This is a genomic window from Streptomyces sp. MCA2, assembly GCF_023544705.1.
In the GTDB taxonomy this organism is placed as follows: domain Bacteria; phylum Actinomycetota; class Actinomycetes; order Streptomycetales; family Streptomycetaceae; genus Streptomyces; species Streptomyces decoyicus.
This window is the reverse complement of sequence record NZ_JAMJFM010000009.1, coordinates 1-54,918: the sequence shown is the minus strand read 5'-3', so window position 1 is coordinate 54,918 and position 54,918 is coordinate 1. Positions and strand designations below refer to the sequence as shown.

At 72.0% G+C, this 54,918-nt stretch carries 56 protein-coding genes (1 of these 56 only partly in view); 27 read left to right on the top strand and 29 right to left on the bottom strand.

Features of this window, described 5'->3' with window-relative positions; all coding sequences use genetic code 11:
- A protein-coding gene (locus tag M8I34_RS09565) for a phosphoribosyltransferase (RefSeq protein ID WP_250048864.1) crosses the window boundary here: on the top strand, window positions 1–861 show its 3' portion. It extends 474 nt beyond the left edge of the window; 861 of the gene's 1,335 nt are visible here — the last part of the coding sequence; the start codon falls outside the window, past its left edge; it ends in the stop codon at window positions 859–861.
- Between the two features lie 49 nt (window positions 862–910).
- Here the strand turns inward: M8I34_RS09565 and M8I34_RS09560 are convergent, their stop codons facing one another.
- The 4 genes from M8I34_RS09560 to M8I34_RS09550 form a co-directional block, all read right to left on the bottom strand.
- Window positions 911–1,234, bottom strand: a complete 324-nt coding sequence (locus M8I34_RS09560; RefSeq protein WP_030986708.1) for a putative quinol monooxygenase — start codon at window positions 1,232–1,234, stop codon at window positions 911–913.
- A 103-nt stretch (window positions 1,235–1,337) separates the two neighbouring features.
- Entirely contained in the window at window positions 1,338–2,168 is an 831-nt protein-coding gene (locus tag M8I34_RS09555) for a hypothetical protein (RefSeq protein ID WP_250048862.1), read from the bottom strand.
- 453 nt (window positions 2,169–2,621) lie between these two features.
- Entirely contained in the window at window positions 2,622–2,699 is a 78-nt protein-coding gene (locus M8I34_RS41865) for a 50S ribosomal protein bL37 (protein ID WP_370454205.1), read from the bottom strand.
- A gap of 173 nt (window positions 2,700–2,872) precedes the next feature.
- Window positions 2,873–4,081, bottom strand: a complete 1,209-nt coding sequence (locus tag M8I34_RS09550; protein ID WP_250048861.1) for a 4-hydroxybenzoate 3-monooxygenase — start codon at window positions 4,079–4,081, stop codon at window positions 2,873–2,875.
- Between the two features lie 400 nt (window positions 4,082–4,481).
- Between M8I34_RS09550 and M8I34_RS09545 the strand changes: the two genes are divergently transcribed.
- The gene (locus M8I34_RS09545) at window positions 4,482–5,591 is read left to right on the top strand and encodes a PP2C family protein-serine/threonine phosphatase (RefSeq protein WP_250048860.1); all 1,110 of its coding nucleotides are present in this window, start codon (window positions 4,482–4,484) and stop codon (window positions 5,589–5,591) included.
- A 156-nt stretch (window positions 5,592–5,747) separates the two neighbouring features.
- Here M8I34_RS09545 and M8I34_RS09540 read toward each other — a convergent pair whose 3' ends face one another.
- Entirely contained in the window at window positions 5,748–6,428 is a 681-nt protein-coding gene (locus M8I34_RS09540; protein ID WP_250048859.1) for a class F sortase, read from the bottom strand.
- On the bottom strand, window positions 6,425–7,249 hold the full coding sequence (locus tag M8I34_RS09535; protein ID WP_250048857.1) for a hypothetical protein: 825 nt from the start codon (window positions 7,247–7,249) through the stop codon (window positions 6,425–6,427). The genes M8I34_RS09540 and M8I34_RS09535 overlap by 4 nt, the downstream gene beginning before the upstream one ends.
- A gap of 361 nt (window positions 7,250–7,610) precedes the next feature.
- Here M8I34_RS09535 and M8I34_RS09530 point away from each other — a divergent pair, with 361 nt between their 5' ends.
- A complete protein-coding gene (locus M8I34_RS09530) occupies window positions 7,611–8,054 on the top strand; it encodes a hypothetical protein (protein ID WP_250048855.1) in 444 nt (147 codons plus the stop codon).
- 70 nt (window positions 8,055–8,124) lie between these two features.
- On the opposite strand, the gene M8I34_RS09525 is transcribed toward M8I34_RS09530, so the two are convergent.
- Window positions 8,125–9,138, bottom strand: a complete 1,014-nt coding sequence (locus M8I34_RS09525; RefSeq protein ID WP_250048854.1) for a DUF4331 family protein — start codon at window positions 9,136–9,138, stop codon at window positions 8,125–8,127.
- Between the two features lie 105 nt (window positions 9,139–9,243).
- Between M8I34_RS09525 and M8I34_RS09520 the strand changes: the two genes are divergently transcribed.
- Window positions 9,244–9,405, top strand: a complete 162-nt coding sequence (locus tag M8I34_RS09520) for a hypothetical protein (protein ID WP_250048852.1) — start codon at window positions 9,244–9,246, stop codon at window positions 9,403–9,405.
- A gap of 194 nt (window positions 9,406–9,599) precedes the next feature.
- Here the strand turns inward: M8I34_RS09520 and M8I34_RS09515 are convergent, their stop codons facing one another.
- The 3 genes from M8I34_RS09515 to M8I34_RS09500 all read right to left on the bottom strand — a co-directional run bounded on the left by M8I34_RS09515 (window position 9,600) and on the right by M8I34_RS09500 (window position 11,601).
- Window positions 9,600–10,199 (bottom strand): YdcF family protein, encoded by a 600-nt coding sequence (locus tag M8I34_RS09515; protein WP_250048850.1) that lies wholly within the window; start codon window positions 10,197–10,199, stop codon window positions 9,600–9,602.
- A gap of 201 nt (window positions 10,200–10,400) precedes the next feature.
- Window positions 10,401–11,135 (bottom strand): hypothetical protein, encoded by a 735-nt coding sequence (locus M8I34_RS09505; protein ID WP_250048849.1) that lies wholly within the window; start codon window positions 11,133–11,135, stop codon window positions 10,401–10,403.
- 100 nt (window positions 11,136–11,235) lie between these two features.
- Window positions 11,236–11,601, bottom strand: coding sequence for an MFS transporter (locus M8I34_RS09500; protein WP_250048847.1), 366 nt, complete (start codon window positions 11,599–11,601; stop codon window positions 11,236–11,238).
- Window positions 11,602–11,922: 321 nt separating this feature from the next.
- On the opposite strand from M8I34_RS09500, the gene nadC reads away from it, so the two are divergent.
- Window positions 11,923–12,798, top strand: coding sequence for a carboxylating nicotinate-nucleotide diphosphorylase (nadC, locus tag M8I34_RS09495; RefSeq protein ID WP_250048846.1), 876 nt, complete (start codon window positions 11,923–11,925; stop codon window positions 12,796–12,798).
- A gap of 97 nt (window positions 12,799–12,895) precedes the next feature.
- Here the strand turns inward: nadC and M8I34_RS09490 are convergent, their stop codons facing one another.
- On the bottom strand, window positions 12,896–13,933 hold the full coding sequence (locus M8I34_RS09490; RefSeq protein WP_308372114.1) for a nitronate monooxygenase: 1,038 nt from the start codon (window positions 13,931–13,933) through the stop codon (window positions 12,896–12,898).
- Between the two features lie 71 nt (window positions 13,934–14,004).
- Between M8I34_RS09490 and M8I34_RS09485 the strand changes: the two genes are divergently transcribed.
- A complete protein-coding gene (locus M8I34_RS09485; protein ID WP_308372113.1) occupies window positions 14,005–14,424 on the top strand; it encodes a helix-turn-helix domain-containing protein in 420 nt (139 codons plus the stop codon).
- A gap of 247 nt (window positions 14,425–14,671) precedes the next feature.
- Here the strand turns inward: M8I34_RS09485 and M8I34_RS09480 are convergent, their stop codons facing one another.
- Window positions 14,672–15,094 carry a hypothetical protein gene (locus M8I34_RS09480; RefSeq protein ID WP_250048843.1) on the bottom strand — a complete coding sequence of 141 codons (423 nt, stop codon included), beginning with the start codon at window positions 15,092–15,094 and terminating at the stop codon, window positions 14,672–14,674.
- A 402-nt stretch (window positions 15,095–15,496) separates the two neighbouring features.
- Here M8I34_RS09480 and M8I34_RS09475 point away from each other — a divergent pair, with 402 nt between their 5' ends.
- Entirely contained in the window at window positions 15,497–16,912 is a 1,416-nt protein-coding gene (locus M8I34_RS09475; RefSeq protein WP_250048840.1) for an MFS transporter, read from the top strand.
- 94 nt (window positions 16,913–17,006) lie between these two features.
- On the opposite strand, the gene M8I34_RS09470 is transcribed toward M8I34_RS09475, so the two are convergent.
- The 3 genes from M8I34_RS09470 to M8I34_RS09460 form a co-directional block, all read right to left on the bottom strand.
- Complete coding sequence (locus M8I34_RS09470; protein WP_250048837.1) at window positions 17,007–17,201, bottom strand: CsbD family protein; 195 nt, start codon at window positions 17,199–17,201, stop codon at window positions 17,007–17,009.
- A gap of 132 nt (window positions 17,202–17,333) precedes the next feature.
- On the bottom strand, window positions 17,334–19,448 hold the full coding sequence (locus tag M8I34_RS09465) for a helix-turn-helix domain-containing protein (protein ID WP_250048836.1): 2,115 nt from the start codon (window positions 19,446–19,448) through the stop codon (window positions 17,334–17,336).
- A 71-nt stretch (window positions 19,449–19,519) separates the two neighbouring features.
- Window positions 19,520–20,314: a 3-hydroxybutyrate dehydrogenase gene (locus M8I34_RS09460; RefSeq protein WP_250048834.1), complete on the bottom strand. Its 795-nt coding sequence runs from the start codon at window positions 20,312–20,314 to the stop codon at window positions 19,520–19,522.
- 259 nt (window positions 20,315–20,573) lie between these two features.
- Here M8I34_RS09460 and M8I34_RS09455 point away from each other — a divergent pair, with 259 nt between their 5' ends.
- Window positions 20,574–21,128, top strand: a complete 555-nt coding sequence (locus M8I34_RS09455) for a hypothetical protein (RefSeq protein ID WP_250048832.1) — start codon at window positions 20,574–20,576, stop codon at window positions 21,126–21,128.
- A gap of 67 nt (window positions 21,129–21,195) precedes the next feature.
- Here the strand turns inward: M8I34_RS09455 and M8I34_RS09450 are convergent, their stop codons facing one another.
- The 3 genes from M8I34_RS09450 to M8I34_RS09440 all read right to left on the bottom strand — a co-directional run bounded on the left by M8I34_RS09450 (window position 21,196) and on the right by M8I34_RS09440 (window position 23,331).
- A complete protein-coding gene (locus M8I34_RS09450; protein ID WP_250048830.1) occupies window positions 21,196–21,693 on the bottom strand; it encodes an NUDIX domain-containing protein in 498 nt (165 codons plus the stop codon).
- A gap of 77 nt (window positions 21,694–21,770) precedes the next feature.
- A complete protein-coding gene (locus M8I34_RS09445; RefSeq protein ID WP_250048828.1) occupies window positions 21,771–22,388 on the bottom strand; it encodes a hypothetical protein in 618 nt (205 codons plus the stop codon).
- A gap of 94 nt (window positions 22,389–22,482) precedes the next feature.
- Window positions 22,483–23,331 carry a glutamate racemase gene (locus M8I34_RS09440; RefSeq protein WP_250048827.1) on the bottom strand — a complete coding sequence of 283 codons (849 nt, stop codon included), beginning with the start codon at window positions 23,329–23,331 and terminating at the stop codon, window positions 22,483–22,485.
- Between the two features lie 206 nt (window positions 23,332–23,537).
- Between M8I34_RS09440 and M8I34_RS09435 the strand changes: the two genes are divergently transcribed.
- Entirely contained in the window at window positions 23,538–24,686 is a 1,149-nt protein-coding gene (locus M8I34_RS09435) for a glycosyltransferase (RefSeq protein ID WP_250049115.1), read from the top strand.
- A gap of 21 nt (window positions 24,687–24,707) precedes the next feature.
- Here M8I34_RS09435 and M8I34_RS09430 read toward each other — a convergent pair whose 3' ends face one another.
- Window positions 24,708–26,117: a TerD family protein gene (locus M8I34_RS09430; protein ID WP_250048825.1), complete on the bottom strand. Its 1,410-nt coding sequence runs from the start codon at window positions 26,115–26,117 to the stop codon at window positions 24,708–24,710.
- Window positions 26,118–26,363: 246 nt separating this feature from the next.
- Here M8I34_RS09430 and M8I34_RS09425 point away from each other — a divergent pair, with 246 nt between their 5' ends.
- From M8I34_RS09425 to M8I34_RS09400, 6 genes are all read left to right on the top strand, one after another.
- A complete protein-coding gene (locus M8I34_RS09425; protein WP_250048824.1) occupies window positions 26,364–26,813 on the top strand; it encodes a DUF6643 family protein in 450 nt (149 codons plus the stop codon).
- A 47-nt stretch (window positions 26,814–26,860) separates the two neighbouring features.
- Entirely contained in the window at window positions 26,861–27,685 is an 825-nt protein-coding gene (locus tag M8I34_RS09420; protein WP_250048823.1) for an MOSC domain-containing protein, read from the top strand.
- A 145-nt stretch (window positions 27,686–27,830) separates the two neighbouring features.
- Entirely contained in the window at window positions 27,831–28,721 is an 891-nt protein-coding gene (locus M8I34_RS09415; RefSeq protein WP_250048821.1) for an MEDS domain-containing protein, read from the top strand.
- The gene (locus tag M8I34_RS09410; RefSeq protein ID WP_250048819.1) at window positions 28,715–29,158 is read left to right on the top strand and encodes an ATP-binding protein; all 444 of its coding nucleotides are present in this window, start codon (window positions 28,715–28,717) and stop codon (window positions 29,156–29,158) included. Before M8I34_RS09415 ends, M8I34_RS09410 begins: the two co-directional genes overlap by 7 nt.
- Window positions 29,159–29,327: 169 nt before the next feature.
- Complete coding sequence (locus tag M8I34_RS09405) at window positions 29,328–29,921, top strand: hypothetical protein (RefSeq protein WP_374210884.1); 594 nt, start codon at window positions 29,328–29,330, stop codon at window positions 29,919–29,921.
- 167 nt (window positions 29,922–30,088) lie between these two features.
- A complete protein-coding gene (locus M8I34_RS09400; protein ID WP_250048816.1) occupies window positions 30,089–32,524 on the top strand; it encodes a right-handed parallel beta-helix repeat-containing protein in 2,436 nt (811 codons plus the stop codon).
- Here M8I34_RS09400 and M8I34_RS09395 read toward each other — a convergent pair.
- On the bottom strand, window positions 32,494–34,938 hold the full coding sequence (locus M8I34_RS09395; RefSeq protein WP_374210882.1) for a hypothetical protein: 2,445 nt from the start codon (window positions 34,936–34,938) through the stop codon (window positions 32,494–32,496). The two genes, M8I34_RS09400 and M8I34_RS09395, sit on opposite strands and share 31 nt — an antisense overlap.
- A gap of 521 nt (window positions 34,939–35,459) precedes the next feature.
- On the opposite strand from M8I34_RS09395, the gene M8I34_RS09390 reads away from it, so the two are divergent.
- Window positions 35,460–36,305 carry a DeoR/GlpR family DNA-binding transcription regulator gene (locus M8I34_RS09390; protein WP_250048807.1) on the top strand — a complete coding sequence of 282 codons (846 nt, stop codon included), beginning with the start codon at window positions 35,460–35,462 and terminating at the stop codon, window positions 36,303–36,305.
- Between the two features lie 63 nt (window positions 36,306–36,368).
- Entirely contained in the window at window positions 36,369–36,842 is a 474-nt protein-coding gene (locus M8I34_RS09385) for an SRPBCC family protein (protein ID WP_250048806.1), read from the top strand.
- A gap of 34 nt (window positions 36,843–36,876) precedes the next feature.
- Here the strand turns inward: M8I34_RS09385 and M8I34_RS09380 are convergent, their stop codons facing one another.
- A complete protein-coding gene (locus M8I34_RS09380) occupies window positions 36,877–37,974 on the bottom strand; it encodes a PLP-dependent cysteine synthase family protein (protein WP_250049112.1) in 1,098 nt (365 codons plus the stop codon).
- Between the two features lie 297 nt (window positions 37,975–38,271).
- On the opposite strand from M8I34_RS09380, the gene M8I34_RS09375 reads away from it, so the two are divergent.
- Together M8I34_RS09375 and M8I34_RS09370 are read left to right on the top strand one after the other, a co-directional pair.
- Window positions 38,272–38,559, top strand: a complete 288-nt coding sequence (locus tag M8I34_RS09375; protein WP_244416101.1) for a hypothetical protein — start codon at window positions 38,272–38,274, stop codon at window positions 38,557–38,559.
- A gap of 175 nt (window positions 38,560–38,734) precedes the next feature.
- The gene (locus M8I34_RS09370; RefSeq protein WP_250048805.1) at window positions 38,735–39,241 is read left to right on the top strand and encodes an anti-sigma regulatory factor; all 507 of its coding nucleotides are present in this window, start codon (window positions 38,735–38,737) and stop codon (window positions 39,239–39,241) included.
- Between the two features lie 352 nt (window positions 39,242–39,593).
- Here M8I34_RS09370 and M8I34_RS09365 read toward each other — a convergent pair whose 3' ends face one another.
- A complete protein-coding gene (locus M8I34_RS09365; protein WP_250048803.1) occupies window positions 39,594–40,235 on the bottom strand; it encodes a TetR/AcrR family transcriptional regulator in 642 nt (213 codons plus the stop codon).
- Window positions 40,236–40,326: 91 nt separating this feature from the next.
- On the opposite strand from M8I34_RS09365, the gene M8I34_RS09360 reads away from it, so the two are divergent.
- Entirely contained in the window at window positions 40,327–41,055 is a 729-nt protein-coding gene (locus tag M8I34_RS09360; RefSeq protein ID WP_250048800.1) for a hypothetical protein, read from the top strand.
- Window positions 41,056–41,122: 67 nt separating this feature from the next.
- Here M8I34_RS09360 and M8I34_RS09355 read toward each other — a convergent pair whose 3' ends face one another.
- Entirely contained in the window at window positions 41,123–41,428 is a 306-nt protein-coding gene (locus M8I34_RS09355; RefSeq protein ID WP_250048799.1) for an SHOCT domain-containing protein, read from the bottom strand.
- 260 nt (window positions 41,429–41,688) lie between these two features.
- Between M8I34_RS09355 and M8I34_RS09350 the strand changes: the two genes are divergently transcribed.
- The 3 genes from M8I34_RS09350 to M8I34_RS09340 are packed head-to-tail and all read left to right on the top strand — an operon-like array spanning window position 41,689 to window position 43,925.
- Complete coding sequence (locus M8I34_RS09350) at window positions 41,689–42,327, top strand: TetR/AcrR family transcriptional regulator (protein ID WP_250048797.1); 639 nt, start codon at window positions 41,689–41,691, stop codon at window positions 42,325–42,327.
- A gap of 33 nt (window positions 42,328–42,360) precedes the next feature.
- Window positions 42,361–42,945 (top strand): DUF4865 family protein, encoded by a 585-nt coding sequence (locus tag M8I34_RS09345; protein ID WP_250048795.1) that lies wholly within the window; start codon window positions 42,361–42,363, stop codon window positions 42,943–42,945.
- A complete protein-coding gene (locus M8I34_RS09340) occupies window positions 42,942–43,925 on the top strand; it encodes a phosphotriesterase (RefSeq protein ID WP_250048793.1) in 984 nt (327 codons plus the stop codon). The genes M8I34_RS09345 and M8I34_RS09340 overlap by 4 nt, the downstream gene beginning before the upstream one ends.
- Here M8I34_RS09340 and M8I34_RS09335 read toward each other — a convergent pair.
- The 3 genes from M8I34_RS09335 to M8I34_RS09325 all read right to left on the bottom strand — a co-directional run bounded on the left by M8I34_RS09335 (window position 43,915) and on the right by M8I34_RS09325 (window position 47,525).
- Entirely contained in the window at window positions 43,915–44,298 is a 384-nt protein-coding gene (locus M8I34_RS09335) for a PPOX class F420-dependent oxidoreductase (RefSeq protein ID WP_250048791.1), read from the bottom strand. The two genes, M8I34_RS09340 and M8I34_RS09335, sit on opposite strands and share 11 nt — an antisense overlap.
- Before the next feature lie 386 nt (window positions 44,299–44,684).
- The gene (locus tag M8I34_RS09330) at window positions 44,685–45,680 is read right to left on the bottom strand and encodes a serine hydrolase (protein WP_250048790.1); all 996 of its coding nucleotides are present in this window, start codon (window positions 45,678–45,680) and stop codon (window positions 44,685–44,687) included.
- Between the two features lie 624 nt (window positions 45,681–46,304).
- Entirely contained in the window at window positions 46,305–47,525 is a 1,221-nt protein-coding gene (locus M8I34_RS09325) for an ROK family protein (RefSeq protein ID WP_250048789.1), read from the bottom strand.
- A 17-nt stretch (window positions 47,526–47,542) separates the two neighbouring features.
- Here M8I34_RS09325 and M8I34_RS09320 point away from each other — a divergent pair, with 17 nt between their 5' ends.
- The 3 genes from M8I34_RS09320 (at window position 47,543) to M8I34_RS09310 (ending at window position 50,043) form a co-directional block, all read left to right on the top strand.
- A complete protein-coding gene (locus tag M8I34_RS09320) occupies window positions 47,543–48,772 on the top strand; it encodes an MFS transporter (RefSeq protein ID WP_374210881.1) in 1,230 nt (409 codons plus the stop codon).
- 141 nt (window positions 48,773–48,913) lie between these two features.
- Window positions 48,914–49,672 (top strand): maleylpyruvate isomerase family mycothiol-dependent enzyme, encoded by a 759-nt coding sequence (locus M8I34_RS09315; RefSeq protein ID WP_250048786.1) that lies wholly within the window; start codon window positions 48,914–48,916, stop codon window positions 49,670–49,672.
- A 59-nt stretch (window positions 49,673–49,731) separates the two neighbouring features.
- Window positions 49,732–50,043: a DUF6332 family protein gene (locus M8I34_RS09310; RefSeq protein WP_250048784.1), complete on the top strand. Its 312-nt coding sequence runs from the start codon at window positions 49,732–49,734 to the stop codon at window positions 50,041–50,043.
- Here the strand turns inward: M8I34_RS09310 and M8I34_RS09305 are convergent.
- The 3 genes from M8I34_RS09305 to M8I34_RS09295 all read right to left on the bottom strand — a co-directional run bounded on the left by M8I34_RS09305 (window position 50,004) and on the right by M8I34_RS09295 (window position 53,347).
- Window positions 50,004–50,669, bottom strand: coding sequence for a response regulator transcription factor (locus M8I34_RS09305; protein ID WP_250048777.1), 666 nt, complete (start codon window positions 50,667–50,669; stop codon window positions 50,004–50,006). The genes M8I34_RS09310 and M8I34_RS09305 overlap by 40 nt on opposite strands.
- Window positions 50,666–51,955, bottom strand: a complete 1,290-nt coding sequence (locus tag M8I34_RS09300) for a sensor histidine kinase (protein WP_250048776.1) — start codon at window positions 51,953–51,955, stop codon at window positions 50,666–50,668. Before M8I34_RS09300 ends, M8I34_RS09305 begins: the two co-directional genes overlap by 4 nt.
- Before the next feature lie 168 nt (window positions 51,956–52,123).
- Window positions 52,124–53,347, bottom strand: a complete 1,224-nt coding sequence (locus M8I34_RS09295; RefSeq protein WP_244416085.1) for a geranylgeranyl reductase family protein — start codon at window positions 53,345–53,347, stop codon at window positions 52,124–52,126.
- A 158-nt stretch (window positions 53,348–53,505) separates the two neighbouring features.
- On the opposite strand from M8I34_RS09295, the gene M8I34_RS09290 reads away from it, so the two are divergent.
- Window positions 53,506–54,858, top strand: coding sequence for a dipeptidase (locus M8I34_RS09290; RefSeq protein ID WP_250048774.1), 1,353 nt, complete (start codon window positions 53,506–53,508; stop codon window positions 54,856–54,858).
- Window positions 54,859–54,918 lie beyond the last annotated feature (60 nt).

Genomic DNA, 54,918 nt, shown 5'->3' with positions numbered 1-54,918 from the left:
GTGGCGCCACCGGACGCGGCCGAGCGGCTGCGCGCCTCCACGGATGAATTCGTCTGCCTCTCCACCCCGTTCGCCTTTTCCGCCGTCGGCGAGTGGTACCGGGACTTCTCCCAGACCCCGGACGACGAGGTCGTCTCGCTGCTGGCGCAGGCCGCGGCCGGCCCCGGACCGACCGCCCCCACGTCGTCCGCCACACTCTCGGACGGGGCGGACGGGGCGGACGGGAGAGACGTCCAGGAGGAGCTGATGATCGACGCCGCCGGGGTCCGGCTCACCGGGGACCTCACCGTGCCGGCGGGCGCGAGGGCGGTGGTGATGTTCGCTCACGGCTCGGGCAGCAGCCGGCGCAGCCCGCGCAACCGCCGGGTCGCCACGGCCCTGAACGAGGCGGGCCTGGGCACGCTGCTCTTCGACCTGCTCACCCCGGCGGAGGAAGCCAACCGGGCGAACGTCTTCGACATCGAGACCCTCGCCGACCGGCTGACGGACGCCACCGGCTGGCTGCGCGGCCGCGTCGCCGGACCGATCGGCTACTTCGGCGCCAGCACCGGGGCCGCGGCGGCGCTACGGGCCGCCGCCTCTCCCGACGCGGACATCGGTGCGGTGGTCTCCCGCGGCGGCCGCCCCGACCTCGCCGGACCGCTGCTCCCCGGGGTACAGGCGCCGACGCTGCTCATCGTGGGCGGCAACGATCCCCAGGTCCTCGACCTCAACCGCGAGGCCGAGGCGGCCCTGCGCTGTGAGACCCGTCTGGAAATCGTCCCCGGCGCCACCCATCTCTTCGAGGAACACGGCGCCCTCCAGCAGGTGGCCGACCTCGCCCGGGACTGGTTCATTAGGCACTTGGTGACACAGGCGTAGCGAACGTTTTTCCGGCCCCGGCCCCTGATGGGCCCGCCCTAAACACGTCCTAGTCGATGGTGATCTCGCCCATGGCGCTCCAGCCGTCCGCACCCTCGATGGTGGTGCTGACAATGTCCGGGGTACGGCGCAGCAGCGGGCGCATCGTCTCGATTCCGGCGCGGAAGTGGTCGGAATTGACGTGCGCTTCGGCGGCGTCGTCCTTGAATGCCTCGACCAGGACATAGGTGTCCGGCTCTTCGATGCTCCGGGACCATTCGAACCACAGGTTGCCGGGCTCGGCGCGGGTGGCGCTGGTGAAGGCCGCTACGTGCTGCGGCCACTCTTCGACGTACTCGGGCTTCACGGGGAACTTGACGACAATGAAGATCATCCATCGAGTCTAAGGGCTGTTCCGTATCGTCGGTCGTCACCCCGGGGCAGGCGTGCGACGGTCACGCGGTAGGCGCGGAGCGCGGAGCGTCACGGGCCCTCCCTCACGCGCCGTCCCCCGTATCGGGTTCGGCCGCCGAAGGACGGTTCAACGTCTTGACCAGCAGCACTCCCGCCGCGATCAGCGCGATGCCCAGCCATGTCGGCCCCGCGTTGAAGGCGAGCACCACAATGCCGACCGGGGTCAGATAGCCCGCCGGCGGAAGGAGCATGCTGCTGAGCGGTGGTTCCGGCGGGCCGGGCAGACCGCGTTCCCGCAAGGAACGCGCACGCACGACCTCCGGATACCACCGGGTGAACTGGAGCGCGACGATGATGGCCGCGATTTGGATGATCCAACCCGTCCACAGGTTATTGGCATCGTGCAGGACGAGGTCGCCATAGGCACCCGCAATTGCCGCCACCCCGAATGCGGCGGCCCACGCCCCCGTGATGCGATAATTGGTCCGCAGAAAACGGGGGTTGTCCCAGAACTCACGGGGCACCTGTTCCCTGGCGTACTGGAGGGTGAACGGCACTTTGACCGCCATGGATCCGAGAGCAATCACCATCAGCGCGATATTGGAGAGCTCCCCCGAATAACTCTCCAGCCAGCGATGCGTTCCCGGGGACGCGAAGATGCCGATGACGGCCATCGCGGCGAAGAAGACCACATCGGAAATCTCCAGGATTTTGAGGGACGCGCCGGGACTGCGTATGCGGCCGGCGATGACGATCGCCACGGCCAGGGCAAGGGACACCCCGACCGCCAGTTCGTAGCGGCCCGGCCCGACCAGCACCGACATCGCGATCCATGGCGTCATGCCGATGATGGGGCTGCCGAGCAGCCGGGACAGCCGTCCCTCGGCGGCGGTCTCCGGCCGGCCGGACGCCATGGCAACAGCCCCCTCTCCTGGGGAACTCCTCTCCACGCTAGACCTCGGCAACAGCTCCCTCTACTCGGGTGCCGGACGGTGCGGGGGCGGACAGGACCGGTACGGAGAGCCTCGCCTCGGGGGCCGTGTGGAGACCATCGCCTCGGGGGCCGTGCCACCGTGGTCAGGTCGGCAGCCCGGCGCGCTATGGCGCGGGCCTACAAGCCGTCACGACGAACGGCCTCACCCTGTGGGGCACAACCGGCAAGACCGGTGACCAGTACGGCTGTTCCTCGGCCGTGTTCGCCACCCGCGATCAACAGCCGTGCGCGGTCTTCTCGTTCGACCCGACCCGACCCGACCCGGCCGGACACGCCGCCGTGGATGCCACTGTGGGCTCCTCGCCTCCGCTGACAGCGGTACGCGAGAAGCCCACAAGAACCCCATCGATGAGGTCAGGTCACCGTCCTGCGTTCAGGACTGCGGCCGCTTGCCATGGTTGGCCCCGTTCTTGCGACGGGCCTTCTTCTTGCGACGGCGCTTCGATGACATGGCGTCTCCCTTCCTCGGAGTCTCAGCGATGCTTTTCGCCGAATTTCTACCACTTCACAACGGTATCTCGCCCGGCGATCACGAAGCCGCGTACCCAGCCCGCCGGGCGCCCACCCCCTCCAGGGTTGTGAATCACCCCACGGACGTGTGGTCCGGGCCCGTCCGTCACGACCCTACAGATCGGCTTCCTCGCCGAGGTACAGCCCGGCGAACGCCTTCGCCGCGGATTCGGAGCCCAGCAGGCGCCGCAGCCGTGCCGAGGCCGTGCCCGCCAGGAACCGGTCACCGGAAGAGGCGCCGTGCAGCACATAGGAGAGCCACTGCGAGAACTCCAGGTACTGCCAGACCCGCCGCAGACACGCCTGCGAATAGCCCTCGATGCCGCGATCGTCGCCCTGGTAGTGCGCGATCAGCGCCTCGCCGAGCAGCAGTGCGTCATGGATCGCGAGGTTCATGCCCTTCGCGGCGATGGGCGCGACCAGATGCGCCGAGTCGCCCGCCAGGTAGACCCGGCCGTACGCCATGGGCTCCACCACGTAGTCGTGCATGTCCAGGACCACCCGCTCGATCAGCGGCCCTTCGGTCAGCGGTGGGGCGCCGGCGGCGGCGAGCCGGGTGTGCAACTCGTCCCAGACCCTCCGGTGCGACCAGTTCCCGGCGTCCTCGCCGGGCCCGACCTGGAGGTAGTAGCGGGTGACCTGGGGGCTACGAGCCATCTGCGCGCCGAATCCGCGCTCATGGATACCGAAGACCACACCGTCGGCGGACGGCGGCGCCTCCGCGAGGAGGGCGAGCCAGGCGACGCCGTGGTCATGGCGGGTGAGCAGCGCCCGGTCGGCGGGTATGGCCTCCCGGCTCACCCCGCGCGCGCCGTCACAGCCCGCGATGAAGTCGCACTCGATCCGGTGCCGGTCGCCGGTGTCGGGGTCGGTGTAGGACACCGCCGGCCGGTCGCCGTCGATTTCGTGCAGTCGCACCTCGCGTACGCCGAAGCGCGCCTCGCCGCCCGCCTGGTCCACGTAGGACGCCACGAGGTCGGTGACCAACAGCGGCTGCGGATAGACGAAGTGACGTCGGCCCGCCAGCTCCGTCGTCCGCACGGTGTGCCGCTCGCCGTCGAACCGGAACTCGAACTCCCCCTGTGTGGCGGCCCGTTCGAGCAGCCGGTCGGCCAGCCCGTGCCGGGCCAGCGCGTCCACCGCCCACTCCTCCATGAACCCGGCGCGCGGCCGCTGCTCGATGAACTCCCTGCTCTCCGCTTCCAGCAGCACACAGTCGACTCCTGCGGCATGCAGCAGATTTGCCACGGTGAGCCCGGCGGGCCCGGCCCCGACGATGGCAACGCGGGTGCGCGTCGGAGGGAAGGAGGGGGTGGAGGACACGTCGCGGGGTTCCCTTCGGAGTGCTCGGAAAGATCGCACGCAGTATGGCGGTCCGCAAAGACGAGCGGCCCGGCGGCCCGGCGGTCCCACCGGCGCGGGCGGACCGGCGACTCCCTGGACGGCGGCCCGGTGCCGCCAGATCGCTCCCCTACGCGAGCCGAGGCGGTTTCCGCGGTTGACCCGGCACTTTCCGTCGCCCCTCCCGGTCGGCCGCCCGATGCGGGACGGGCACGAGGGCGTCCCCGTCCACACCCCGGCCGGTCGTCTTCTCGGCGGAGCGATGGGTGCCGAGCGGCCACGGCACGCCGTATCCACTGGTCGAGTCCGCCTGGCCGGTCGAGTCCGCCGTGCCCGTCGGGTCCGCCGGGCGAGGAGGGCGTCGCAGGTGTAAGGAGGATGTATGAGCGTCCGGCGCGGTCTCCCCCCTCTCGACAGGGCCTGGGGCTTGCACGACGGGTTGATCGCCATCCCGCTCGCGATCATCGCGGTGATCACCGTGATCGACATCCACGCCCCGACGAGCATCCACCTGGGCCCGTTCCTGGTCGCGGCGCCGGCGCTCACCGCTTCGTTCGCCGGTGCCGGAGTCACCGGCGCCGTCGGAGCACTGGCCGTGGTGGCCCAGATCGTCATCGGCCATCTGCACGGCGGCTTGCTGACACCGAACCACCAGGCGCAGATCGCCGCCCTCGTCGTGATCTCCGTGTTCGTCACGGCCTTCCGCTACGTCCGTGACCGGCATGAACGGCAGTTGAGCCAGGTACGGTCGGTGGCCGTCGCGGCCCAGCAGGTCCTGCTGCGGCCACTGCCCGAGCGGATCGGAGCGCTGCGGATCGCGTCCGCGTACATCTCGGCGGAGGCCGAGGCGCAGATCGGGGGTGATCTGTTCGCGACGGTGCCCGCCCCGGGCAGGACCCGGCTGGTCATCGGTGACGTCCGCGGCAAGGGCCTGTCCGCCATCGGGGAGGCGGCGGTGCTGATCGGGGCCTTCCGGGGGTCGGCCTACCGGAACCTTTCACTGCCCGGCATCGTGGCGCACCTGGGCAACTCCGTGTACTGGAAGAACACGGCCGACCCCACCGACGGCGGTCCGGAACCGGAGGAGTCGTTCGTGACCGCTGTAGTGGTCGACGTCCACCACGACGCACCTGTCCTCACCATGGTGAACTGCGGGCATCCGCCGCCACTGCTGTTGCGTCACGACAAGGTCCAGGTGCTCGAAGTGAGCGAACCCGCCCTCCCGCTGGGCCTCACCGCCCCGTTGGAGAGCGACTACCGGGAGGAGACGTTCCGGTTCGAGCCCGGCGGTCTCCTGCTGCTCCACACCGACGGCGTCATCGAAGCCCGGGACCGCACCGGCCGGTTCTACCCCCTTATCGACCGGCTGACCGCCTGGCACGAGAGGGATCCGGCGGCCCTGGTACGGCGGCTGCGCGACGATCTGCTCCGCTACACCGGCGGCAACCTGGGCGACGACGCGGCCGTGATCGCGATCACCCGCTCGTCGTGAGGCGGGGGCCCCCGGACGGCGGCCCCGTCGTCAGCGGACTCACGGCCGCACCTTCGCGCTCTTCCCTTACCGCCGCGGCACCGGCGGGCCCCGACGAGCGGCCCGGTCGCCCGTGCGAGGGCGCCGGACCGCCGGCCGGTTCATCGCGGGTCCGGCCTACGCACTGCCCGTGAGGCTGGCGAACACCACCACGTTGTCGGGGTAGTAGTGCTGTCCCTCGTCGTACTGGCCGCCGCAGGTGATCAGGCGGAGGCCGGCGTGATCGAGGTTCTTGTAGACCTCGACCGTGGGGAACTTGTTCTTCGGGTACTGGGCGACGCGGTCGACGGTGAACTTCGCCGTCTTCCCGTCCTGCCGGGCGACCTCGATGGTGTCACCGGCCTTCATCGTCGAGATCTTCTCGAACACCGACGGCTTGCCGTTCCAGGAGACATGGCCGGCGATCACGGCCGGTCCCTGGGATCCGGGCGTCGGCCCCGGCTGGTACCAGCCCGCCTTGTCGGGATCACGGGGGGTCTCCATGGCTCCGCCCTTCTTCTGCCCCAGCGTCTCCAGCGTGGAGGAGACCTGGAGCGACGGGATGGAGAGCCGCGCCGGAGCCGACTTCGGCATACTGGCGGCGGCCCGGTCCCCGCTCCCCGATCCTGTGTCCGGCGCCTCGTCGGCGGTCGAGTCCCCGCCCTGCTGCCCCGCGGGGAGTTGCGGGGGCGGCGCCGCTTCCTGCCCTCCGCACCCGGCGACGAGCACGGTCGCCAATGCCGCGGCGATCGCACAGCCGGCGACACGACGGCCCCGGCGGCGTACGGTGATCACGGTGTCCTCGCTCCGACGGCTCACGCGGCACTCCCGTTGCTCCCGGCCCGTCCGGCGGCGAGCACGCTCTTCCGCCGCCGCGCAACGGCCAGTGCACCGGTCACCGCCACGAAGGCGACGCCGCCGGCGCCCATCACCGCCATCGGAACCCCCTTCTCCTCGGAAGGCCCGGTACCCGTCTCGACCCCGCCGACCGGAATGGACCCCACCGCGGCACCCAGGACCTCTCCGCAGTTGGTCGGAGCGGTGGCCTCCTGGGGAAGCTTGGGATCGAGTTCGCTCTTGCCCGCCCCCTCGAAGTCGTACTTCTTGTTGTTGTTGCGGTCGATGCCGTGCTGCACGATGTGCAGGTCCTTGATGTGGTCGACGACCGCCTGGGAGACCGGAATCGTGCGCTCGTAGGAGACCTTGCCCTGCGCGTTCGCCACGGGCATGCGGTCGACGGCGAGGCCGCTCATCATGTCCGTGGGCCCCTTGGTGGTGAGCGAGATGTTGATGTTGCCGTAGTCGACCGTGGCTTCGGTGTTGTTGAGGACGCCGTCGCCGTTGGTGTCGTCGCTCGCGTCCGGGCAGTGGAAGTCATGGCCGTCGGTGGAGCCGTGGAGGTGCTGGGCGGAGGGCTGTCCGGGCACGAGGCCCTCGGACTCGATCTTCACGGTCAGCTGCTTGCCCTGGAGGCTGAGCATCGCCGTGCCCTTGGAACCGGAGTCGTTCAACTGCGCCAGATTGATCTGGAACGCTCCGGTGCCCTCGGCGACGGCCTGGGACGAGGCGCCCACGGTGAGGGCCAGGGCTGCGGGCAGAGCGACGAGTACGGCGAGGCGGCTGGTGCGCTTGGCTATCACGTTCGTTCCTTTTCCGGCGGCCTCCGCGGGGAGGAAGGGGGGACCGCACGTCGTCCGGGTTCGAAAGCGACACCTCGGCGAGGCATCGACCGTTATTCGGAGCCGCAACGCCCGCGGATTGGTGGCGGAGGAAAAAATTTCCGGCGGACTTCTCCGGGGCCCTCCGGGAGGACGTCCGCACTGGTCCGCGGCCTCCCCGCCCGCGCCGAACCGCCGCCTCCCGCCCGCGCCGCGCACCTCAATGCCGGCCCCCGACTCGCCTCGACCGCCCTGCGGTTGCCCACACGGAGTCAGCACACAACCTTCACTCGGTCTCGGCTGTCACACCGGTGCCAGTAGTCACCCACCCCGGAGTCCGAACGTGAACCGCACCGCCGCCACCGCCCTCACCGCACTCGTCCTGGCCGCCGCCCTCACCGCGTGCAGCAGCGACGCCAGCACCGACGCGGCGCCCAAGAAGAAGCCAGAGCCCACCACGGCGTCAAGTACCCCCTCCCCCACGGCCGTTGCGGACGCCGAAGCCGCCGCGGGCATCCCGCCCGAGCCGAATGCCGCCATGAAGCTCGGATACCTCCGCGCCCTGACCGGCATCGACCCGGACATCGTCCACGGCAAGGAAGACAAGGCCGTCGACCGCGGGCGCAACCAGTGCCAGACGATCCACAGCTTCCCCAAGGACAAGCCCAAGCAGGCCGAGATGGCGGAGATGCGGTTCACCTCGCCCACCCACCCCGAGGGGTTCGGCAAGGCCAAGGCCGCACAGATCGTCGAGGCCGTGCACACGAACCTCTGCCCCAAGTTCTGACCCCCGGCCCGGAAAGTACTTCCGCCTTCCCGCTCAAGAACGGGACACCGCCAGGGATGAAACGTGGGGGTCAGTTCCCCTTGGGGTGCGGATTGCCGAGGTAGGGAAACTCGTCCAGAAGGTCGGTGTGCGGCTCCAGTCCGGTGGGAGGGATGTCGCCCTTCGAGAGGAAGGAGAGCCGGTGGTTGATGACGTCGTCGGTGAAGACGCGGCCGTTGGGGTATTGCGCAGGCTTCGCGGGGTCAAACACCAGCATGTCGGGCAGGATGCGGTCGGCGTCGATCGCCGCGATCGCCTCTTCCCGTGTGTAGTTGCCGGTGTGCCCCATGAGATGGACGAACTGATCGGTCCAGCGATCACGATCGTTCACCGGCTCACTGGCGTTGTACTCCTCCTTCGTCTCGTCGGTGTTGAAGAAGCTGCTGACCGAAGGATGGCCTGCCCGGTCGGCATGGATGAGCCGGCCGTTTTCCCGCACACTGCAACGGCCCCAGATGCGGATCTCGGGGCCGGCACGGAGTTCACTCGTCGGCAATTCCACCACCGTGGAGAACACGTTGGCTTCCGTGTTCGAGTCCACACCGGTCCACGGCGACTTGCCACCGAGATGAGGTGCGGTGAAATTTCTGCCGCCGGTGGTATCGAAGAGGCCCTTGATCCCGTCGAAGTCGAAGAAGAAGGCGTCGCTACGACTGCCGGCGAAGAACGTGTAGGGACCGGCGGTGACGCGGTTCGCCACGGTGCCGAACGACACCTCGGCGTCCGTGACGACCTGCTGTCCGACGGCTTCGACCGAGCGGGCCTCCTCGCCCTTCGCCATGAAGACACTGAATGTCTGACGGCCGTCTCGCGGCGGAGAAAAGACGTAGCTGATCGCCATATCGGCGAGACAGTCCCCGTCATTGTCGATGTTGAGGCGGTAAATGGCGTCAGGATGCAGAGCGTCGGCATTCGGGTTCGCGTTGAGGATCAGCACCGTCCTCGTCGAGTCGGTGGGTGACTGGAACGCGTAGAGGTCACAGAGGTCGAGCCGTTGGTCCCCGAGCGGTGCGCCGAGATTGAGACCGGTGAAGTGATTCGACATCCTGCATGTCCTTTCGCTGGTGAGAGGCATACCGCCAGGCGGGGCCAGGATCTGGCGCCGGGGAACACGGGTGCCGTGTTCCCTGCCGAGAAAGGACTATCAGGGATGATCCAGATATTGGAGCACAAAAGCCGCACGATCGATCCGATTCGCGGCTTGGCACGCTTCGTTCACCTGCGGGAAGTCGCGGAAGCTGCGGAAGCTGATGGTGGGGTGGCCGGTCCGCGTGGAAGCAGCAGTGTGGCGCCCCGTCACATGCGCTCCTGACCTGGGCGTTTCTACGGTGTGGCGACGCCTCGACGTTCCCGTGGCTGCCCGGAGGCAGGGACCACCGCCGCCCCCGCAGCCGCCCCGCCCGCGCCCGCGAGCCTCAAGCGCATCGTCGCCGCGAGCCTCGGCAGCATCATCTGCCGGCCTCGGCTCAAGGACCACCGTTTGTGACGCCGACGCGACAGTGGCTGCTACAGCGAGGGCTTGCGTTCGCCGGCCTGGAGACCGCGGAGTGTCCACAGGCCGTACAGAGCCAGCAGCGGTTTGACGACCATCCACTCGCCGGGGCGGTAGTCATCCGCGCGCACGAGCCTCTCGGCAAGATCAGGGCGTTGCCGCCGCAAGTACGCGCGGGCCTTGAGCGCGTGAGACGGCTGGGAGACGATCTTGATGCGGTCGACGTCCTCAAGCAGTGGGATCACGTTCGTGATGTTCTCCCATGTCGTCCGGCTCTGGTCTTCGAGGAGCACGGTGCCGTCGAACGCGAGCACCGACGTCGCGTAGTCAGACATCAACTCGGCCTCCGCGGCGCCACCGGTGGTCGCACCGCCGCTGAAGATCAGGCGGGTGCCACTCGCACTGTCAGCAGCGATGGAGCGAATTCCCGCACGGACTCGCCAGCGGTTGATGACGTTCGCCGTCGCTTGAGGGTTCCGGTAGCCCAGCACGACCACGGCCTCGGCAGTGCCCCCGCCGTTCCCCACGAGAGCGCGGGACCAGCGCCAGTTCAACCACTCGCCCCAGGCCAGGGCAGCAGCCCCGGCCATCGCCAGCCCTGTCCTTCGTCGCATGCGGCGACTCTAAGGGCTGTCCGCACATGATTCCGGTGTTGGGCGAGATCCGAGTTCCCCGACAGGGCGCCGGACGTCCGCGTTCTCGACCGGGCCGCCCTGTGGCGGCCAAGGCGTACTCGTCACGCCACAACCGCCGTCACCTGCGGCGGTGGAGCCACCCCGCCGAAGGTGGCTCCACCGCCGCGGGCGGGCGGGTCTTTACTTGTGGGCGCTGATCACACCGCCGTTGCTGAGCACGATGTACACGCCGTTGGCGTCGACACCGACGTCGTGCTGGTTCGTCTCCAGCGTGGCGGCCACGCCGTCGTGGCCGATGATCTGCGCGCGGTACCGCAGCTCGCCGACCTTCGTGACCTTGGCCGTCCAGCCGCCCGCGAGCTTGAACGTGCCCGGTCCCTGGTGTCCGCCGCCCATCCAGGAATGCACCTGGCCGCCCATCGTGAGCACGATGAACATGTCGTTGGCGTCGAGCCCGGCGTCGGCGTCCTGCCCCGTCGTCTCCATCGTGGCCAGGACCGAGCCCCGGGCGACGATCTTGGCACGGTAGCGCTGGTCGCCGATCTTGTAGATCTCGGCCTTGCTGATGCCGTCCGCCAGGGTCTGGGTACGGACCGGGGACGCCGCCTTGCCACCGCCGGCAGCCTGCGCGCTGCCCGACTGCTTGCCCACGGCGCCCGCCTTGGTCTCGACCTTGGCGTCGGTCTTGGCACCGGAGCCCGCCTGGCCCTCGGAGCCCTGCGCTGCGGTGGAGGAGCCCGTGCCACTGGACTCGGCAGCCGCCATGCCCTTGTCCGTGCGGCCCGCGGACTTCGCACCGGCGGCGTCCGAGCCGGAGCAGGCGGTCAGGGTGAGACCGGCGGCTGCGGCCAGGGCCACAGCCGCAACGCGCAGGGTGCGGCGACGAGCGGTGCGGGCAGTGGTGGTGGAGCTCATGTGGGGTTCCCCTGGGGCAGTCGGTGTCGTTGGCTCTTCGGTACGTCACCCACTCTGGTCTGGGCCACTATCGACAAGCTGCCGCTCCGCTAACGTCTGACTAACAGGGTGTGAGCCCCAACCCCGCGCCCTGGGCCACCCGTCCGGCCAGCAGCCAGCCGAACGACGGCGGCACCACCGCCAGCAGACTGCCCGCCACCACGACGGCCAGGGTGGCCAGGATGACCTGACGGCGGCGCGGGCCGGCGCCCAGCCGGCCCAGCACCGGGGTGGCGATCGCGCCGACCAGCAGCGGGGCGGTGAGCGTCCACTGCGCGGTCGCCAGCGAGACACCGAACTCGCCTGCCACCGAGGTGATCAGCGGCGCCCCGAGGCTGCCGACGACCGCGACGACGAGTGCGATGAACAGCAACGCCGGAACCAGCAACCGCCCGGAGGACGTACGGATACCGCCGCTGGTGGCCACTGGTTCCCCTCGGTGTCCCGGTGCGAGAAGAGGGGCCCACCCGCATGCGGCGCGTCCCACGCTTCAGCCATGGCCTCCCCCTCGACATGGTTCTCTTCGCCGGGCGCCCTCATCCGGCGCAGCAGTTCTGCGTTCTCGGGCGAGTGAGGCGCATGAGGTGCCGGCAGCGGCGCTTTCCGTTCGGGCATGAACTCCCCCTTGTGCTTCGATTTTCAAATCGCCGGGGAGAGCGTAGTGTTTCTGAAATCGAATCACCAGCCCGCGTGGAGCGGGGAACCGGCTCGCTCGCAATCCGTTCAGAAGTGAGGAAAGAGGAAAGCAGTGGACTTCCCCGTAACGGCGGCTCGCCGTGCCGTCACCCTGGCGCTTGCGGAGGACGGCTCGCACGACGACATCACCACCCGCTGGAGCGTGCCCGCGGGGCTGCGCGCAGAAGCCGAGATCATCGCCAGACAGCCCGGCGTCGCCAGCGGCCTGCCCCTCGTGTCCGAGGTCTTCCGCCAGCTCGATCCCGAGGTGGTCGTGGACGAACTGACCCCGGAAGGGACCTTCGTCCAGCAGGGCCAGGCGGTGATCCGCCTCAGCGGTGAGGCACGCACCCTGATCACGGGAGAGCGCACCGCGCTGAACTTCCTGCAACGCTGCTGCGGCATAGCCACTTTGACGAAGCGGTATGTCGACCTGGTCGCCGACTTGGGTGTGCAGGTGCTCGACACCCGTAAGACGGCCCCTGGCCTGCGCGCCCTCGACAAGTACGCCGTTACCTCCGGAGGCGGCAGCAGTCACCGGCTCGATCTCGCGGCCATGGTGCTGCTGAAGGAGAACCACATCGCAGCTGCCGGCGGCATCACCGCGGCGATCAACGCGGTACGCGCCGGAATGGCCGCCGAGGACCGCAGCGCAGTCATCGATGTCGAGGTGGAGACCGTCGCGCAAGCCGTGGAAGCGCTACATGCAGGCGCGCCCTGGATCATGCTCGACAACATGACGGTCACCGAGATCGGGCAGGTCGTCCAGGCCCGGGAGGACATTGCCCCGGGCCGCGGAGTCGTCCTGGAAGCCTCTGGCGGCGTCACCCCCGAACTGCTGCGGCCGATCGCCGAGGCCGGAGTGGACAAGGTCTCCGTCGGGGCCCTTACCCACAGCGCCCCAGGGCTGGACCTGAGCATGCTGCTGACCGGGACTACAAGCGCCTGACCGCCTCGTCACCGATGCCCGCAAGGGAAAAGCACGACGCGGCGGCGCACCGCTGTAGCGACTGCGGTGCGCCGGGGGGGGAGGGGAACCGGCAGCGTCAGGGGGTCCGCGTCCGCCTCGTGAGGGCCGCGGCTTCCGCGGCGATGTCCGCCACGATGCGGCCCGCCGGGGCGACGTCGTGGACGAGCCCGGCGCTCTGGCCCGCGTAGAGGGCGAGCGCCTCCACGTCGCCCGACATGCCGGGCACGGGGACCATGTCGTCGTAGCGCGACCAGTCCTGTCCGTCGGCACTCCGGGCCACCACGGCCCCTTCGCCGGGACGGTGCGGCGCGTCGGGACGGCCCGCGGCCTCCCAGGCGCGGAGCGTGGAGTTGCGCAGCGCCCGATGCGGGGCGTTGGGCCAGCCGCCGTCGAAGCACCGTGTGTGCACCGCGTCCTGAGGCGCCGCCTGGATGACGGCTTGGCGGTAGACCTCGTGCGTGGCCGCCTCGGATGCCGTCAGGAATCGGGTGCCCAGCCATCCGGCCTGGGCCCCGAGAGCCAGTACGGCGGCGAGCCCGCGCCCATCGGCAATGCCGCCGGCCGCGATGACGGGCACCGGGTGCACAGCGTCCACCACCGCGGGCACCAGCGCCATCGTGGTGGCCTCCCCGCGCACGTGGCCGCCCGCTTCATACCCCTGGGCCACGATCACGTCGACGCCCGCGGCAACGGCGCGTTCGGCCTCGGCTACGGAACCGACCGTGTGGAGGTGAAGGGCGCCGGCCGAGTGTGCGCGTTCGGCGACGGCCGAGGGATCGCCCCAGAACGTCGAGACGGCCGGCACGCCTTCCGCCAGGCAGGCATCGAGGAGTTCGTCGACCGGGAAGTCCAGCACCAGGTTCACGGCGAAGGGCCTCGGCGTCATCCGCCGAACCTCCCGGATCCGGCGCACCGCCTCCTCGGCGGTGACCCACGTCAGCGCGAGAGTGCCGAGTCCGCCCGCCTCCGCGACCGCAGCCACCAGCTCCGTGGTGACCGCGGACCCGATGGGCGCCTGCACCACGGGGACCTCGATGCCCAGTTGCCGGCACAGAGGTGTGGTCAACGTCGTCATGCCGCCCTCCTCGTCAGGGTGCTTCGGTTTTCGAATCACCTGGCGATGTTAATGTTTCGCAAATCGAAACGCCAGGAGCTGTGGATCTGCACGAGCGTAGGAGGACCGCGATGGCCACACCGACACCAGGACGGCCGGTGCGTGGCTCGACCACCGGAAGCCCTCTCATGGCCGCGCTCGACCTGTTCGGTCGGCGATGGAGCCTGCGTGTGGTGTGGGAACTGCGCGAAGGCGCACTGGGTTTCCGTGCCCTGCGCGAACGTTGCAGCAACATGTCCTCCAGCGTGCTGCGTCAACGCCTCGTCGAGCTGATCGAGGCACGCCTGGTGCACCAGACCCCGGACGGCCACTACGCCCTCACCGCGCTGGGACGGCAGGCTCACACAGCCCTCAGCCCTCTCGTCGACTGGTCCGTCGCCTGGGCCGCCGACCTCGCCGAGCATTCCACCGACCACGACACCCCTGCCACCGACGCCCCGGACACCCCTGGTGCCGCTCAACACCCGCTCGATGAGGCAACCGGGGCCTGAGCCGACCTTGAGTCGCGACGCGGTCCTGTTCGCTGCACCCACCGGGCGACGCGCCCCCAGGTCGATCGAGCCTGCACGGTGACTGGTTCGGGCTCACAGCGGTAACACCGGCGACGACAGGACCGTTCAGCACCGCGCCCCGGCACCCAGGGTGCCGGGGCGTTCTCCCGAGAAACGATGCGGTACGCGGCCGTGGGCAGTGGTCGTGGCAGTGGTGGTGCCGGCTGTCCACGGCCGCGCTGCCGGCTCAGCGGACGTGCACCGTCACCACGTCAGAGGCGTGCAGGCGCACCGGCTTCTGGTCATGCGGGCCGGTCAGGCCGTACAGCACCGCACGGAACTGCAAGTCGCCGCGGCGCGCGGACGTGCCGTGTGCAGTGACCCGCGCGTCGCCCTCGGCCGCGGCGCTGCAATTCTCCTGGTGCCACCCTTCGCCGAAGCCCTTCTCCTCCAGGCACAGCTGATGCAGGTATCCGGCGCTGTCGTCGCCGCCGTGCGCCTTGACCGTGATGGCCTTGCCGACCTGCGCCGTGTGCGGCGCCGTGATGTCCACGCCGCCCTTGGCGAACGCCGGCCCGGCGGCCAGAGCCACCGAGGCCAGCCCCAGCGCACCGATCGCCGCCACACGGCCGCCCCGCGCCTTGACTCCGGTCTTCTTCGTCCTGGTCATGGACTTCCCCTCCCGCGGATCCCCCACCTGGTGAGACCCGCCCTTCGCGAAGGCGCCCGGTGCGCCTCGCCGACTGTCCAGATGAGCCCGCCGCCCCGCGCGTTGCCCCTCGCCGGACGCTTTTGCACATTCATGACATAACCCGCTAACTGGCGCTTGGGTTCGCCAACGACCGTCAAATCACTTCTTGGGAGCGGTGGTTCGCTGACTTGAGCGCTCCGAAATCGCCAACGGCAAGTAGGGGGCATCGTTCCAGCGTTGGTGTGCCTCTTCCGTGTCATGGTGCCCGCGCGCACGGTCCGGGCCCGAAGTGTGGCGTCCCGCCACATGTGCGCCTGACCTGCACGTTCCTACGGTGTGGGGACGCGAAACGTCCCCGCCCCTCGTCAGGAAGTGGTGCCGATGTCCTCCCCCGCGACCGCTGCCCCACCACCCGCCAACCTCAAGCGCATCGTCGCCGCGAGTCTGATCGGCACGACCATCGAGTGGTACGACTTCTTTCTCTATGGATCCGCCGCCGCGCTGGTGTTCAACAAGCTGTTCTTCCCCGGCTCCGATCCGCTGGTCGGGACCCTGCTGTCGTTTCTGACGTACGCGGTGGGCTTTGCGGCGCGGCCCGTCGGAGCGTTGGTCTTCGGGCATTACGGGGACCGGCTGGGGCGTAAGAAGCTGCTGGTGCTGAGCCTGCTGATGATGGGCGGCGCGACGTTCGCGATCGGGCTGCTGCCGACGCATGCGACCGTCGGTACGGCGGCGCCGGTGCTGCTGACCGTACTGCGGCTGGTCCAGGGGTTCGCGCTGGGCGGCGAGTGGGGCGGCGCGGTGCTGCTGGTGTCGGAGCACGGTGACGCACGGCGGCGCGGATTCTGGGCGTCCTGGCCGCAAACCGGTGCTCCCGCGGGCCAGTTGCTGGCCACCGGCGTGCTGTCGGCGCTGACGGCGCTGCTGTCGGATGCGGCGTTCACGTCCTGGGGGTGGCGGGTGCCGTTCCTGCTCTCGGGCGTGCTGGTGCTCGTGGGACTGTGGGTCCGGCTCTCGGTGGATGAATCACCGGTGTTCAAGGCCGCGTTGGCGCGTGCCGAGACCCGGCGGGCGGAGGGTTCCGCGGTGGAGAAGCTGCCGTTGGTGGCGGTGCTGAAGTACCACTGGCGGGATGTACTGATCGCGATGGGGGCGCGGATGGCCGAGAACATCTCGTACTACGTCATCACGGCCTTCGTGCTCGTCTATGCCACCTCGCACACCGGGCTGTCCCAGCAGATCGCGCTGAACGCCGTGCTGATCGCCTCGGCGCTGCACTTCGCGGTCATCCCCGCCTGGGGCGCGCTCTCGGACCGGATCGGGCGCCGGCCGGTGTATCTGCTGGGCGCGGTCGGCGTCGCCGTCTGGGCGTTCCCGTTCTTCGCGCTGGTGGACTCCAGCCGGTTCGGGCCGCTGCTGCTCGCGGTGAGCGTCGGGCTGGTCTTCCACGGTGCGATGTACGCGCCGCAGGCGGCCTTCTTCGCGGAGATGTTCGCGACCCGGATGCGGTACTCGGGTGCGTCGATCGGCGCCCAGTTCGCCTCGGTCGCGGCCGGCGCGCCCGCCCCGCTGATCGCGACCGCGCTGCTCGCCGACTACGACAGCCCGACGCCGATCGCCCTGTACGTCATCGCCGCCGCGCTGCTGACGCTGCTCGCGGTCGGGGTGGCCCGGGAGACGCGCAACCGGGATCTCGACGCGGTGGACGGGACGGCAGTGGACGGGACGACGACGGCCGGTGCGGTCCGCAAGACGGGAGCGGCGGAGGGCGGGGCGTCGCCGGCCGTCCCGTCCTGAGAGGCCTGCGGAACCTGATGTACGGCGGGGGCGTGGCGGGCCCGGGGACGCTCCGGGAGACGGGGCAGCAGGTCCGCCACGCCCCCGCCGGGCGTCAGGCGCGGTCCTTGTTCTTGAGGGAGTCCTTCATCCCCTGGGCGTGCTCCTTGGCGTTGCCCATCGCGTTCTTGGCCTTGCCCTTGGCCTCGTCCGTACGGCCCTCGCTCTTCAGGCGCTCGTCGCCCATGGCCTTGCCGGCCTTCTGCTTGGCCTTGCCCTTCATCTTGTCCATGGCGCCTTTGTCACCCATGAGGAACTCCTTTTGTCCGGTGGGAGGGAGAAAGCTTCGGCTCCACGCTGCCGCAGGTCGCGGAGGCGCGCACCCGGAGGCGGCTACCGGTACCCGCCGGTCCGTGGGCACGGAGCGGCGCACGGATCCCGGCTACGCGCCGGTATCGCGCGCCACGGCCGAGGACAGTTGATGCAGCCGCAGCGCCAGCTGGATCTCCAGGGCGCGTGCCGGGGTCTGCCAGTCGGGGCCCAGCAGCCGGCTCACCCGTTCCAGGCGCTGGGCGACGGTGTTCACATGGACGTGCAGCGCGTCCTTGGTGCGGGCCGGGCTCATGCCGCAGGCGAAGTAGGCCCCCAGGGTGCGCAACAGCTCCGTGCCGCGGCGGGTGTCGTAGTCGCTGACCACCCCGAGTGTGCGGTGGACGAAGCCGTCCACATCGCGGGTGTCGGCCAGCAGCAGTCCGAGGAAGCCGAAGTCGGCGGCGGCCGCACCCTGGCCTGCACGGCCCAGCACCCGCAGGGCCTCCCGGCAGCGCCGGGCCTCCGCGTAGGCGTCCGCGACCGCCGCGGGACGGGCGGCCGGGGCCGGGACCGGGGCCGAGGCGCCGACCGTGACGGGGAGGTGCAGCGCGGCACCGAGCCGGGCGGCGATCTCGCGGGCGGTGTGCGCCGGGTCGTCGTCGGGGCCGAGCGGCAGCAGCAGGACGGCGCCGCCGTCCCGTACGGCCGCCAGTCCATGGCGGGTCGCGGCGAGATGGGAGGCCGCCGACCACAGGCGGCGGCGGTCGGTGCCGTGGGGGTGGGCGTCGGCGCCGGGCGCCGGGCCGTCGTCGGATATCGGGGCTGCGTGGGCCGGCGCCGAACCGTCGATCCGGGCCGCCAGGACGATATGCGGCGCATCGAGGTCCGCGCCGACCCGGGCCGCGCGTTCACCGAGCAGGCGGGGGTCACGGTCGGCGGCGTTCAGAAGGTCGTCCAACAGCTCGCCGCGTACGCGCTGTTCGGCCTCGCCCGCGGTCCGCCGGGCGAGCAGGAGCAGGGAAGTGACCATGGCGGCCCGCTCCAGGGTGCGCTGGTCGACCGGGTCGAGGGCCGGGTGACCGCGCAGTACGAGGGCGCCCAGGACCTCACCGCCCGCCCCGACCGCCGCGACCCACTCCGCGCCGTCCCGTACGGCGTGGCCGTCGGCGCGGGAGCGGTCCAGCGCCGCGGCCGGTGCCCGGCCGGGCTCGGTGAACTCGACCTCGCCGTGCAGGACTTCCGCCACCGCGTCCGCCACGTCCTGGACCCCGCCGCCGCGCAGTACCAGTTCGGTCAGCCGGTCGTGGATGTCCGAGGCGCGCTCGATGACCGAGCTGCGGTCGCCGATGATCTCGTTGGCCGCCTCCAGTTCGGTGAGCGTCTTACGGGTCTCGGCGAGGAGGTTGGCGGTGTCGATGGCGACGGCGGCGTGCGCCGCGTGGGCGGCGAGCAGGGCGATCTGGCCGCGTTCGAAGACCCGCTCGCGGCGGTCGGCGGCGAAGAGCACGCCGATCACGCCGCTGCCGAGCATCAAGGGCACGCCGAGGATCGCCACCAGGCCCTCGTCATGGACGCCCGAGTCGATGGTGCGGGTGTGCCGGAACCGCTCGTCGTGGAAGTAGCTGTCGGTGACATACGGGCGGGCGGTCTGCGCGACCAGCCCGCCCAGGCCCTCGCCCATGCCGAGCCGCAGTTGCTGGAACCGCGCGGAGACCGAGCCGTCGGTGACCCGCATATAGGTGTCGCCGGCGGCGGGGTCGTGGAGGGTGAGGTAGGCGACCTCGGTGCCCAGGAGGGAGCGGGCCCGGCGCACGATCGCGCGCAGCACCGCGTCGAGGTCGCGCAGCCCGGCCAGGTCGTGTGCGGTGGCGTAGAGCGCGGACAGTTCGGCCTCGCGGCGCCGGCGGCCCTCCAACTCGGTGCGTACCCGCAGCGCGAGGAGCTTGGCCCGCTCCAGTGCGGCGAGCCGGCCGGCGTCGGCGCCCTCGGCGCGGGCGCGCAGCACCGGCCGCTCGTACTCCTCCGCGGCGGCGCCCGCGGCCAGCAGCCCGAGGAAGGGGTTCTCGGCCGGGTCGTGGGCGGGGGCGCCCTCCCGGTCGTGGGTGACGTCCCGGCCGGGTGCGTCCTCCCGGCCGGGGGCGGGCGCACCGGCCCGCACGGCCTCCCGGTCGTACGGAGCGGGCATCGGCGGGGGCGCGTCCACGGGCTCGGGATCCGGCTCGGGCGTGGGCTGATCGGTGGACATGGTCACAGGCATACCTTCGGGTCGTCGCGGTGCGCCAGCCTCCGCCGCCCGGGTTCCGGAGCGCGGGCCGCTCAATGCGCGGTCCAGCCCCCGTCCAGCACCAGGGAGGCGCCCGTCATGAAGGACGCCTGCGGAGTGCAGAGGTAGGCGACGGCCTCGGCGACCTCCGCCGGTTCGAGCAGCCGCTTGAGGGCGGAGTCGGCAAGGAGGAGGTCGGCCAGTACGCGTTCCTCGGGGATGCCGTGGGCGGCGGCCTGGTCGGCGAGCTGCCGTTCCACGAGGGGGGTGCGGACATATCCGGGATTGATGCAGTTGCTGGTGACGCCGTGCGGGGCGCCCTCCAGGGCCGCGGTCTTCGACAGCCCTTCCAGGCCGTGCTTGGCGGCGACATACGCGGATTTGAAGGGGGACGCCCGGAGGCCGTGCACGGAGGAGATGTTGAGGACGCGGCCCCAGCCCTGTGCGTACATATGGGGCAGTGCGCCCCGCAGCAGCCGGAAGGGCGCCTCCAGCATGACGGTCAGCACCTGGTGGAAGACCTCGGGCGGGAACTCCTCGATGGGGCGGACGAGCTGGAGGCCCGCGTTGTTGACGAGCACATCGGCGCCGGCCGCGGCCCGTTCCGCGGCGTCCAGATCGGTGAGGTCCAGGAGCCGGGGTTCGATGCCGCCCGGTGCGCCGTCCGGGTGAGCCGCCACGAGTTCGTCCAGCCCCGCCGCGTCCCGGTCGACCGCGCGCACCGTCGCGCCGGCCGCCGCCAGCCGCAGGGCGCAGGCGCGTCCGATGCCACCGGCCGCGCCGGTGACGAGCGCGGTGCGGCCGTCGAGGTCGAGGGATACCGGGCCTGGGGTGCCGATCACGGTCATGTCCGCACCCTAGGCAGCGGCCGGGTACCGCTCCGATGTGCCCCGGCACCACACTTCGCGGACCGGGCATGGGGACGGCACACGTCAGATGTGGTGCCCGCACCCGCCTTCCCCGGCACGGCGGGTGGCCCGCCGCGGCTCGCACCGGCCCCCGCGCTTCACCCGATCGGCCGCCCCGGATCGCCGCGCTCCCCGCGGGCCCCTAACGTCGTACGACGCAGCGTGCCGTCTGCGCACCGCCGCCACAAGGGAGTCCTACATGCGGAGGCTCATCGCCGTGCCGACCGTGCTGCTCGCCCTGACTGCCGCGGGCTGCGCGGACGACGGGGACCCGACGACCGCGGCATCGTCGTCGACGGGCACCGGTCCGCGCCCGGAAGGAACTCCGGGCAACGGCCCCGCGTCCCCCACCGTCCCGGGGCAGCCGATGGAATGCGGCGTGCTCCGCGGCGCACTGGGCGAGGCAGGTGACGTCACCCTCTACGCGGACCCCGGGGCCGGCGGCACGGTGGGCTGCGACGAGGTCCGTCAGGTGATGGCCGAGTTCTTCGTGCGGGCACCGAAGGAGGCCCGTGACGACCGGGGCTCCCTGGCCGTACGGGGCTGGTTCTGCCAGTTCGAGAGCGGCCCCACCGGCACCTGGATCACGGCCTGCCGCAAGGACGACCGGGAGATGCACACCGAGGAGCCGTCCGGTCGGCCCACCGACCCGGCTCCGTCCGAGGAGCCCGGCTCACCGGACGGATCCGAGCTGCCCACGCTTCCCGGCGAGCCCTCCGACCCGATGGACGAGCCGTCGACGGAGGAGCTGTAGGCCTCCGTCCGCCCGAGGAAAGCCCGACACACCCCGGCACACCCCGGAGCGCCCCCTGAGACGTGCCTCAGGGCTGCTGCCCCTCCGGCTCCTCCCCCATCCCGTGGAACCACGTCGGCCCGGCCTCCAGCGCCCGCTTGATGCGGGTGAGGGCGTACTCCTCCAGCTCCGGCAGGGCGTCGAGGTCGAACCAGCCGACCTCCAGCGACTCGTCGTCATTGACCTGCGCCTCGCCGCCGACCGCCCGGCAGCGCAGCGTCACGTCCATGAACTGGCAGATATCGCCATTGGGGTAGTGGGTGGGCGGCATGGTCTCGACGAGGACGACGCCCTCGGGGACCACCACCACCGCGGTCTCCTCGTAGACCTCGCGCATCGCGGTCTCGGCCGGCTGTTCACCCGGCTCGGGGATACCACCGATCACCGACCAGCCACCGGTGTCGGCCCGCTTCCCCAGCAGGACACGGCCCTGGTCGTCGAAGACGACCGCGCTCACCCCGGGCAGCCACAGCAGCTGCCGGCCGATGGAGTTCCGGAGGTGACGGATGAAATCGGGGGTTGCCATGCCCCGACCCTACGGGACGTCCCCGGCGGGTCCCCGGCCCTGTGGACCACGTGCCGTGTGCGTGCCGCGGACGGCGCTCAGGCGCCCGCCGGGGTCCCCTTGCGCGGCCGGAGCCGGCCGCGGATCGCGCGGACGGCGCCCTCGGCGTCATCGACGGTGATGGTGAAGTCGCGCCCGTCGTCGAGCCGGAGCACCACGCCCTCACCGCGGCGGACGACCACGGCCGTGCCCTGTTCGGGGCGCCAGCGGTAGCCCCAGCCGCCCCAGTGGCGGGGGGTGACCTGCGGCGTGAACTCGGCGCCGACGACGTCGTCGAGCGGGATCCTGCGGCGTGGCACCCCTATATGGCCGCACCGCACCTCCAGGCAGTCCTTGTCGACGCGGACCGCGACATGGACGTAGGCGAGCGTGCCGAAGAGCACCAGCAGGCCGACCGCGACACAGCCGACCACCGACATCACCAGGGGCGCGAGGCCCGCGGTCCAGTTGCTGTCGACGGCGAGCTCGATGCCCAGCGCCAGACAGGCCGCACCGATCGCGGCCAGGAGCCACTGGATGCGGTTGGTGGCGCTGCCGTGCCAGACCTCGGGGATCTCCGCATGGGAGCCGCTGCTGGGGCGCGCTCCGCTGTCGGCGCCGTCGGTCGTGCCAGGGTCGTCGGGGGCTGCTGCCCCCTCGTGGGGGTGGTCCCTCATGAGACGCAGCGTACGCGTCTTTGCACGCTATGGCAGTGCGTCGGACGAGCCGCTCACGGCCCGGACCGCGGCGCCGCCGACGTCATGGCTGACGTCAGCGGCGGGCGGCCGCGGCGGCGCCGTCGGCCGCTGGAGTGGCCTCGGCGGGGGCCCCGGGTGCGCGGTCGGTACGGCCCGCGGCGAGCAGCCGGCCCTCGGCGTAGACGAGCGACGTGGCCGGCAGCCCGGCCGGGCGGCCGCTGAGGATCACGCTGAGTGCGCCGGTGGGGGCGGCCGCCGGCGCCGGCTCGGCGCCGATGCGGCGCAGCGCCTGGGCGGCGACCGCCTCGGCGGAGCCGTGCAGGGCGAGGGCGGGGGCGCCGGGCTGCTGGAGGGCGGCGCGGATCCGTTCGGCGACCAGCTCGTAGTGGGTACAGCCCAGGACGACGGTGCGCACGTCCCGTGGGGTGCGATGCGCGGCGGCGGCGATGGCGGCGTCGATCGCGGCCTCGTCGGCGGTCTCCACCGCGTCGGCCAGCCCCGGGCAGGGCACGCCGGTGATCTCCACGCCGTGCCCGAACCGCTCGATCAGGTCCCGCTGGTAGGGGCTGCCGGTGGTGGCGGGGGTGGCCCAGATGGCGACCGGGCCGCCGCCGGCCGCCGCGGGCTTGATGGCGGGGACGGTGCCGATGACCGGGACCTGGGGTTCCAGTTCGGCGCGGAGGGCCGGCAGCGCATGCACGGACGCGGTGTTGCAGGCGACGATCAGGGCGTCGGGGCCGTGCGCGGCAGCGGAGCGGGCCACCGCCAGCGCATGGGCGGTGACATCGTCGGGGGTACGTGGGCCCCAGGGCATGCCGTCGGGATCGGAGGAGAGGACCAGGTCGGCGTCCGGCCGCAGTCGCCGCACGGCGGCGGCCGCCGCGAGCAGCCCGGTCCCGGAGTCCATCAGCGCGATCTTCACCCGGACACTTTACTCAGCCGCGCGTCCGGCTTGTCATACCGGGCCGGGACGGCCGGGTGCCTTCCGGGGCCGGGGCGCACCGCACCCGACGAGCGGCGTCCCGGTCCGTTCCTCGCGTACCGGTCCGTTCCGTCCCGTTTCCGGGACACCCTCCCGATCGCCGGTGCATGCCGGATGTGGTGCGGCAGACTGCGGCCGTGGGAGCGATGGAGTGGATCGGTGCCGGGTCCCTGCTGGCCTGGGTGTGGCTGTTGCTGGGGCAGGGCTTCTTCTGGCGGACGGACGTACGGCTGCCGGACCGCCGCGATCCGGAGCGCTGGCCGACGGTCGCGGTGGTGGTCCCGGCGCGGGACGAGGCCGCGGTGCTGCCGGACAGCCTGCCGTCGCTGCTCGGGCAGAAGTACCCGGGCCGGGCCGAGGTGTTCCTGGTCGACGACGGCAGTACGGACGGGACCGGTGCGCTGGCCCGGCAGCTGGCGGCCGCGCGCGGCGGGCTGCCGCTGACCGTGTCCGCACCCGGCGAGCCGGAGCCCGGGTGGACGGGCAAGCTCTGGGCCGTACGGCACGGGATCGCGCTGGCGCGCGAGCGCGTCGCGCCGGAGTATCTGCTGCTGACCGACGCGGATATCGCGCACGACCCCGACAGTCTGCGGGAGTTGGTGGCGGCGGCCCGGTCGGCGGGGCTGGATCTGGTGTCGCAGATGGCACGGCTGCGGGCGGTGACGTTCTGGGAGCGGCTGATCGTGCCGGCCTTCGTCTACTTCTTCGGGCAGCTGTATCCCTTCCGGTGGGTCAACCGTCCCGGGGCGCGGACCGCGGCGGCGGCCGGGGGCTGTGTGCTGCTGCGGCGGGAGGCCGCGGAGCGGGCGGGTATCCCGGACGCGATCCGGCATGCGGTGATCGACGATGTGACGCTGGCGCGAGCGGTGAAGCGCTCCGGCGGCACGATCTGGCTGGGGCTCGCGGACCGGGTGGACAGCGTGCGGCCGTATCCGCGGCCGGGAGAGCTGTGGCGGATGGTCTCGCGCAGTGCCTACGCCCAACTGCGGCACCAGCCCCTGCTGCTGCTCGGCACCGTCCTCGGTCTCGCGCTGGTGTATCTGGTGCCGCCCGTCGCGCTGGCGGCCGGACTGGCGGACGGTGACACGGCGGTCGCCGCGCTGGGCGGGGCGGCCTGGGCGGTGATGTGCGGGACGTATCTGCCGATGCTGCGCTACTACGGGCAGCCGCCGTGGGCGGCACCGCTGCTGCCCTTCACCGCGCTGCTGTATCTGCTGATGACCGTGGACTCGGCGGTACAGCACTACCGGGGGCGCGGCGCGGCCTGGAAAGGGCGGACGTACCCGGCGCCCTGAGCGGCGCCCCCGGTGCCGGCGTCACTTGCGGGCGGGTGACCAGTCCAGGCCCCATCCGTAGGCGTTGTCGATGGTGCGCTGCGGGCTGACGCCCGGCTCGGGGACGAGGTAGCGGGCCTCGCGCTGGACGACGAGTTCGCTGCCCGTGTTGGTGATCAGGGCCAGTGCGCAGACCTTGGAGGGCACCGTGCAGGCGTCGAGCGAGAAGTCGACGGGGGCGCCGTGCTGGGGCTGGAGGGTGACGGTCGCGCTCAGGCCCTCGAAGCTGCGGGCTCCCGCGTAGACGGTGACGAAGATCAGGATGCGCTTGATGCGCGCCTGGTGGTCGAGGTTGATGGTCATGTTCTCGCCGGCGGCGACGGCTCCGGTGCGGTCGTCGCCGTCGAGCTGGATGTACGGCGGGGCGTGCAGGGAGCCGAAGTTGTTGCCGAGCGGGTGGATCACCCCGGCGGCGCCGTCGGTGAGTTCGTACAGCGCGCACAGGTCGAGGTCGAGCTCGCCGGACGGGGGCAGCAGTGCGCCGCGGGCGCCCATGGCCTGCATCGCCTTGAAGCCGAGCTTCTTGCCCAGCCGCTTGCCCGCCGTGCCGCTGTTCCAGTTGAGGTTCACCCGCATCGCCCCGGAGGTGCCGCCCTGCTTCGTCAAGGAGACGGCAGGGGCGTCCTTCGTGAGGGTGACTTTTGTCAGACGAACGGGAGAGGGCGCCGGGGCGGGCGCGGGCTGCCCCGGAGGCGGCGGGAAGGCGGCCGCCGCTTGCCCCGTCGGCGACGGGGGCGTGGGCGCCATGGGCGGCGGCGCCATCGGAGGGGCGGGCGCCGGGGGTGCGGCGGGCGGCGGGGTGGGCATGGCCGACGGCGGAGCGGGGGCGGCGGGGGCCGGGGCGGGCGGCGCGGGCTGCGGCGGCGCCGGGTCCTCGACGCTGATGCCGAAGTCGGTGGCGAGGCCGGCGAGCCCGGTGGCGTACCCCTGCCCCACCGCGCGGAACTTCCAGGCACCCTGGCGACGGTAGAGCTCGCCGAGCACGAAGGCGGTCTCGGCGCCGGCGTCCTGGCTGTCGAAGCGGGCGATCTCGGCGCCGTTCGCCGCGTCCAGCACCCGGACGTGCAGCCCGGGGACGCTCCCGAAGGTGCCGCCGTCGGCGGAGGCGGCCAGCACCACCGTGTCGACGGCGGGTTCGACGGAGTCCAGGGCGACGGTGAGGCTGTCGGTCATCGCGCCGCCGGCCGGGCGCTTGCCGTCATGGCGTACGGCACCGGAGGCGTGCGCGGCCTGGTTGTAGAAGACGAAGTCGCCGTCGTCGCGGACCTTTCCGGACACCAGGAGCAGGGCGGAGGCGTCCACGTCCGGCGTCCCCGGGGCCGTTTGCCAGCCCAGCTCCACCCGGACCGCCGGGGCCGGGACCGGAACGTTGCTGCCCTTGAGCATCGACATCGCTGCGCCTTCCTCTCGTCCGTCGTGCCCCGTCACTGGTGGCACCCCCAACCTACTTGGCCCGAACGTCTCCGAACGCCCCCCGTTCACCTGCGAGAAGCGAGGTCTTTACACGATCCCTACGGGCGATCGCGACCGATTTCCACAACTTCGCTCACATTGGCGATCCATGGCCGCTCCGAACACGCAAAACAACCCTCTTTGCAGGCTCCCCAATCGGCACATCGTGGGCTTAACTTATGAGGCATGACCTCCCCCCGCTCTACCTACGGCGGCTACTACGCTTCGCCTTCCTTCCCGGACACCCCGATCTACGACAGCCTCGTCGCCGAACGTGGTACGCCGCAGATCGCCCCGATCCGGGTGAACCCCTCCCCTTACGAGACGGGTTCGTCCTATATGCCGGCGCTGCCCTCGGCGCTGCCGGCACTTCCGGCCGCGCCCTCGCACCATTCGCCCGGCCAGGGCTACCCGGGAGCGGCCGCACAGCCGGTCGCCCCGTTGCAGCAGGCCCCGGCGCCGTACATCCCGCAGCAGGCGGGTGTCCGCGGCTATCCGTCCCAGCAACAGCAGCAGCCCCAGCGCCCGCCCATGGGCACGGGGTATGAGGCGATGCGGCCGGCCGCTCCGGTCGCGCCGCGGCCTGCCACGCCGTACGACGACCCGTACGGCCGGCAGTACCCGCGCGGGTACTGACCTGGGCGAACGGTCAACTGTCCGAGGCTGCTGGCAGGATGGAACGCATGCCGAAGCCTGCGCTCCAGTCGATCCATCTCTACCCGGTCAAATCCATTGCGGGGTCCGGTCCCGGCGAGGCGGTCGTGGAGCCGTGGGGGCTCGCCGGGGACCGACGCTGGCTGCTGGTGGACGCCGAGGGCAGGCAGATCACGCAACGGCAGCAGCGGATGCTGGCGTTGGCGCATGCCGAGGGGCTGCCGGGCGGTGGCCTCGGGCTCACCGCGCCCGGAAGGAAGCCGTTGACGGTCGAGGTGCCGGCTTCCGGGGAGACGATCACGGTCGAGGTCTGGAAGGACGAGGTCGAGGCGGTGCCCGTGGGCCGGGCGGCCGACGAGTGGTTCAGCGGGTATCTGGGCGTCGAGTGCCGGCTGGTGTACCTCGACGCCCCGGAGAAGCGCCGGCCCATCGACCCGGAGTACTCCCTGCCCGGTGAGACGGTCAGTTTCGCCGACGGCTTCCCGTTGCTGCTGACGACCACCTCGTCGCTGGACGCCCTCAACTCCCTCATCGCACAGGGCGACCACGCCGACGAGGGACCGCTGCCCATGAACCGTTTCCGGCCCAATGTGGTGGTGGACGGCACCGCGCCCTGGGCGGAGGACGACTGGCGGCGGGTCCGCATCGGCGAGGTCGTCTTCGAGGTGGTCAAGCCCTGCTCCCGCTGCGTGGTCACCACCACCGACCAGCGCACCGCCGAGCGCGGCAAGGAGCCGCTGCGCACGCTCGCCCGGCATCGCCGCTTCGGTGACCAGCTGGTCTTCGGCCAGAATCTGATCCCGCGCGGGGTCGGCACGATCCGTATCGGCGACCCGTTCGAGATACTCGGCTGACGGGCCGGCGCGGCCCTTCGCCATGGTCGCGCCGTGGGCGCTCGTGGCGGCCGCGGGCCGCCGCGGCCCGGTGACCAGCTGTCCGCGGTGCACGCCCGGCGCCGCCGACGGGAGCGGCCGACGGACGACAGAGAGCTGGGTGCCGATGTCTGTGCGGGACACCGGGTGCGGCCGTCTCCTTCCCGTCCAGCATCTGCGGCCCGGGGACCACGCCTTTGTGAGTTACGGCGATGACGAGGTGCGCTGGGAGGTCGTCACGGCATTCGTACGGCTCGGGCTGGCCCACGGCGAGAAGGTGATGGTCCTGCCGTGCCCCGAGGTGCCCGAGGACGAGGTACTGGCCAGGCTCGACTTCCCCAGCCGCAGCACGGTGTCGGCGCGCGAGCGGGGCCAGTTGGTGGTGAGCAGCATGCGTGCGGTGATCCGGCCGGACACGGAGTTCACCGCCGCGCGCCAGATGGGCCGGCTGTACGCGGAGACGGACCGGGCGACGGCCGAGGGGTATGCGGGCCTGCGGGCGTTCATCGACATGGGCTGGGTGCGTGCGCTCGGCGCGGACGTCGGGGTGATGGCGTGCCGTGAGACCGGTGCGCAGGCGCTCTTCAGCGGCCGGCCGTACACGGAGATCTGCGCCTACGACCGCCGCCGGTTCGACCGCGCGGTGCTCACCGCCATGGAACGGGCGCATCCGCGCGCGCTCCTGGAGCGGCTGGGCAGTCTGCGGTCGCTGCGCGCACCGGACGGCGCGCTGTGCTTCATCGGCGAGGCGGACGCCGCGAACCGGACCGCGTTCGGCAGAGCGCTGGAGATCGCCCTGGCACAGACGCCCGCGTCCCGGCGGCTCGGCGTCGATCTGACCCGGCTGCACTTCCTGTCGGTCGGCTGCGCCGTCAGCCTGCTCACCCTGGTCCGCGGCGCCGCGGGCCACGACCTGGTCGAGGTGCGCTGCGACCGCGGGCAGCACCGGATGCTGCGGCGGCTGGGCGCCGGGACGGTGCCGCGGCTGACGCTGACGGAGGTGGTGCGGCCGTGGTGAGCCCCGATCCGGCCGAGGTGGCGGCCCCGGAGCCCGGCCGCCGGCTGCTCCAGCGGCGCTTCACCGCCCGGCTGCTGCCGCAGTTGCGGCTGCTGGTCGAGGAGTGCGCGGCCCGCGAGGGCCTCTGCGAGCCGCGGCGCGGCGAATTCGTGCTCGCCGTGGACGAGATCGCGGGGAACGCCGTGGAGCACGGGGGCGGTTCGGGACGGCTGGTGCTGCGCCGGGTCGGCGAGGAGCTGGAGTGCCGGATCAGCGATGCGGGGCCCGGGTTCAGCGAGGACGTGATCCCCGAGCTGCTGCCGGGCCTGGACGGCGCTCCGAAGGGGCGCGGGCTGTGGCTGGCCCGTCTGGTGGCCGACCGGTTCGCGGTCGCCGTGGGGGCTCCCGGTACGGGCATGACGGGCGCCGTGGTGACGGTGACGGTACGGCTGCGCTGACCGCGCGGGCCGGTCCGGCGCGGAGTCCCCCAAGAGTCCCGGACCTGCTCGAAACGTCCGGTTGTCGCTCTTTGTACGCCATGAAGTTGCTCTCTCTTCGCAGAACTCTCGCATGGACCACCCGCGATGAGGTATCCACAGACACGGAGAGGGGGCACCGATGCGAGCGATGAAGGGCGTATGGCGCTGGCGGCACAATCCGCTGCGGCGCCGGACCGATCGGTTCGAGGCCTGGACGGCGCTCGTCGCCGCCCTTCTGATCGCCCTCGGGGCGACCTCCGTGGGCTGGCTCGCCGGACGGGCCGCACACGGCGCGCTGCTGGCGACCGTACGGATACAGCACCAGCAGCGGCATCTGGAGTGGGTCACGGTCGACCGGCTGATCTCCCGGGCCCCGCTCGACTCCGATCCGGAGACCTCCTCCCAGCGTGATGCGCACCGCCGGGTCGTCGCCCGCTGGACGGCCCCCGACGGCAGCCCGCACGTCGGGCAGCTCGCCGCGCCGCGGCCGGTGGAGACCGGCGAGCGGTTCCGGATCTGGACCGACGACCGGGGCCGGGTGGCGCCGCGGCCGATGGACACCGGCACGGCGGGCACGCATGCCGTGCTGGCCGGTCTGGGCACCGCGGCCGGGGTCGGCATGATGATCGAAGGCGCCCGGCGGCTGGTCGTCTGGCGGCTGATGGTGCGTCGCTTCCGCCGCTGGGACGAGGAGTGGGAGCGCGCGGGCCAGGACTGGGGCCGGGCCGGCGCAGGGAGTTGAGAGCCTGCCTTTCGAGGCGGCCGACCGTGTCAACTGCCGCCCGCCGGGCGCGCTACGGTGGTGGCGCCAGCCTCTCGGCTGGGGCCTCGCAGACCGGAAAACGGACATCCGCGGACGGATGGTGCCGGGCCGACAACAGCCGCACGAAGTGGGGGCACGACAGCACCATGGCACAGGGCTCGGTCCAGGTGACGCACTCCGGAACGTCGCGCTGGCGGCGCCGCACCGGGGAGTACAGCTCGCTCGCCGCCGCCCTGGAGGCCGCCGGGGACGGTGATGTGCTGACCGTCCCGGCCGGTACGTACCGCGAGAATCTGGTGCTGGTGCGCGCGGTGACGCTGCGCGGCCCGGACGGCGCACGCGGTTCGGTGCGGATCGCCCCGGCCGACGGTGTGGCGCTGACGGTACGGGCCTCGGCCACCGTCCACGATCTGCATCTGGAGGCGACGGATTCGACCTCGCCCGCGCTGCTGGTGGAGGACGGCGCCCCGGAGCTGTCGGGCCTGCGGGTGGTGACCCGGTCCGCGTCCGGCATCGAGGTCCGCGGCGGCGCCCGCCCCACGGTGCGGCGCTGCACGGTCGACAACGCGGGCGGGGTGGGCATCAGCGTCCTGGACGGCGCCGGCGGCGTCTTCGAGGAGTGCGAGGTGATGGCCGCCGGGCAGACCGGAGTGGCGGTGCGCGGCGGGGCACATCCGCGGCTGGAGAACTGCCGGATCCACCATGCCTCGGGCGCCGGCCTGTCGGTCAACGGGGAGGGCAGCGCGGTCGAGGCGGTGGGCTGCGAGCTGTACGAGATCAAGGGCGCGGGGGTCCAGGTGGCCGCACGCGCCACCGGCCACCTCACGGACTGCACGGTGCACCGCACCTCCGCCGACGGCGTCACCCTGGACACCGACGCGGTGCTGACGCTCGCCGACTGCGACATTCACGACATCCCGGAGAACGCCGTCGATCTGCGGTCGCGTTCGGTGCTGACGCTGACCCGCAGCACGGTGCGACACTTCGGGCGAAACGGTCTGTCCGTATGGGACCCGGGCACCCGCGTGGACGCCAACCAGTGCGAGATCCACGACAGTACGGGCGACTATCCGGCGGTGTGGGTCAGCGACGGCGCCACCGCCGTCCTGGACTCGACCCGGATGCACGACGTGCCCGACGCACTCTTCGTGCTCGACCGGGGCTCCCGCGCCGACGTCGTGGACTGTGACATCTCGCAGGTCCGCAACACCGCGGTGTCGGTAAGCGACGGGGCGACCGTGCAGCTCGACGACTGCCGGATCAGGGAGGCCGCGACCGGTGCGTGGTTCCGCGACCACGGCAGCGGCGGCACGCTCGCCAACTGCACCATCGACGGTGCGCAGACCGGGGTGATCGTCACCAAGGGCGCGGACCCCACCATCGAGGGCTGCACGGTCAGTTCGCCCGCCGAGGCCGGGTTCTACGTCTCCGCGGAGGGCCGCGGCACGTTCCAGGGCTGCCGGGTCACCGGCAGTTCGGGGTTCGGCTTCCATGTGATCGACGGCTGTCGTACGGCGCTGACGCGGTGCCGTACGGAGCGGTGTGCGCGCGGCGGCTACGAGTTCGCCGAGGGCGGTGCGGGAGCGGGCGACGGGCCGACGGTCCAGGACTGCACCAGCGACGAGAGCCGCGCGGTGCAGACACCGGCCGCCGGGGCGCTGACGGGCCCCGCGGTGCAGCAGGTGACGCAGACGGCCGGGCTGCTGGGCAATGTCCCGGCACAGAGTCCCGCACCGGGCACCACGGCGGCCGCGGAACCGGCGGTCAGCAGCCGTCCCTCCGACGAGGTGCTGGGCGAACTGGACACCCTCGTAGGGCTGGAGAGCGTCAAGCGCGAGGTGCGCAGCCTGATCAACATGATCGAGGTGGGGCGCCGGCGCCGGGAGGCGGGGCTGAAGGCCGCGTCGGTGCGCCGCCACCTGGTGTTCACCGGCTCCCCCGGTACCGGCAAGACGACCGTGGCGCGGCTGTACGGCGAAATCCTGGCCTCCCTGGCGGTGCTGGAGCGCGGGCATCTGGTCGAGGTGTCCCGGGTGGACCTGGTGGGCGAGCACATCGGGTCGACGGCGATCCGCACCCAGGAGGCGTTCGACCGGGCGCGCGGTGGCGTGCTGTTCATCGACGAGGCGTACGCCCTCTCCCCCGAGGACTCCGGACGGGACTTCGGGAAGGAGGCCATCGACACCCTCGTGAAGCTGATGGAGGACCACCGGGAAGCGGTGGTGGTGATCGTGGCGGGCTACACCGCCGAGATGGAGCGCTTCCTGGCGGTCAACCCCGGTGTGGCGTCCCGTTTCTCACGGACCATCACCTTCGGCGACTATGCGCCCGAAGAGCTGCTGCGGATCGTGGAGCAGCAGGGCGAGGAGCATGAGTACCGCCTCGCCGAGGGGACCGGCGAGGGGCTCCTGAAGTACTTCACGGCACTGCCCAAGGGACCGTCGTTCGGCAACGGCCGTACCGCACGCCAGACGTTCGAGGCGATGGTGGAGCGGCATGCGGGCCGGGTGGCCCAGCTGACCGCCCCCAGCACCGACGATCTGAGTCTGCTCTATCCGGAAGACCTGCCCGAACTCCCCTGAGCGGGACGGTCGTCGGAGCGGTCATCGGCAGCGCGGCGGCCCGAGCAGTCATCGGCGGGCCGCTGTCCCGGCAGGTCCGGGCCGAGCCGGGCGATCAGCTCGGCGCGCACCCTGCCGAAGACCGGGTCGGCGTGGTAGTCGCCGTGCCCCAGGATCTGGGCGGGCAGCGGGTTCTGGAGGGTGCGGCCGAAGGCGAGCGGGTCGCGCAGCGGACCCTCGTCGATCCGGCGGCCGTCCTCGCAGGTGAGCCGGATCGGGCCGCCGATGGGGTCGGTGAAGCGCCAGAGGTTGCGCCAGTCGTCCATCTCGCGGTGCAGTCCGGTCAGCGCGGGCGGCCCGAAGAAGGCGGGGAACCAGCGTCCGTAGAGGCGTTCCAGGGGGCTGCCGTACGTCAGCAGGGCGACGCGGCTGCGCGTGACCAGGTCCAGCTGCCAGACGGCGGCGGCCGCCAGCACACTGCCCTGGGAGTGCCCGGAGAGCACCAGCCGGCCGTCGAACCGCTCGGTCCAGGTGGCCATCCGCCAGGTGAGGTCGGGGACGGCGCGCTCGGCGTAGCAGGGCGGGGCGAAGGGGTGGGCGGCGCGCGGCCAGAACGTACCGACGTCCCACAGGATGCCGATGGTGCGGCGGGCCGAGTGGTCGCGGTAGGCGCGCCGGCCCATGGTGATCAGCAATATGACGCCGGCGCCCATCAGCCAGGAGCCCAGGGCTTCCGCGGTCTCGGCGGCGGCGTGCACGACCGGCGCCGCGCCTTCGGTGGCGCGGCCCGGCGCCCGGTCACTGATCCAGGCGCCGGCCACCGCGCCGGCCCCGAGGACGAGGGTGACGGCGGCGGTGGCCGCGACCAGGACCGGTGCGGAATCGGTGAGTCCGGCGCCGGCGATGGTGGCGGCGATCCGCTTGGTACGCCGCCCGTCGGGACGCTCGCGCGGGTCGTACAGCCCGGGGACGTCCTTGGCCACCCGGTCACGGACGATCACCACGCGGACGGCGGCGAGCACGAAGACGATCGCGACGACGACCAGCAGGACGGGGATGACCGAGGCCTGCCAGGACAGCAGCACCGGCGGCCCGGGGATGGGTGCGTGGTCCTGTCCGGGGGTCGCCCCGCCGTCCAGCCAGTCCGCGAAGCGCTGGGCCACCCCCCCGGACAGCACCCCGCCGACCGCGCAGGCCAGCAGGGCGACGGCGGGCCCGCCCATGCCGCGCAGGGCGGTGCGGGCGTCGTCACGGGCGGCGCGCTGAAGGACCCAGGCGGTGAGCGCCAGCGCGAGGACCAGCAGGCCCTGGAGGACGGCGATACCGCCGAAGGCGCCGGCACCGGGCAGGGAGCCGTGACTGTGGGCTCCGGGGCGCGCCCAGCCGGTGTGCACGACGATCAGCGCCAGCACACCGAGGGAGGCGAACGGCAGCGCCCGCACGACCAGATGGTCGGACTCGTCGTCCGGCGCGGCCTCGCTGCGGGCGGTGCGCCACACGACCACCACGGTGGCGGCGGCGAGCAGGATGACCAGTGCGGTCAGGGCCCGGCCGGTGACCGCGAGGGCGGTGTCACCGCCGTCGCGCCCGTCGGCCTGTGCGCCCGCCGCGAGGAGTACGGCGGCGATGGTCAGTACGCCGGCCGTGGTGTGGGCGGCGCGCAGCCGGGCGACCAGCCGGCGGCCGTACCAGAAGCCGTCGAGGCTGAGCGCGGTGCGTTCGGTGACCGGGGTGTCGCGGGAGGTGCCGGGCAGCCGCGGCGGCGGGGAGGCGGATTCGTAGGCGCTCCAGGTGCGGCGCGAGAGCGACCACAGGAAGCCGATGACGAGCAGCGGCACCATGGAAGCGAGCGCGAGGCGGCGGCCCGGGGCGCTCCACCAGCCGGAGTTGTCGGGGCTGAGGAAGCCCATCCAGGACTTGCCGGCGGAGCAGACGGTGGTGCCGGCGCACTGCCAAGCCGTCAGGTCGAGGGCGACCTCGCAGGCCGCGGCGGCGAGCAGGACGGTGAGGGTGAGGGCGAGGATGCGCACCAGGAGGTCGTAGATCCGCTGGGCAGGATGCTCGGGCGGTGCGGCCGGGCGCATCCAGTGGGCGAGGTTGACGACCATGAAGGGCACCAGGAGCAGCCACAGGGCGCGTGCTCCGTTGCCCGAGGTGAGGTTGGACCAGCAGTACGCCTCACGGACCGGCTCGCCGCGGTAGTCGTCGGGCCGCTGCTCGGCGTCCGCGTCCTCGGTGCGGCGGTAGCAGGCGGCGGTGTCGTCGCCGGTGATCAGCTGGACGCGCGGGTCGCCGAGCATCTCCTGTGCGGTGGTGCCGCCGACGCCGTGCACCAGCAGCTCCAGGGAGAGCTGCGGTGCGGCGGCCGGTGGCCCGTCTGCCGTGCTGTCACGGCCGGTTGAGCGCGCGTGCGGTGTCGGGTCCGCGGTCTCCACTGTTGTCCCCCGTAGTCGTGCCCAGAGTCGTGACACGTTGTCCGTGCGGCGTGTGCGGTGCGCCGCCCCCAGGATTGTCCTTTCCCCACGGGAGGACATCCAGCACCCATACCGCGGTGTCGTAGTTCGGGTGTTGTAGTTCGGGTGTTGTAGTTCGGGTGTTGTACTCCGGTGTCGTACGTCGGTGTCGTACGTCGGTGTCGTACGTCCGGTGTCGCACGTCGGCTGCCGCACGTCGGCTGCCGCACGTCGGGTGCCGCACGTCGGGTGCCGCACCTGCGCGTCGCCCGGCGCACCCCCCACCCCCGAACCCACCCCCGCCCCCCCCGAAGGGGGAGAGGGGGGAGGGGGCGGGGGAGCAACCGGCGGGCAGCCTCGCACCACCTCCACCAGCAAACACTTCTCCCGTCACCAGCATCACTGTCAGCGCCTCGTGCGAGGATGAGGGCACCAGTGATCGCAGGCGGCAGCCAGCACGTACGACCCGACACAGCAAGCCGGGGCGGAAGGGACGGGCCGGGGTGAGCGACAACCAGAACCTCCTCGCGGAGCAGCGGCGTGCCCTGATTCTCGACGAGATCAGGCGGCGCGGCGGGGTGCGGGTCAACGAACTCACCCGCAAGCTGAACGTGTCGGACATGACGGTCCGTCGCGATCTGGACGCACTGGCCCGTCAGGGCATGGTGGAGAAGGTGCACGGCGGCGCGGTGCCGGTCAGCGAGCCGAGCGCGCACGAGCCCGGTTTCGAGGCGAAGTCGGCGCTGGAGCTGAGCGCCAAGGAGGACATCGCCAAGGCGGCGGCCGAGATGGCGGCGCCGGGCAGCGCCATCGCGCTGGCGGGCGGCACGACCGCGTTCGCGCTGGCGCAGCAGCTGCTGGACGTGCCGGATCTGACGGTCGTGACGAATTCGGTGCGGGTGGCCGATGTGTTCTACGGCGCGCAGCGGGCGGCGGCCAGCGGCGGCGCGGGCCCCCGCGCGGGCGCCGCGACCGTGGTGCTGACCGGCGGGGTGCGTACGCCTTCGGACACTCTGGTGGGCCCGGTGGCGGATGCCGCGATCCGGTCGCTGCACTTCGATGTGCTCTTCCTCGGGGTGCACGGCATATCGGTGGAGGCGGGGCTGTCGACACCGAACCTGGCGGAGGCGGAGACCAACCGGCATTTCGTGCGCTCCGCGCGCCGGGTGGTGGTGGTCGCCGACCACACCAAGTGGGGCACGGTCGGCCTGAGTTCGTTCGCGACGCTGGATCAGGTGGGGGTGCTGGTGACCGATGCCGGGCTGTCCGCCGAGGCGCGAGCGGAGTTCGCCGAGCTGCCGCCCGAGCTGGTGGTGGCGGGCGAACGGCGTGACGACGCAGACATCTGACGGGTCGCCAGCTATGGTGAGCCGCCCAGGCCCGCCGCCCGTCCCGTAGGGGGTGCTCGTCCCATGGCACGCCGACTCCGCCCCGTCGAGCTCGACTTCGTCGCCTCCGCCCCGCTGCGGCTGGTGTTCGCCGCGGAGGTCGCCGCGCCGCCGGAGGTGGTGTATCCGGCGCTGGCGGACGATGTGGGCGGCTGGTCGTGCTGGTTCACGGGCGTGGCGCGGTCGGCTTCGACGCACGACGGCACGGGCCGGGAGGTGCGGCTGACCGGCGGCACCCGCTTCACGGAGACGGTCCTGGCGGCTGAGCCCGACCTGCGCTACGCCTACCGGGTCGACACCACCAACGCCCCCGGCATGCGGGCCCTGGTGGAGGACTGGCGGCTGACCCCGTCGGGCGGCGGCACCCGGCTGCGGTGGACGTTCGCGGCCGACGGCCCGGCGCCGTTCCGCTTTCTGCTGACGCTGGCCAGGCCGGGCCTGGGCCGCGCCTTCCGGGAGTCGGCGCGGGCCCTGGACCGCAGACTCGCGAAGGCCTGAGGCAGGGCCGGGCCGCGCGGGCCGGCCCAAGGACTCAGGCCGGCCAGGAGCCGGTGGCCAGGAACTCGTCGAGGGTGCGTGCGTAGGGCGTGATGTCCAGGCCCTGGGAGGCCAGCCAGTCGTCGGAGTAGTACTTGTCGAGGTAGCGGTCGCCGGGGTCGCACAGCAGGGTGACGAGCGATCCCCGGCGGCCCTCGGCGACCATCTCCGCGACGATCTTCAAGGCGCTCCACAGACCCGTGCCGGTCGAGCCGCCCGCCTTGCGGCCGATCGCGGCCTCCAGGGCGCGTACGGCGGCGATGCTGGCCGCGTCCGGCACCTTCATCATCCGGTCTATCGCGCCGGGTACGAAGCTCGGTTCCATACGGGGCCGCCCGATGCCCTCGATGCGGGAGGCGGTGGCGCAGTCGGTCCGCGCGTCGCCGGTGAGCCAGCCGTCGAAGAAACAGGAGTTCTCCGGGTCGGGGACACAGACACGGGTGTCGTACTGCATGTAGTGGACGTAGCGGGCGATGGTCGCGGAGGTGCCGCCGGTGCCCGCGGTCGCCACGATCCAGGCGGGCTCGGGATAGCGTTCGAGCCGCAGCTGCTGGTAGATCGACTCGGCGATGTTGTTGTTGCCGCGCCAGTCGGTGGCCCGTTCCGCGTAGGTGAACTGGTCCATGTAATGGCCGCCGGACTCGGCGGCGAGCCGGGCGGAGACCTCGTAGACGGTCCGCGGGTCCTGCACCAGATGGCAGCTGCCGCCGTGGAACTCGATCAGCCGGGTCTTCTCGCGGCTGGTGGTGGCCGGCATCACCGCGATGAACGGCACCCCGATCAGCGAGGCGAAGTACGCCTCGGACACGGCCGTGGAGCCGCTGGAGGACTCGATGACGGGCTTCCCTGGGCGGATCCAGCCGTTGCACAGCCCGTAGAGGAACAGCGAGCGGGCCAGCCGGTGCTTGAGGCTTCCGGTGGGGTGTGTCGACTCGTCCTTGAGGTAGAGGTCGATGCCCCACTTCTCGGGCAGCGGGAAGCGCAGGAGGTGGGTGTCGGCGGTGCGGTTGGCATCCGCCTGGACCTTGCGGACTGCTTCTTTGAGCCAGCTTCGGTAGGCCGGATCCGTACGGTCGACATCGACGGTCGGCATCGGCGTCCCGGCCTCGCGGTCGGGCCGGCTCTGCGGCTGCTGTGCGGTGCTCACCGGCGCGCTCCTCAGGGTTCGGAAGCCCGCGCACAACGGCGGGCCGATTCCGACTATAGCCACCCGCCGCACCCTTCTCACCTGCATAAACATCGCTTTGGGATACCCCAAGGAGGTCGTGGGGCCGGACTGTTGCGCGCCGTGCACGCCCTGGGGGCACTGGTGCACGGGGCGCCGCACCGGCAGACTTCCCTCCAAGGGGCGGTGGAGGGCAGCTGCCCGTCTCACCGAGGAGGTGCCGGCATGGCGGAGGCCGAGTTCAACGCGACCGGCGTACGGATCGAGCGGTGGCTGCGGTCCTTGACCCGCGCCGGACAGGTCGTCATCAGAGACGGCAGACTGGCGCTGCTGACCAGCTACGGCACGGAGATCGACAGCGCCCCGCTGGGGGCCGTACAGGCGCATAAACCGCTGTTCGCGGCGCGGGACCGGGCACTCGCCACGCTCAACGGCCACCGCTATTCGCTCACCCTGGGCACCCCGGAGCTGTTCTTCAAGGCCCTGGAGGCGGCGCGTCCGCCGCACCCCTGACGACCCCCTCCGGACGGCGTGGTGCGGTTGCGGGAGCGCACCGGCTGCATGACCCTGGACTCGTATCACTGAGGGTTCACCAGCGGTGACGCTGTGGTGCAGTCGGCATCGCTGGATCCGATCTTCGCCCCTGCCCGGTGAGAGGGGCGCCCGGCCTCATCAGGGAGTCGCGGTCGTGATCAGGCAGCCCAGCAGGCACTGCACGGTGGAGCTCCAAGCCGTCCCGGCTCGCATCGGACATGTGCGCAGAATCGTCTCCGCGCAGCTGCGGTACTGGCGTCTCGACGCCCTGATAGACCCTGCGGCGCTCGGCGTGACCGAACTCCTCGCCAACGTGCACCGGCACGCCCGCCCCAGCAAACAGTGCACCGTGGAACTGTGCGTCCTCCTGGATCAGTTGACGGTCTCGGTGCACGACGAGGACCCCCGGCTGCCCCGGATCCGGGTCGCCGACAGCTGGGACACCTGTGGTCGCGGCCTGGCCCTGATCGCGGCGCTCAGCGAGAGCTGGGGGATGCGCCCCGACGGCAGCGGCAAGGTCGTGTGGTTCACTCTTCCGGCCCTGACCACCGCCCCCGAAGAGGTCTGTACGGTCCGTGGCTTCCGGGAGCCCCCGCCGCGTGACGACCCCGGCACGCCGGCCGGTCCGCGCCCCCGGATACGGGGCACGAGGGTGGGCTGACGAGTCGGTCTGCCGGCGAGACGGTCGACTGACGAGGCGATCGGCCGGCGAGACGGTTCGGTATGCACGCCGCCCTCAGCAACACACACGTCGCCGGACCTGACGTGTCACACCCATTCGGCATACGGGCGCATCGGGGAGTTCGGGGTCGGCGGCATGGCGATCATCGGGTACGACGAGACGAGTGGCGACTACAGGTCGCACTTCTTCCTCAAAGTCGCGTGAGGACATCCGGCCGGCTGGGCGGCCGGCTGGGCGTGGGGCTCCGCACCTGCTCCCGCAGTCGCTGCCGGCCGCCCCTCCGGGTCGTACCTCCCTCCCGTACGCACTCGCTGTGCGCCGGGCGTCCCGCCTACGGCCTTGGCCCCTCCGGTACCGGGGTGGCGTGGGGGCGCAGGAAACGGTGGAGGATCAGGCGCAGCGTGGGGAGTTGACCGGCCGGGCTGAACGAGGGCTCGGTGGCGGCGCTGGTGTAGAGGGCGGCGATGAGTGCCATGACCCAGGCCGCGGTGTCGTCCGGGTCCAGGGTGGGGTCGATCTGGCCGCTCGCGGACGCCTTCCGCAGCAGGGTGGTGATGGTGGACCGCTCCTCGTCGTTGTCACGGCTCAGCAGCGCTTCGAGTTCGGGGTCGCGGTGGGCCTGGATCATCGCCTCCATGACGAGGGCCGGGACCAGGGGCTCCGCGGCGGGGCCTGCGAGGAGGTCGACGGTGTCGAGCAGCGCGGTCCACGGGTCGTCAGCGGCACGAGCGGCGGCGAGGCGCTCGGATTTGCCGGCGACGCCGTCTTCGGGCTCGTCGTCCACGAAGACGGCATGGAAGATCGCGCGCTTGCTGCGGAAGTAGTGGAACAGGTTGCCCGCGCTCATGCCGGCGGCCTTGCAGATTTCCGCTGTGGTGGTGCGCTCGAAGCCTTGAGCGGCGAAGAGCTCGGTGGCGGCGTTGACGATGTGCCGCCGCCGGGCTCGGTGTTTGGCCGGATCGACTGTCCTCATCGATGACTCCTTCTGGTGGGCTGGGCTCTCCTCCTAATAATAGATTGAGCGCTCGGTTTATGATGCGCCACAGAGGAACGAAGGGGGAAATATGGACCTGAGTAAGAGCGTCGAGAGCAGGAGCAAGGGCGTCGAGAGGGGCCCGCGGGTGAACCACCGCACCGCGCTCGGCCGGTCGGCGTGGGGCACCGTATGCGTCTACATCGTGTGCCTACTGGTGGGGGCGGGCGCCGGCTGGCTCGTCGGCTTGCTTGCCGACTGGCTGGTCACGTTGCCTTGGGCGCCTCTACAAGGGCCAGCCCGGCTCCTTGCGTCGGCCCCCGGCCCCGTGCTGCCCGCCGCGGGTTCGGTGGTGGGCCTGGCGGTCGGATTCGTCGTGCAGCATGAGGAGTTGGCCATTCGCCTGACCGACGAGTGCGTGGTGCTCACCCGCAAGGGCCGCGACCAGACGTTCCGGCGCGACGCCATCGCCACAGCCTGCCGGGACGGCAGGCATCTGGTCCTGCTCGGCCACGACGGCGGGGAACTCGCCCGCGAGGAGTGCGAGGTGGACGGCGGCCGCCTTGCCGACGCGTTCACCGAGCACGGCTACGCGTGGGCGGCCGCCGATCCGCACAAGGGCGAGTTCCGCCGCTGGGTCCCGGACGCTCCCGAACTGCCGGACGCCGCCGACGCCTTCCTCAAGGCCCGCCAAGTGGCCCTGGAGAAGAGGGGGCCGTCCGACGATGACGTGCGAGAGCTTCGCGCGGAACTGGCCCGTCTCGGTGTCGTCGTGCGGGACGAGAAGCGACGTCAATACTGGCGGACGTCCGGGTCGTAGACCTCGACGGCGTCGACGACGCGCAGGGCGGGCGCGGCGGGCACCGTTGCGGTGGCGCCGGCGGCGGTCATGCCGCGCTCCCCTTGGAGCCGGTACCGAAGTGCTCCTCCAGTACGGAGAGCCGGCGCCAATACTCCTCCTCGTCGATCTCGCCCGCGGCGAAGCGCCGGCCGAGTACGGCGAGGGGTGAGGGTGCGTCGGTACGGGCGGAGTACTGCGGGCCGCGGATCTGCCCGCCGGGTCCGCCCCGGCCCCGGGACGTGCGGCGCAGCAGGGTCACCACGCCGACGACGACCAGCGCCCACAGGACGGGGACGAACAGGATCCAGGGGCCCGGGCCGCCGCCGGTCCAGGGTTCGGCAAGCTCGAACATCGCGATCAGCTCCTTGGTGAGTTGGGGGGATGGGTGGGGCCGGAGGAGGCCGGCCCCTGGGAAGTCCGGGTGGTTTCCGGTCTTCTTCGAGTCCTCTTCGAGCTTCGTCCTGTGGCGGCCGCGGGTCGTCGTACCGCCAGCGGCTCTGTCCGTACGCCGCCGGAAGTACCCGGCGGGCGCACGTCTGCTCCAGCGGCCCGGGCACGCCCTGCGCCGGACCGCTCTTGATCTCTGTAACTACTGGTATGTACAGTGCGATCATGAGCACTCAGGAACGGCTCGGCACGCAGGAACCACCCGGCGCCGACGACGCACTCGGCACACGGGACCGCCTGGTGCGGAGTACCCAGGAGCTTCTGTGGGAGCGCGGATACGTCGGCACCAGCCCCAAGGCGATCCTGGAACGTGCGGGCGTCGGCCAGGGCAGCATGTACCACCATTTCGCCGGCAAGTCCGCGCTCGCGCTGGCGGCGATCCGGCGCACCGCCGAGGGCATGAAGGCGGTCGCCGAGGAGTGTCTGAGCGCCCCCGGTACGGCGTACGAGCGGGTCGCGGGCTATCTGCTGCGCGAGCGGCAGGTGCTGCGCGGCTGTCCGGTCGGCCGGATGACGCAGGACCGCGACGTGGTGCGCAGCCCCGAGCTGCGGCAGCCGCTGGACGAGATGTTCGGCTGGCTCCAGGGGCGGATCACCGAGGTCCTGGACGAGGGGCGGCGCCGTGGCGAACTGGCCGCCGAGCTGGACCTGACGGCCGTCGCGGCGACCGTCGCGGCCGTCGTCCAGGGCGGTTATGTGCTGGCCCGCGCGGCCGATGACACCGCCCCCTTCGACGCGGCCGTACGGGGCGTGCTGTCCCTGCTCGCCGCGCAGGTCACGCCCACTACGGGCACCACCGGCTGAGCGCCCCTCCCCCGCACCCGTACGGAGCCCCTCATGCACGCCATGCAGTACGCGATCACTTTGCCCGCCGACTACGACATGCAGATCATCCGGCACCGGGTGAAGTCCAGAGGCCACCTCCTGGACGGCTTCGCCGGGCTGGGCCTCAAGGCGTACGGAATCCGGGAGCGCGGGGTCGACGGCTCACCGGTCAACCAGTACGCGCCGTTCTATCTCTGGGCCGATCCGGAGGCCATGAACCGCTTCCTCCTCGGTGACGGATTCCGCGGTGTGGTCCGCGACTTCGGCCGGCCGGTCGTCCAGCACTGGAAGGGGCTGTTCCACCGGCCGGGACCGGCAGCCGGCACCCTCCCCCGCACGTTCACCCGGCGGACCGAGACCCTCGCCGAGGACGCCGATCCGGCCACCGTGCTCGCGCATGCGGTGGCCGGACACGAGGAGTTGGCCACGACGGACGGGGTGCACACCACCGCGCTGGGCTTCGATCCACGACTGTGGGAACTCGTCCACTTCACCCTCTGGGCGCACGCCGCCCCCGAGTCCGCGGGCGCCCGCCACCAGGTGCTGCATCTGTCCGCACCGGGCACCGGCGGGCTGGGCGCGGGGCGGCAGTGGTGAGCCCGACTCCCTCGGGCGGTCCCGCGGCTCCCGCCATCCGTACGGTCCTCGGCGACATCTCCCCCGCCGACCTCGGCATCTGCGATGCGCACGACCATCTGTTCCTGCGCAGCCCCCAGTTGCCGGGCCAGGAGCTGGACGACGCCGGGGCCGCGGCCGCCGAGCTGAGCGCCTTTCGCGCGGCGGGCGGCGCGGCGGTGATCCAGTGGACGCCGTACGGCATGGGCCGGGGTGCCGACGAACTCCCGCGGCTGGCAAGGGAGTCGGGGGTGCGAATCGTGGCCGCCACCGGGCTGCACCAGGCGGCCCACTACACCCCTGAGGTGCTGGCGCGGGTCCGCCCGGATCTGGCCGGGCTGTTCGTCTCCGAGCTGACCGAAGGGATCGGCGGCTCCGGCGTCCGGGCCGGGATGATCAAAGTTGCCGGCGGCTTCCACGGTCTGGACCGGCACGCCCGGCACACCATGGCCGCGGCCGCCGAGGCCCAGCGGGCGACCGGTGCCGTCATCGGGGTCCATCTGGAGCTGGGCACCGGCGCGCTGGACGTGCTCGATCTGCTCTGCGGCGAGTGGGGGGTACCGCCGGACCGGGTGATCCTCGGTCATCTCAACCGCTCGCCGGATCTCGTGGTGCACCGGAAGGCGGCCGGAGCCGGCGCGTACCTCGCCTTCGACGGCCCCTCACGGGCCCATCATGCGACCGACTGGCGGCTGCCCGATGCGCTGGCCGCGCTCGCCGACGCGGGCCACGGCGAGCGGATCCTGCTGGGCGGCGACACCACGACGGCCGGCGCCAGGTCGGTCAACGGCGGTCCCGGCATGCCCTATCTGCTGCGCCGGCACCGGGAACGCCTCGAACTCGCCCTGGGAGCCGACCTGGTGACCCGGTTCCTGACGGCCAACCCGGCGCGCGCCTTCGCCTCCGACTGGCCGCGGGCCCCGTACACGGACCGAGGACCGGGCCGGGCACCTACAGCGTGACGGAGATCCCCACATGCGGCCGCTTGCCCCCGCGCACCAGCGCGCCGACCCCGTCCATCAGCCGGAACCGCAGCCCGTATTTGCCCGCCATCGCCTTGCGCACCCGCCCCAGCCCGGCGGCACCTTCCAGGAGCCGGCCGGTGCCCTCGACGGTCTGGGCGCCCTCGGCGATCCGGCCGCGGACATCGCACGGCGTGACGGTCACCCGCCCGTCGTGGCGCAGCCGCTTCACCTTCCAGCTGTCGTCCCGCGTCCACACCAGGAGTTCCGCCCCGTCGGCCACCGCCCATACGGGGGTGGCCACCGGGGTGCCGTTCCTGCGGTACGTGACCAGGCTGACGTACGGGCTGCGGGCCACCGCTTCGGGAATCATGGCCGCAGCTTAGGGCGTGTCCGTGGTGGGCGGGGAAGCGGTGGTTCCGGAGGCGGAAGGGCCCGGGGAGCACGGCTCACCGACCGCAGTGGTCAGCCGGGGCTTGCCCTGAGGAGGCCGGGCGTGGAGGGCAACGTCCGTAGGGGTCCGGAGTGGGCCCGCGTGGTTCGGGGCTCGCCCGGCGCAGCGCATCAGGGGGTGGCGGGCGTGGGCCACGGCTGCTCGCCGTGGACGGCACGGCGAGGCGGCTCCCGGCCGCAGAGGGGGCCGGGAGCCGCCGACGGTCCGGGACAGGAAAAGCAGACCTTCGCATACCTTGAGTCAAGCTCCAGGAAATGAGCCGAAGAAACCTTGCCGGCCGGACGGTGCGGGCTTCGCGCCGCGTTCTACCCTGCTGCCGGGGGCTTGGCCGCCGCAAGAGCCGGCCTGCTGGGCACGTAGCCTTCAGCGCCGGGGTGAACGTCCCGGTAAATGGTGCGGGAAATGGTCTCTATCGTTTCTATCCCGTAATCCCACCCCTCGTTCGCGGGGTGCCCTTCGGGAACTCTGTTGTTCTCGGTGAGTACGACCAGACCGGAGTCGTAGCCGTTCTCCGTGAGGACCGCCATGCTGTTCACCTTCCAGTCCCCTCTGTCGAAGGAATCGACGTCAGGGTTCTGGCTGCGCTGTAGCCAGCCGTTCTTCACATGGATCACGGAGTCGAGCGGAGCGCCGGCCGTGGCCCCCCACCGCTGGGTGCTCTGCACCTGGTTCATGAGCTCGAGCGCGTAAGAACGCGCCTTGCTCCCCAGTACCGAATCGTCGTCACCCGAGAAGATGCGCAGCAGCTTTTCCTGGTCGCCCGCGGTGACCTGGGTGAGGCCCCAGGACCCTTCCTTGTCCAGGACGGTGTTGTCCATCCCGGCCTTGTCGAGAAATTCCTGGATTTGGACGGGGTTCGGCTTAGCGGGATCCTTCAGGTCGGACAACTGCTTCCACAGCGTGGTCGCGGAGGCATTGTCGGAAGCGGTGATCATCTTCCGCGCGAGGGCGTCTTCCGCCTCGGTGAGGGTGCCGCCCTTCTGATACAGCAAGGCCCCGAGAATTATCGTCTTCACCACGCTGGCCGAGTCGTACTTCTTGGCAGCGTCGGAGGTGCATGTGGTCCCGGTGGGCCGGTCGTAGAAGGAGAGCGAGGCCATGCTCTTCCGGCCTGCCAGCGCCTGGGATATATCGCTCGACAGCTTCTCGGCCAGCGCTTGGTCCTTGGACGTGCAGTGCACCGTCGGGGCGACTGCCCGTGTGCTCTGCGGTGCCGCGACGGAGGGTGTGGCCGCTGCAAAGGTTCCGGCAACCGCTCCAGCCCCTATGGCCGCCGCGGTGAAGGTGGAAGCCCATCTCATTTCTGATCACTGCCTTTTCAAGGTGCCTGAACAATTGGCGTGCGGGCTGCGGTGGTCGACGCTGTTACTGGTAGGCGGGCAGGGCACACGGGAGTGCTGCCGGACGCCTGATGCCCTATCAGCTCCGGTGACCGGCAGACGGTGCACCGCCGCCGCACGCAGCACAGCGTCATCGGCGGCCGAAATCGCTCCCCACGGCTCCCTGTTGGGAACGTGCAGAGCGAGGGCAGGGCGAACGCATCCCTCTCGCGCCCGGACCGGCCGACAGCGCCGCTGTACCGCATGGGTGCCGCAAGGCGCCCGACTGCCGGGGTGTGCAGGGGCGCCGAGCGGGGCGTTCTACGCGGACGTCAGCCGCTTGAACCACGTGACCGGGCTGGGTGATCCCGGAGTACGTCCATGTCGGTGCAGCGCCATACTGCCGGGACCATGTGACATGACGTCATTCACTTCATGACGAAGCGATGACAGTGAGCCTGCGATGGGAGAACAGTGCTGTAACAGCGTCCCGAGCTGGGGTTCTGCCCGGTGATCCGCCCGGTGCTGGAGCCCCGTTCCGGGGTCTCGCCGACCGTCCCGGCTCCCGCCGCTCCCCCGTCCCCGGGCACGGCGGGCCGCCGTCCGTCACCGGTCCAGCACGACCAGCGGATCGTCCAGCACCGGCTGCCAGGCCAGCTCCGCCGCGCCGACCAGGCTGTTGTGGTCGAGGCCGCACGGCAGGATCGGCACCCCGCCGCTGCGGCCCCACAGACTACGGTCGGCGACCACCGCGCGCAGCCGTTCCGGATCGGCCTCCAGGAGGGAGCGGTGCAGACCGCCGAGGACGATGCGGTCGGGGTTGAGGATGTTGACGAGACCGGCGAGGCCGAGCCCGAGGCGGTCGATGAGGAGATCGGCAGCGGCACGGATGCCCGGATCGGTGTACTCGTCGCGCAGCAGATCGGCGGACTGCTGGAGCAGGGAGACCTCGGGGCCCGGTGCGCGGCCCGCGGCGGTGAGGAAGGCGAGCGGGTCCGCCTCGACGTCCAGGCAGCCGCGGCTGCCGCAGTGGCAGGGCGCCCCCTCGGGCTTGACCGTCAGATGACCGACCTCCAGCGCCAGGCCCGAACTGCCGCTGTGCAGACGGCCGTCGAGCACCAGCGCCCCGCCGACACCCCGGTGGCCGGACGCCACACAGAGCAGATCGCGGGCGCCCCGGCCGGCGCCGTGCCGGTGTTCGGCGAGCGCCATGAGGTTCACGTCGTTGCCGGTGAAGCCGATCTTCTCGGTGACTCCCGGGATGCCGGCCTCGGCCAGCGAGCGCAGGAAGAGTGCGCGTACGGGAGCGCCCGAAGGCCAGGCGAGGTGGAGCGGGTTGAGGGCCTCGCCGTCCGGTTCGGCGACCGCGGAGGGCACCGCGAGGCCGGCGCCGAGGCAGCGCCGTCCGGTCTCGCGCAGCAGCTCCGCGCCGGCTTCGACGGCATCGGCGAGGACATGCGCCGGGTCGGCGGGGATGGTGCCACTGCCGGTCGAGGTCGCCACGATGCGGCCCCCGAGGCCGACCAGCGCGACACGGAACCCGTCGGCGTGGATCTGCGCGGCGAGCACGACCGGTCCGCGCTCGGCGACGGACAGCCGGTGGGAGGGCCGCCCCTGGGAGCCGGCCGAGGCGGTCGGCCGGGAGTCGACGGTGATCAGGCCGAGTGCTTCGAGCTCGGCTGCCACCGCACCCGCGGTCGCGCGGGTCACGCCGAGTTCGGAGGTCAGGACGGCACGGGTGGGCGCGCGTCCGGTGTGTACGAGCTCCAGTGCGGGTCCGAGGGCGCCACGGCCCCGCTCCAGCCTGGTTGTCCGAGTCTGGGTCACACCCCTATTCTGGCTTTGTGCCGACGCTAAACAAAATACGGATGGCCCTCACGAGCGACCGGCAGGTCCCCGCCCCCGCCGGTCCGCACCTCGTCCGCCTCCGTATCGCCCTCACCGCATTCTTCGCCATGGACGGCTTCCTCTTCGCCGGGTGGGTCGTCCGCATCCCCGCGATCAAGGCGCAGACCGGTGCCGGCGCGGGCGCGCTCGGGCTTGCTCTGCTCGGCGTGTCGGCCGGCGCGGTCGCCTTCATGATGATCACCGGACGGCTGTGCCGGCGGTTCGGCAGCGCGGCCGTGACGACCGCCTCCGCCGCCGCCATGGCGCTGAGCATCGTGCTGCCGCCGCTGACCCACTCGGCGACCGCGCTGGGGCTGGTCCTGATGGTCTTCGGCGCCGCGTACGGCTCGCTCAACGTCGCGATGAACAGCGCCGCCGTCGACCTCATCAGCGCACTGCGGCGCCCCGTGATGCCGTCCTTCCACGCCGCCTTCAGCCTCGGCGGCATGCTCGGCGCGGGGCTCGGCGGACTGATCGCCGGCAGCCTGTCCCCCACCGCCCATCTGCTGCTGCTCGCCGCGATCGGACTGCTGGTGACGGCCGTGGCGGGGCGCGCGCTGCGCGCACACCGGGCGCCGGCCGTGCCCGAGCAACTGCCGGCGGCGGAGGAGACCCGTCCGCGGGGCGCGGGCCGTGGCCGGCGCCTGGTGCTGGTCTTCGGGCTGATCGCGCTGTGCACCGCGTACGGCGAGGGGGCCATGGCCGACTGGGGCGCGCTGCACCTCTCCCAGGACCTGGCCGCCGGGCCCGGTACGGCCGCCGCCGGATATGCGGTGTTCGCGCTGGCGATGACCATCGGACGGCTGACCGGGACCACGGTCGTACAGCGCTTCGGCGCGGCGCGGGCGCTGATCGCGGGCGGTACGACGGCGACCGCCGGCCTGCTGCTCGGCGCGCTGGCCCCCACCGCCTGGACGGCCTGCGCCGGCTTCGCCGTGGCCGGCCTGGGGCTTGCCAACATCTTCCCCATCGCCATCGCCAGGGCCGGCGAGACCGGCGGCCCGGACGGGGTCGCCGTGGCCTCCACGGTCGGCTACGGCGGCATGCTGCTCGGACCGCCCGCCATCGGTTTCCTCGCCGAGGCGGCCGGCCTGCCCGTCGCGCTGACCACCCTCGCCCTGCTCGCCGCCGTCGCGGCGGGCATCGCCTACGCCACCCGCGGGGCACACCACACCGGGCACCCCTGAGGCGCCACCGGGCCCCTGAGGCGCCGACGCACCCCCGCGCACGCACACCCCCTGGGGGCGTGCGCGGAGGCACGCTCGTGCGCGGACGCCGCCCGGACCCGCGAGGGTCCGTTGTCAGTACCGGCTGGCACACTCTTGACCATGGAGATCACTGAGTTCGTCGAAACGCTGCGACTGGACGGCAGCCTGCTCGCCGACGCCGCCGAGGAGGCGGGTCCGGATGCCCGCATTCCGGCCTGTCCCGAGTGGCAGATGCGGGATCTGGTCACGCACATCGGCCAGGTCCACCGCTGGGCGACGGAGTTCGTGACACAGGGTGTGCAGCAGCCCAGCCGTCCCCCCGAGGCCCCGGCCCTGGCCGACGACGAACTCGTGGCCTGGCTGCGCGAAGGCCATCACCACCTCGTCCTGGCGCTGGATTCCGCCCCGCAGGACCTGTCCGCCTGGACGTTCCTGCCCGCCCCGTCCCCGCTGGCGTTCTGGGCCCGCCGCCAGGCGCACGAAACGTCGGTGCACCGCGTGGACGCCCAGCAGGCGCTCGGCGCCTCCCTCACCCCCCTCCCGTCCGCCTTCGCCGCCGACGGGATCGATGAACTCCTCACGGGCTTCCACTCCCGCGACCGCAGCCGGATCCGTACGGACGTCCCCCGGACGCTGCGGCTGCGTGCGACGAACACGCCCGGCGCCGAGTGGACCGTGTCGCTCTCCGACGCCCCGCCGCGGACGGTGCGTCATCACGGCGCCGGCGGACCTGAGGACGGCAAGCCCGCGGACTGCACGATCGAGGGCCCGGCCGAGGAGCTGTACCTCGCGCTGTGGAACCGTCTGCCGTGGGACGCGATGACGATCACCGGTGATGAGACGCTGTCCCAGCTGTGGCGGGAGCGCGCCGGCGTCTGAGCAGGCGAGTCGGGTGCGCGGCATGGTGCACGGGACGGGAGTCCTGGAAGAGTGGCGGTATGTCAGGCACTCGTACCCGGGCCGAGCGTGACGCCGTTACCGTCGAGATCATGTTTGCGCTGGTCAGCGGCGCATTCGTGGGCGCCCTCGGTTTCGGGGTGCTGAGCAGCACGATCCTGTGGGCCGCGCTGCCGGACGCGTGGAGCGGACCATGGCTCGCGGTGAGCGGCGCCGTGGGCGGCGTGTTGTGCGGTGTCCGGGTGGTGCGGGTGCTGCGACGCATGCCCCGCCGGCCGGCTGCCGGCCCGTCCGTCCAGGACGTGGTCCGGATTCAGCCCAGCCAGCCGGGCCGTACCAACCCCGACTCATAGGCGAGCACGACCAGTTGGGCGCGGTCACGGGCACCCAGTTTGACCATCGTGCGGCTGACGTGGGTCTTGGCGGTGAGCGGGCTGACGACCAGACGGCGGGCGATCTCCTCGTTGGACAGGCCGAGGCCGACCAGCGCCATCACCTCACGCTCCCGCTCGGTCAGTCCGGACAGGGCATCCGCCGCGGCCGGCTCCTTGGAGCGGGCCGCGAACTCCGCGATGAGACGGCGGGTGACACCTGGCGAGAGCAGGGCGTCGCCGGCCACGACGGCGCGCACCGCCCGTAGCAACTCCTCCGGTTCGGTGTCCTTGACCAGGAAGCCGGAGGCCCCGGAGCGGATCGCCTCGAAGACGTACTCGTCCAGTTCGAAGGTGGTCAGCATGACAACCTTGACGTCCGGCAGCCGCGGGTCCTCGGTGATCTTGCGGGTGGCGACCAGGCCGTCCACCACCGGCATCCGGATGTCCATCAGCACGATGTCCGGGCGGTGTTCGCGGACCGCGGCCAGGGCCTGCTGCCCGTCCGCGGCCTCGGCGACCACCTCGATATCCGGCTGGGCGTCCAGCAGCACCTTGAAACCGGCCCGGACCAGCAGCTGGTCGTCGGCGAGCAGTACCCGGATCACGACTCCTCCTCGGTGGCGGTCGGGGTCACCGTATCGGCATCCGCGGCCCGCTCCTGGGGCCCGGCCAGCGGGATACGGGCCCGGACCCGGAAGCCGCCGTCCGGGCGCGGACCGGCCGCCACGCTGCCGCCGAGTGCGGCGGCCCGCTCCCGCATCCCGACCAGACCGTTGCCACCGCCCGCCGCCCCGTCCGTGACGGAGGTCGCCGGGCCGTCGTCGTCGACCCGGATCTCCAGTGCCTCGGGGGCGTGGTGGAGCAGCACCCGGGCGGTGCGCGAGCCGGAGTGCCGGACGATGTTGGTGAGCGCTTCCTGGACGATGCGGAAGGCGGCGAGGTCGGTGCCGGGCGGCAGGGCGGCCCGGGTGCCCTCGGTGGTGACCTCCACGGCGAGGCCGGCGCTCCTTGCCTGCTCGGTGAGTTCGGGCAGCCGGTCCAGTCCGGGAGCCGGGGAGCGCGGGGCGTTGCCGGGTGCGCGCAGGGTGTCGAGGACCTGGCGGACCTCGCCGAGCGCTTCCTTGCTCGCGTCCTTGATGGTGGTCAGCGCGGTCCGGGCCTGCTCCGGGTCGCTGTCGAGCAGCGCCAGGCCCACGCCCGCCTGGACGTTGATGACGGAGATGCTGTGGGCGAGGACGTCGTGCAGCTCGCGGGCGATCCGCAGCCGCTCCTCGTCCGCCCGGCGGCGTTGCGCGGCGGCCCGCTCGGCCCGTGCCTTCGCCAGCTGCTCGCGGCGCACCCGCACCAGCTCGGAGAGGGCCACCACGGCCACCGCCCAGGCGGTGACGAAGAACTCCTGCTCCCAGGGGGCGGGCCCGTCGTGCGCAGGCGGCAGCCAGGGGTAGAGCCAGTGGGCGACCAGGAGGTGGGAGACCCACACACCGCCCAGCGCGCACCAGGCGACCGTGCGGTGCCCGGCGACGATCGCCCCGAAGGCGCCGAGGGCCAGGGTGAGGAAGACCGGTCCGAACGGGTAGCCGGCCGCCAGGTAGACGGCGGTGGCCACGGCGGTGCCGAGGGCGACGGCGCGCGGGTAGCGGTGCCGGAAGAGCAGCAGGGCCGTGCCGGCGAAAAGCAGCGCGCGGGCGACGGAGTCCACCGGGACGCGCTCCGGCTGCTTGTGCCCGGCGAAGCCCGACCCGGCCGTGACGATCACCACCGCGGCGAGCGTCGAGAGCCAGGGCAGCCGGGTGCCGGGCCATCCCCGCGGTTCCTCCGGCGAGGCCGACAGCCACCGCTCCCACACCGGGCCGAGGCCGCGCCGCGCCCACGGCGGCCGTGCGTTCTCCATGCCGTCACGCTAGACCGCGGCGGAGCCCGGCGGCGTCAGCCCTGCGCGGTGATCCGCCGTACTCCCCCGGGAGTACGGGCCGGTACGGCGCACGGCTCGCGGGCCGCCGCGCCAGGGACGCCCGTAGGCAGGCACCCCTGGCAGCTCACCCACCGGACGGCATCCGCCTCAGCCCCGGTCCATCGCCTCCAGCGCCCGTCGCGCCATCCCATGGGTGCGGACGATCTCGGCCAGCGTCGTCGTCCCGCGGGTGATCTTCGCAAAGGCCTGCCAGGCGGGACGGAAGCCGGTGATCGCGGCGTGCAGCAGGCCGGGACGGCGGGAGAAGACCTTGAGCATCTGGCGCCCCACGCCCATCTCCACGCCGAGACCCGCCTTGATGGCGAAGGCGTAATTGAGGGCCTGGCGGCGGGCGTCCACGGCGTCATGGGCCTCGGCGACCCGTACCGCCCACTCCCCCGCGAGCCGCCCGGACCGCAGCGCGAAGGAGATGCCCTCCCGCGTCCACGGCTCCAGCAGTCCGGCCGCGTCGCCGCACACCAGCACCCGGCCGCGGGACAGCGGGGAGTCATCGGCGCGGCAGCGCGTCAGATGCCCGGACGAGATGCTCGGCTCGAAGCCGGCCAGGCCCAGCCGGCCGATGAAGTCGTCCAGATAGCGCTTGGTCGCCGCGCCTTCGCCGCGCGCGGAGATGACGCCGACGGTGAGGGTGTCGCCCTTGGGGAAGACCCAGCCGTAGCTGCCGGGGATCGGGCCCCAGTCGATGAGCACCCGGCCCGCCCAGTCCTCGGCGACCGGCGCCGGTACCGGAATCTCCGCCTCCAGGCCCAGGTCGACCTGGTCGAGCTTGACCCCGACATGGGCTCCTATCCGGCCCGCGCTGCCGTCCGCGCCGACCACGGCGCGCGCCAGCACCACCTCGCCGTCGCCCAGCACCACCGCGACGGTCCGCCGGTCGGGCACCTCGGCGCCGTGCTGCTCCACCCGCGAGACCGTGACGCCCGTACGGACCGTCGCGCCCGCGTCCTTGGCCGACTCGACCAGCCGGGCGTCGAAGTCGGGCCGGTTGATCAGCCCGAACAGCATGTTCTTGGAGCGGCGGGTGCGGGTCAGCTTGCCGTTCAGCGAGAACGTCACCGCATGGATCCGGTCGCGCAGCGGGAGGTCGAAGCCGGGTGGCAGCGAATCCCGAGAGGGGCCGATGATGCCGCCGCCACAGGTCTTGTAGCGCGGGAGTTGCGCCTTCTCCAGGAGCAGCACCCGGCGTCCTGTACAGGCCGCGGCATGCGCGGCCGAGGCGCCCCCGGGCCCGGCGCCCACCACCACGACGTCCCACACCTGCTGGTTGTCCTCGGCTGCCCGCTCGCTGCTCACCTGTGCTTCTGCTCCCATTCGATGCTGGCTGCGCGTACCGCCCGCATCCTACGGGCCGCTGTTGCTCAAGAGGCCTGTGGGAAGATCGGGGGCACTGATGCCCGTACGTCCGGCCTGTCCGGCTCACGAGGCCGGACCGCCCGTACGCACAACGTCGCGCCCACAAGGAGCGTTCCATGTCTGACAGCCCGCTCGCACGTACCGTCGCCGCGCTTCAGCCCCGCGCCAGGACCGAGCTGGCCGAGCTGGTGGCCTTCAAGTCGGTGGCGGATCCTGCCCAGTTCCCCAAGAGCGAGTGCGAGGCGGCCGCCCACTGGATCGTCGAGGCGCTGCGGGCGGACGGCTTCCAGGACGTGGCGCTGCTGGACACCCCGGACGGCACCCAGTCCGTGTACGGCTTCCTGCCCGGCCCGGCCGGCGCTCCCACGGTCCTGCTGTACGCCCACTACGACGTACAGCCGCCGCTGGACGAGACCGCCTGGGTCTCCCCGCCGTTCGAGCTGACCGAGCGCGACGGCCGCTGGTACGGCCGCGGTGCCGCGGACTGCAAGGGCGGCCTGATCATGCATCTCACGGCGCTGCGCGCGCTCAAGGAGCACGGCGGCATCCCGGTCAACGTCAAGGTGATCGTGGAGGGTTCGGAGGAGCAGGGCACCGGCGGTCTGGAGCGCTACGCCGAGGCCCACCCCGAGCTGCTGGCCGCCGATGCCATCGTCATCGGCGACACCGGCAACTTCCGGGTCGGACTGCCCACGGTGACCGCGACGCTGCGCGGAATGACGCTCGTACGGGTCCAGGTCGACACCCTGGAGGGCAATCTGCACTCCGGCCAGTTCGGCGGGGCGGCCCCCGACGCGCTGGCGGCGCTGATCCGGATCCTGGACTCGCTGCGCGCCGAGGACGGTTCGACCACGGTGAACGGGCTGGCCGCGGACGCCTCCTGGGAGGGCTTGCAGTACCCGGAGGAGGACTTCCGCAAGGACGCCAAGGTCCTCGACGGTGTCGGGCTGGTGGGCAACGGTTCGGTCGCGGACCGGATCTGGGCGCGTCCGGCCGTCACGGTCCTCGGCATCGACTGCCCGCCCGTGGTCGGCGCCACCCCGTCCGTACAGGCCGGCGCCCGTGCGCTGGTGAGCCTGCGGGTGCCGCCGGGCACCGACGCGGCCGAGGCGACGAAGCTGCTGGCCGCGCATCTGGAGAGCGCCGCCCCGTGGGGTGCGCGGGTCGCGGTCGAGCAGGTCGGCCAGGGCCAGCCGTTCCGCGCGGACACCACCAGCCCGGCGTACGCCTCGATGGCGGCGGCGCTGCGCGAGGCCTACGACGGCGAGGAGATGCAGACCTCCGGCATGGGCGGCTCGATCCCGCTGTGCAACACACTGGCCGAGCTCTACCCGGACGCCGAGATCCTCCTGATCGGCCTGAGCGAGCCGGAGGCCCAGATCCACGCGGTCAACGAGAGCGTTTCGCCAGAGGAACTGGAGCGGCTGTCGCTGGCAGAGGCGATTTTCCTGCGGAGCTATGGGGGTTGATCCCACGTTTTTGGCTTTCCCGCCGTGGTGGTGTCTCGCCGTTGCTCCCCCACTGCCTAA

Excerpts from the sequence above, each read along its gene's own strand:
- M8I34_RS09560 (WP_030986708.1), bottom strand. The coding sequence starts at position 1,234 with ATGATCTTCATTGTCGTCAAGTTCCCCGTGAAGCCCGAGTACGTCGAA.
- M8I34_RS09555 (WP_250048862.1), bottom strand. The coding sequence starts at position 2,168 with ATGGCGTCCGGCCGGCCGGAGACCGCCGCCGAGGGACGGCTGTCCCGG.
- M8I34_RS41865 (WP_370454205.1), bottom strand. The coding sequence starts at position 2,699 with ATGTCATCGAAGCGCCGTCGCAAGAAGAAGGCCCGTCGCAAGAACGGG.
- M8I34_RS09545 (WP_250048860.1), top strand. The coding sequence starts at position 4,482 with ATGAGCGTCCGGCGCGGTCTCCCCCCTCTCGACAGGGCCTGGGGCTTG.
- M8I34_RS09525 (WP_250048854.1), bottom strand. The coding sequence starts at position 9,138 with ATGTCGAATCACTTCACCGGTCTCAATCTCGGCGCACCGCTCGGGGAC.
- M8I34_RS09520 (WP_250048852.1), top strand. The coding sequence starts at position 9,244 with ATGATCCAGATATTGGAGCACAAAAGCCGCACGATCGATCCGATTCGC.
- M8I34_RS09515 (WP_250048850.1), bottom strand. The coding sequence starts at position 10,199 with ATGCGACGAAGGACAGGGCTGGCGATGGCCGGGGCTGCTGCCCTGGCC.
- M8I34_RS09505 (WP_250048849.1), bottom strand. The coding sequence starts at position 11,135 with ATGAGCTCCACCACCACTGCCCGCACCGCTCGTCGCCGCACCCTGCGC.
- M8I34_RS09485 (WP_308372113.1), top strand. The coding sequence starts at position 14,005 with ATGGCCACACCGACACCAGGACGGCCGGTGCGTGGCTCGACCACCGGA.
- M8I34_RS09480 (WP_250048843.1), bottom strand. The coding sequence starts at position 15,094 with ATGACCAGGACGAAGAAGACCGGAGTCAAGGCGCGGGGCGGCCGTGTG.
- M8I34_RS09475 (WP_250048840.1), top strand. The coding sequence starts at position 15,497 with ATGTCCTCCCCCGCGACCGCTGCCCCACCACCCGCCAACCTCAAGCGC.
- M8I34_RS09470 (WP_250048837.1), bottom strand. The coding sequence starts at position 17,201 with ATGGGTGACAAAGGCGCCATGGACAAGATGAAGGGCAAGGCCAAGCAG.
- M8I34_RS09465 (WP_250048836.1), bottom strand. The coding sequence starts at position 19,448 with ATGTCCACCGATCAGCCCACGCCCGAGCCGGATCCCGAGCCCGTGGAC.
- M8I34_RS09460 (WP_250048834.1), bottom strand. The coding sequence starts at position 20,314 with ATGACCGTGATCGGCACCCCAGGCCCGGTATCCCTCGACCTCGACGGC.
- M8I34_RS09455 (WP_250048832.1), top strand. The coding sequence starts at position 20,574 with ATGCGGAGGCTCATCGCCGTGCCGACCGTGCTGCTCGCCCTGACTGCC.
- M8I34_RS09450 (WP_250048830.1), bottom strand. The coding sequence starts at position 21,693 with ATGGCAACCCCCGATTTCATCCGTCACCTCCGGAACTCCATCGGCCGG.
- M8I34_RS09445 (WP_250048828.1), bottom strand. The coding sequence starts at position 22,388 with ATGAGGGACCACCCCCACGAGGGGGCAGCAGCCCCCGACGACCCTGGC.
- M8I34_RS09435 (WP_250049115.1), top strand. The coding sequence starts at position 23,538 with ATGGAGTGGATCGGTGCCGGGTCCCTGCTGGCCTGGGTGTGGCTGTTG.
- M8I34_RS09430 (WP_250048825.1), bottom strand. The coding sequence starts at position 26,117 with ATGTCGATGCTCAAGGGCAGCAACGTTCCGGTCCCGGCCCCGGCGGTC.
- M8I34_RS09425 (WP_250048824.1), top strand. The coding sequence starts at position 26,364 with ATGACCTCCCCCCGCTCTACCTACGGCGGCTACTACGCTTCGCCTTCC.
- M8I34_RS09420 (WP_250048823.1), top strand. The coding sequence starts at position 26,861 with ATGCCGAAGCCTGCGCTCCAGTCGATCCATCTCTACCCGGTCAAATCC.
- M8I34_RS09415 (WP_250048821.1), top strand. The coding sequence starts at position 27,831 with ATGTCTGTGCGGGACACCGGGTGCGGCCGTCTCCTTCCCGTCCAGCAT.
- M8I34_RS09405 (WP_374210884.1), top strand. The coding sequence starts at position 29,328 with ATGAAGGGCGTATGGCGCTGGCGGCACAATCCGCTGCGGCGCCGGACC.
- M8I34_RS09400 (WP_250048816.1), top strand. The coding sequence starts at position 30,089 with ATGGCACAGGGCTCGGTCCAGGTGACGCACTCCGGAACGTCGCGCTGG.
- M8I34_RS09385 (WP_250048806.1), top strand. The coding sequence starts at position 36,369 with ATGGCACGCCGACTCCGCCCCGTCGAGCTCGACTTCGTCGCCTCCGCC.
- M8I34_RS09380 (WP_250049112.1), bottom strand. The coding sequence starts at position 37,974 with ATGCCGACCGTCGATGTCGACCGTACGGATCCGGCCTACCGAAGCTGG.
- M8I34_RS09375 (WP_244416101.1), top strand. The coding sequence starts at position 38,272 with ATGGCGGAGGCCGAGTTCAACGCGACCGGCGTACGGATCGAGCGGTGG.
- M8I34_RS09365 (WP_250048803.1), bottom strand. The coding sequence starts at position 40,235 with ATGAGGACAGTCGATCCGGCCAAACACCGAGCCCGGCGGCGGCACATC.
- M8I34_RS09360 (WP_250048800.1), top strand. The coding sequence starts at position 40,327 with ATGGACCTGAGTAAGAGCGTCGAGAGCAGGAGCAAGGGCGTCGAGAGG.
- M8I34_RS09355 (WP_250048799.1), bottom strand. The coding sequence starts at position 41,428 with ATGTTCGAGCTTGCCGAACCCTGGACCGGCGGCGGCCCGGGCCCCTGG.
- M8I34_RS09350 (WP_250048797.1), top strand. The coding sequence starts at position 41,689 with ATGAGCACTCAGGAACGGCTCGGCACGCAGGAACCACCCGGCGCCGAC.
- M8I34_RS09345 (WP_250048795.1), top strand. The coding sequence starts at position 42,361 with ATGCACGCCATGCAGTACGCGATCACTTTGCCCGCCGACTACGACATG.
- M8I34_RS09335 (WP_250048791.1), bottom strand. The coding sequence starts at position 44,298 with ATGATTCCCGAAGCGGTGGCCCGCAGCCCGTACGTCAGCCTGGTCACG.
- M8I34_RS09330 (WP_250048790.1), bottom strand. The coding sequence starts at position 45,680 with ATGAGATGGGCTTCCACCTTCACCGCGGCGGCCATAGGGGCTGGAGCG.
- M8I34_RS09315 (WP_250048786.1), top strand. The coding sequence starts at position 48,914 with ATGGAGATCACTGAGTTCGTCGAAACGCTGCGACTGGACGGCAGCCTG.
- M8I34_RS09310 (WP_250048784.1), top strand. The coding sequence starts at position 49,732 with ATGTCAGGCACTCGTACCCGGGCCGAGCGTGACGCCGTTACCGTCGAG.
- M8I34_RS09300 (WP_250048776.1), bottom strand. The coding sequence starts at position 51,955 with ATGGAGAACGCACGGCCGCCGTGGGCGCGGCGCGGCCTCGGCCCGGTG.
- M8I34_RS09295 (WP_244416085.1), bottom strand. The coding sequence starts at position 53,347 with ATGGGAGCAGAAGCACAGGTGAGCAGCGAGCGGGCAGCCGAGGACAAC.
- M8I34_RS09290 (WP_250048774.1), top strand. The coding sequence starts at position 53,506 with ATGTCTGACAGCCCGCTCGCACGTACCGTCGCCGCGCTTCAGCCCCGC.